The organism is Pseudomonas sp. P2S-1 (assembly GCF_057197725.1).
Genome location: NZ_CM170068.1, coordinates 2,795,521 through 2,851,414, shown reverse-complemented (window position 1 = coordinate 2,851,414; position 55,894 = coordinate 2,795,521). Strand labels below are relative to the sequence as shown.

The window sequence follows — 55,894 nt, the reverse complement described above, 5'->3', positions numbered from 1 at the left end:
GTGTACTGCGCGGCCTGGCGGTGGGCGTGATCGTGACCTTGCTGTCGCTGTTCTTCACCCATCTGCAGGTGCACCACCTGGGGATTACCGTGCTGGTGGTGCTGCTGACCGCCACCATCTTCTCCCTGCTGGGCTTCATCAACGCGGTGTTCGCGCGCAACTTCGACGATATCTCGATCATCCCGACCTTCGTCCTGACGCCGCTGACCTACCTGGGCGGGGTGTTCTACTCGATCAACCTGCTGCCGCCGTTCTGGCAGACCGTGTCGTTGGCCAACCCTGTGCTGCACATGGTCAACTCGTTCCGCTACGGCATCCTCGGCGTGTCCGATATCAGGATCGGCGTGGCCATCACCTTCATGCTGGTAGCGACCGCCGTGCTGTATTTCGGCTGCGTGCGCCTACTGATCAGCGGGCGCGGAATGCGCAGCTGATTTGGCCTTGCGCCGGCGCCACTGCCTGCCCACCCACCAGCGCCAATAGAGCATGGTCAGGCAGTAGGCGAGGGCGCCGAGCAGCACGCCACACACTACCGAACCCAGCAGGAACGGCTGCCACAGGGTCGACAGCTGCTCGGTGATCCAGTCGAAGGTGATTTCCTCGGGCAGGGTGCGCGGCGGGATGCCCATCAGCCACGCGCCCATCTGGTAGGTGCAATAGAACACCGGTGGCATGGTGATGGGGTTGGTCAGCCAGACCAGGCTGACGGCGATCGGCATGTTGCCGCGCACCAGCACCGCCAGGCTGGCGGCCAGGAGCATCTGCAACGGCATCGGGATGAACGCGGCGAAGATCCCCACGCCCATGGCCCGGGCCACGGAATGGCGATTCAGGTGCCAGAGGTTGGCGTCATGCAGCAACCGACCGAGAAATCGTAAGGACTTGTGTTCCCGGATGCTCGTCGGATCGGGCATGTAGCGTTTGAAAAGTCGACGCGGCATGTGGGGTCTCGGCGGTCGAAAGGGGGCAAGTATGCACGTATTACAAACTGTGCCCATTCAGACTTTGTGACAATTAATAAGTGAGCCCTTCCCCGGCATGGACTAAGCCTGCTGGGTCGTTGTGTTTCTTCGGGGTTGGGCTCATGCGCACAAGGATGTTGGCGCTCTTGTCCGGGCTTCTGTGTCCGGTCTTTCTGCCCGTGTTGCCGTCTGTCGGTGCGCTGGTGATCTTCGCGGTGCTGGGGTTTCTGTGCCTGTGGCGGCGTGTTTTCCCGTTGGCTTTTTTCCTTTTCGGGCTGTGCTGGGCCAGCCTGTCGGCGCAGAGTGCGCTGGATGATCGTCTGGCGCGTGAACTGGATGGCCGTACCTTGTGGATCGAGGGACGGGTGGTGGGTTTGCCGGAGCAGAATGGAGGGCGGGTCCGTTTCGAGTTGCAGGATCCCCGGTCGCGCCGTGCCGAACTGCCGCAGCGGGTGCGGCTGACGTGGCAGGACGGCCCGCCGGTCAACAGCGGTGAGCACTGGCGCCTGGCGGTCAACCTGAAGCGTGCGCAGGGGCTGCTCAATCCCCATGCCCTGGATAGCGAAGCCGCTTTACTGGCCCGCGGCATCGGTGCCCTGGGTTCGGTCAAGGACGGCGAGCTTCTGGTGCCGGCCAGCGGTGCCTGGCGCGACGGCATCCGCCAGCGTTTGCTGGCGACTGATGCGCAGGGTCGCGAGGCCGCGCTCGCCGCCCTGGTCCTGGGTGACGGGGCCGGGCTGGCACGGGAGGACTGGAATGTGCTGCAAGCCACCGGGACCGTGCACCTGCTGGTGATTTCCGGCCAGCATATCGGCCTGCTCGCCGGGCTCGTCTATGGCCTGGTGGTCATGCTGTTTCGTCTCGGCTGGTGGCCGCGGCGCCAGCCCTGGCTACCCTGGGCATGCGGCCTGGCCTTTGCCGGCGCCCTCGGCTATGGCTTGCTGGCCGGGTTCCAGGTCCCGGTACAGCGCGCCTGCGTCATGCTGGCGGTGGTGCTGCTCTGGCGTTTGCGCTTTCGCCACCTGGGCATTGCCTGGCCAGTGCTGATTGCGGCCAATGGCGTGCTGCTGTTCGAGCCGCTGGCCGCCTTGCTGCCGGGATTCTGGCTGTCGTTCGCCGCGGTGGCGGTATTGGTGATGGTGCTCAGCGGTCGACTGGGGGCCTGGCCGATCTGGCTGGCCTGGGGTCGGGTGCAATGGTTTATCGCCATCGGCTTGCTCCCGGTACTGCTGGTGCTGGGTTTGCCGGTCAGTCTTGGCGCGCCCTTGGCCAACCTGTTCGCGGTGCCCTGGTTGAGCATCCTGGTATTGCCGCTGGCCCTGGCGGGAACGGTGCTGTTGCCGCTGCCAGTCGTGGGCGAAGGCTTGCTGTGGCTGGCGGGCGGTCTGCTTGGCTGGCTGTTCGATCTGCTCGGCGGGATGGCCGCCTGGCGTCCGGCCTGGATTCCTCCGGCATTGCCGCTGTGGAGCTGGCTGCTGGTCTGTATCGGTGCCGTTCTGCTGCTGTTGCCCGCCGGCCTGCCGATGCGCGTGCTGGGCTGGCCCTTGTTGTTGCTGGCCGGATTCACCCCGCGCGAGGCGCTTCCGCCGGGGCAGGTGGATGTCTGGCAACTGGATGTCGGCCAGGGGCAGGCCTTCTTGTTGCGAACCCGAGGGCATGCGCTGCTCTACGACGCCGGTCCGGTGCGCGGGGAGGTGGACCTTGGCGAGCGCGTCGTGCTGCCGAGCCTGCTCAAGCTTGGCGTTGGCCAACTGGACCTGATGCTGATCAGCCACGCCCATGCCGACCACGCCGGAGGTGCGCTGGCGGTACAGCGCGGCCTGCGAGTGCGCCGGGTGATCGCTGGCGAGCCGGGCGAGGCGGAGGATCCTTGCGCGAGCGGCGAGGCATGGGAGTGGGACGATGTGCGCTTTTCCCTGTGGCAGTGGGCGGATGCAGATGACAGCAACCAGCATTCCTGCGTATTGAAGGTGGAAGCCTCCGGCGAAACCCTGCTGCTGGCCGGTGATATCGACCGCTTCGCCGAGGACGCCTGGCTGCAAGGCCCCCAGGCCGGGCCCGTGGATTGGCTGCAGGCGCCGCACCACGGCAGTCGCACCTCCTCCAGTGCGCGCTTCCTCGATGTCCTGCGCCCGCGTGGCGTGTTCATCTCCCGTGGCCGCCACAACGGCTTCGGTCATCCGTCGCCCCTCGTCATGGCCCGTTACGCCGCAAGGCAGATCGCCACCTACGACAGTGCGCTGCTCGGCGCCGTGCATCTGCGCCTCGGCAGTTCCAGCGTCCCCCGTGGCCTGCGCGAGCAGCGCAGATTCTGGCGCGAACCGACATGACAACCTTCGGCAGTCACGGCCCCTATGGTAGAGTGCAGGACTTTTTCCGAGGGGGTCCTTACTGTGTGGGAATTGGTCAAGTCCGGTGGTTGGATGATGCTGCCGATCATTCTGAGTTCCATCGCTGCCATGGCTATCGTCGCCGAACGCCTGTGGACCCTGCGTGCTGCCCGCGTGACCCCGCCGCACCTGCTTGGCCAGGTCTGGCGCTGGATCAAGGACAAGCAGCTGACTACCGATAAACTCAAGGAACTGCGCGCCGATTCGCCCCTGGGCGAGATCCTCGCGGCCGGCCTGGCCAACTCCCGTCATGGTCGCGAGATCATGAAGGAGTGCATCGAGGAAGCCGCGGCCCGGGTCATCCATGAGCTGGAGCGCTATATCAACGCCCTCGGCACCATCGCTGCGATGGCGCCGCTGCTGGGCCTGCTCGGCACCGTGCTGGGGATGATCGACATCTTCAGCTCGTTCATGGGCTCGGGCATGACCGCCAACGCCGCCGTGCTTGCCGGTGGTATCTCCAAGGCACTGATCACCACGGCGGCCGGCCTGATGGTGGGTATCCCGGCGGTATTCTTCCACCGTTTCCTGCAGCGCCGCATCGATGAACTGGTGGTGGGCATGGAGCAGGAGGCGATCAAGCTGGTCGAAGTACTGCAGGGCGACCGTGACGTCGATCTGGCCGAGGGCAAGGCGTGAAATTCCGGCGCAAGCAACGCGAGAACGTGGATATCAACCTGGCGTCGTTGATCGACGTGGTGTTCATCCTGTTGCTGTTCTTCGTGGTCACCACCACCTTCACCCGCGAGACCCAGTTGCGCGTCGAGCTGCCGGAAGCGTCCAGCGGCGCGCCGATGCCCGAGTCCGAGCAGAAGCTGGTGGAAATCACCATCAGCGCCGAGGGTGTGTATTCGGTGAACAACCACCTGCTGCCCAAGAGCGACCTGGCGACCCTGACCGAGGCCCTGCAGAAGGAGTCCGGCGGTGACACCAAGCTGCCGCTGGCGATCAGCGCCGACGGCAAGACCCCGCACCAGGCGGTGGTCACAGCGATGGACGCGGCCGGCAAGCTCGGCTTCAGCCATCTGCGCATGACCACGGTCGAGGCGGCGCCGGGGACGCCCTGATGGCCTTCTCCGACCGTCTGCTGCAGGCCTGGTACAAGGGCCATCCGCTGCTCGCCCTGCTGTCGCCCCTCGAAGCCCTGTACCGCAAGGTGGTGCGCGGCAAGCGCCAGCGCTTCCTGGCGGGCGAGGGCATGATCTATCGCGCGCCGGTGCCGGTGCTGGTGGTGGGCAACATCACCGTCGGCGGCACCGGCAAGACGCCGCTGATCCTCTTTCTGATCGAGCATTGCCGCCAGCGCGGGCTCAAGGTGGGCGTGGTCAGCCGTGGCTACGGGGCCAGGCCGCCGCAGTTGCCGTGGCGGGTGCGGGCCGAGCAGCCGGCTGAACACGCGGGTGATGAACCCTTGCTGATCGTGCAGCGCAGCGGCGTGCCGCTGATGATCGATCCGGACCGTTCCCAGGCCGTCCGCGCGCTGCTCGAGGCCGAGCCGCTGGACCTGATCCTATGCGACGACGGCATGCAGCATTACCGCCTGGCCCGGGATCTGGAACTGGTACTGATCGACGCCGCCCGCGGCCTTGGCAATCGCCGTTGCCTGCCGGCCGGACCGCTGCGTGAGCCGGTCGAGCGTCTGGCCGAGGTGGATGCATTGCTCTACAACGGCGCCACGGCCGATCGCGATGACGGTTTTGCCTTTACCCTCCAGCCCACTGCGCTGGTCAATCTGCGCAGCGGCGAGCGTCGCCCGCTGACGCATTTCCCTGCCGGGCAGGCCCTGCACGCGGTGGCCGGGATCGGCAACCCGCAGCGCTTCTTCAATACCCTGCGCGGACTGGACTGGAAGCCGGTCGAGCATCCCTTCGCCGATCATGCCGCCTTCAGCGCCGAAGCCCTGGCCTTCACGCCGTCTTTGCCGCTGGTGATGACCGAGAAGGATGCTGTCAAATGCCGCAGTTTCGCGGCGGATGACTGGTGGTATCTTGCCGTGGACGCGCAGCCGTCGCCGGCCTTCGTGGGCTGGCTCGACGCGCAGCTGATACGCCTGCTGCCGAAGGTCCGGCAGCCCTGATTCTTTTCGTTTTCGGCCACCGGCCTGAGGAACAACCATGGACACCAAACTGCTCGATATCCTCGCTTGCCCGATCACCAAGGGCCCGCTCAAGCTCAGCGCCGACAAGACCGAGCTGATCAGCAAGGGCGCCGGCCTGGCCTACCCGATTCGCGACGGCATCCCGGTGATGCTGGAAAGCGAAGCCCGGACCCTGAGCGACGATGAGCGCCTGGACAAATGAGCCTGGCGTTCACCGTAGTGATTCCGGCACGCCTGCGCTCGACGCGGCTGCCGAACAAGCCGCTGCTGCTGATCGCCGGCAAGCCGATGATCCAGCATGTCTGGGAGCAGGCACGCAAGAGCAGCGCCAATCGCGTGGTCATCGCCACCGATGACGCGAGCATCGTCGAGGCCTGCAAGGCATTTGGCGCCGAGGTCCTGCTGACCCGTGCCGACCATGAATCCGGCACTGACCGCCTGGCTGAAGTGGCCGCGGCGCTCGGCCTGCCTGCCGATGCCATCGTGGTCAATGTGCAGGGCGATGAGCCGCTGATTCCGCCGTCGATCATCGACCAGGTGGCCGCCAACCTGGCTGCCCATCCGGAAGCCGGTATCGCCACCCTCGGCGAGCCGCTGGAGTCGGTCGAGGCGCTGTTCAATCCCAATGTGGTCAAGGTAGTTGCCGACCTCAATGGCCTGGCCCTGACCTTCAGCCGTGCGCCGCTGCCCTGGGCCCGCGATGCGCTGGCGCAGACGCGCGAGCAACTGCCGGAAGGCGTGCCATATCGCCGCCATATCGGCATGTACGCCTACCGTGCCGGCTTCCTTCAGGACTTCGTCGGCTGGGGCCCATGCTGGCTGGAGAAGACCGAGGCCCTGGAGCAGTTGCGTGCCCTCTGGCATGGCGTGCGCATTCACGTCGCCGACGCCCTGGAAGCGCCGCCAGTGGGTGTCGACACCGCGGAAGACCTCGAGCGCGTACGGCGCTTGCTGGAGGTCTGATGCGCGTCCTCTTCGTGTGCCTGGGCAATATCTGCCGCTCGCCGACTGCCGAGGGCGTGCTGCGCCATCAGTTGACCGAAGCCGGTCTGGCCGAAGTGATTGAGGTGGCGTCAGCCGGCACTGGCGACTGGCATGTCGGCAATCCCCCGGACAGCCGTACCCGGCGTGCCGCGCAGTTGCGCGGCTATGACCTGTCGGCGCAACGGGCGCAGCAGGTCGGCGTCGAGGACTTCAATCGCTACGACCTGATCCTGGCCATGGACAAGAGCAACCTGGCCAACCTGCAGGCGATGCGTCCGGGTCATGCCAGTGCCGAGCTGGACCTGTTCCTGCGCCGCTACGAAGGGGCGCTGGACGAAGTCCCGGATCCTTACTATGGCGGCGAGCAGGGCTTCGAGCATGTGCTCGACCTGATCGAGGCGGCCTGTCGCGGCCTGGTCATCGAATTGAAGGGGCGGCTATGAGCGCCAAGGTTGAATCGCAGGTTTCCCTCAAGCCTTACAACAGCTTCGGTATCGATGCCGAGGCGCGCCATTTTGCCCAGGCGCGCAATGACGACGAGGTGCGTCAGCTGCTGGCCTACGCTGCCACCGAGGACCTGCCGGTCCTGGTGATTGGCGGTGGTAGCAACCTGTTGCTGACCCGTGACGTCACCGCGCTGGTCCTGCGCATGAACAGCCGCGGCATCCGCGTGCTTTCGGATGATGGCGAGCGGGTGGTGGTCGAGGCGGAGGCGGGGGAGACCTGGCATCCGTTCGTGCAGTGGACCCTGGCCCAGGGCCTGGTCGGTCTGGAAAACCTCAGTCTGATTCCCGGCACTGTCGGAGCGGCGCCGATGCAGAATATTGGCGCCTATGGTGTGGAGATCAAGGATGTCTTCGCCGGCCTGACCGCGCTGGATCGCCAGACCGGTGACCTGCGCGACTTCAGCCTGGAAGAGTGTGATTTCGCCTACCGCGACAGCTACTTCAAGCGTAATCCGGGGCGCTGGATCATTCTGCGGGTGCGTTTCGCCCTTAGTCGGGTAGCGCCGCTGCATCTGGACTATGGCCCGGTGCGTCAGCGCCTGGCGGAGCGGGGCATAGAGCAGGCGACGGCCAGTGACGTCAGTGCAGCGATCTGCAGCATTCGTGCGGAGAAGCTGCCGGATCCGGCGGTGCTGGGCAATGCCGGGAGCTTCTTCAAGAACCCGGTGGTCAGTGCCGAGCTGGCCCAGGGTATCCGTGACGGGCACCCGGGTGTCGTGGCTTATCCGCAGGCTGACGGCCAGGTGAAGCTGGCGGCGGGCTGGCTGATCGAGCAGGCGGGCTGGAAGGGCTATCGCGATGGCGATGCCGGGGTGCACAAGATGCAGGCGCTGGTGCTGGTGAACTATGGCCAGGCGACTGGCGAGCAGTTGCATGAGCTGGCACAGAAGATCCAGGGCGACATTCTCGAGCGGTTCGGTGTCGAGCTCGAGATGGAGCCGAATCTGTATTAAAAGGCCTGCGCAGAACCTGTGGGAGCTGGCTTGTCGGGGCGCCGAACCGCAGCGATTGCGGTAGTGAATTCACCATGGCAATCGCTGGCAAGCCAGCTCCCACAGGGTCCTCCGTTGTTCTTTCGGACCAGGTAATAAAAAGCCCCGCCAGTCTTCACTGGCGGGGCTTTTTTTCAGCCTTTGGAAATCAGAAGTGCGGTTTCTGCTCTTCGGTGGTTTCCAGGGCGTTCGGTGCTTCCTCGGTGACCTGCGCTTCAGCCTCGGCCGCTGCGGCGGCCGCGGCAGCAGCGGCTGCTTCGGCTTCACGCTTGCGACGGCGGACTTCACGCGGATCGTTCGGCGCACGGCCGTTCGATGGCACCGCGGCAGGTGCTTCAGCCGGAGCAGGCTCGGCGGCTGGCGCTTCGACGACCACTGCCGGGGCTTCTTCGACAACGACTGGCGCTGGCGCTTCAACCACTGGCTGAACCTCGACCACCGGCTCCTGGGCTTGCGGCTGCTCTTCGACAATCACCGGCTCAGGCGCGGCTTCGACCACGGCGGCAGGCGCTTCGACAGGTTGCTCGACAGGCTGTGGAACGACTTCGACCACCGGCTCGACGCTCGGCTCGACCGCTTCGACAGCAGCAGCCGGTTGCTCGACCGCTGGCGCGATGCTTACTTCAGCCACTTCCTCGGCCGGTTTCACGGCTTCGGCGACTTCGGCGATCTCGGCAGCCTGGGATTGCACAGGCGCAGGTTCGACCTGTGGCGCGCTTTCCTCGACGGTGGCGGTAGCGCGTTCGGCCTGGGCGTGGGCCTCGGCTTCGGCGTTGGCGCTGATGGCGCTAGTGGCGACAGCAGCAGTGACGGCCAGGCCGGCAGCCAGTTCGGCACCGCTAGCTTCCTGGCCTTCTTCACCGCCCTCTTCGCTACCTTCGATCAGCTCGCCATTGGCATCACGCTGACGCTCACGACGGTTGCTGCGACGACGCTGGCCACGGGAGCGACGACGTGGACGTTCGCCTTCGGCGCCTTCCTGGTTGTCATCCTGCAGCAGTTCTTCGTTCGGCAGTTGCTCCTCGGCAGCTTCGGCAGCCTGCTCGGCAGGGCGTGGCTGGCGCTCTTCGCGCGGTGGGCGCGGCTGGCGCTCTTCACGAGGGGCACGTTCTTCACGTGGAGCACGCTCTTCGCGAGGCTGACGCTCTTCACGCGGTGCACGCTCTTCACGTGGTTGACGCTCTTCACGCGGTGCGCGTTCTTCGCGAGGCGCGCGTTCTTCACGCGGGGCACGCTCAGGACGCTCTTCACGCACGACCGGTGCAGCCGGAGCGGCATCCAGTGGCTCGCGCAGTTCGCGGACCGGGCGGTCCTCGCGAGGGCGACGCTCTTCACGCGGAGCACGTTGTTGACGCTCTTCACGTGGTGCGCGCTCTTCGCGAGGCTGACGCTCTTCACGTGGGGCGCGTTCTTCACGCGGCTGGCGCTCTTCACGCGGTGCACGCTCGGCACGCTCTTCGCGCGGCTTGCGATCTTCATCGCGACGGCCGTTGCGGTTGCGGCTCTGCTGGCGACCGTTGCGGCGCTCTTCGTTGCGCTGCGGACGCTCGGCAGCGGCTGGCTTCTCGGCGGCTGCAGCCGGAGCGGCAGGCTCTTCCTTGCTGCCGGCGAACAGGCTGACCAGCGACTTGACCAGGCCCTTGAACAGGCTTGGTTCCGGTGCGCTGTGCACAGGTGCGACAGGCGCGGCGGCTTCAGGTTGCTCGGCGGCCACCGGGGCGTTGCCACGGGCCGGGGCGGTCTTCACGGCGGCTTCCTGGCGAACCAGGGTGCGGGTCGCGGCGGCTTGCGGCGCTTCCTCGACTTCGGCAGCAGCGATCTCGTAGCTGGACTGGGCGCTCAGGGCTTCCGGGTTGTCATCGCGCAGGCGCTGGACTTCGAAGTGCGGCGTCTCGAGGTGATCGTTCGGCAGGATGATGATGCGTGCGCGGGTACGCAGTTCGATCTTGGTGATCGAGTTGCGCTTCTCGTTGAGCAGGAATGCAGCGACCGGGATCGGCACCTGGGCGCGGACCTCGGCGGTGCGGTCCTTCAGGGCTTCTTCTTCGATCAGGCGCAGGATCGCCAGGGACAGGGACTCGACGTCACGGATGATGCCGGTGCCGCTGCAGCGCGGGCAGACGATGCCGCTGCTTTCACCCAGGGACGGACGCAGGCGCTGACGGGACATTTCCAGCAGGCCGAAGCGCGAGATGCGGCCGACCTGGACGCGGGCGCGGTCGGCTTCCAGGCATTCGCGGACTTTTTCTTCCACGGCGCGCTGGTTCTTGGCCGGAGTCATGTCGATGAAGTCGATGACGATCAGGCCGCCGATATCGCGCAGACGCAGTTGGCGGGCGATTTCCTCGGCCGCCTCCAGGTTGGTCTGCAGGGCGGTTTCCTCGATGTCGCTACCCTTGGTGGCGCGCGCCGAGTTGATGTCGATGGAGACCAGGGCTTCGGTCGGGTCGATCACGATCGAGCCGCCGGACGGCAGGTCGACCACGCGCTGGAAGGCGGTTTCGATCTGGCTCTCGATCTGGAAGCGGTTGAACAGCGGGACGCTGTCTTCGTACAGCTTGATCTTGCTGGCGTACTGCGGCATCACCTGGCGGATGAAGGTCAGGGCTTCTTCCTGGGCGTCGATGCTGTCGATCAGCACTTCGCCGATGTCCTGGCGCAGGTAGTCGCGGATGGCGCGGATGATGACGTTGCTTTCCTGGTAGATCAGGAAAGGTGCGGCGCGGTCCTGGGAGGCTTCCTTGATCGCGGTCCAGAGTTGCAGCAGGTAGTCGAGGTCCCACTGCATTTCTTCGCTGCTGCGGCCGAGGCCGGCAGTGCGCACGATCAGGCCCATGTCGGCCGGGGCGACCAGGCCGTTCAGGGCTTCGCGCAGTTCATTGCGTTCTTCGCCTTCGATGCGACGGGAGATGCCGCCGGCACGCGGGTTGTTCGGCATCAGCACCAGGTAACGGCCGGCGAGGCTGATGAAGGTGGTCAGGGCGGCGCCCTTGTTGCCACGCTCTTCTTTCTCGACCTGGACGATGACTTCCTGGCCTTCGCTCAGTACTTCCTTGATGTTGACCCGACCTTCCGGGTTCTTCTTGAAGTATTCGCGGGAGATTTCCTTGAGTGGCAGGAAGCCATGGCGTTCGGAGCCGAAGTCGACGAAAGCGGCTTCGAGGCTGGGTTCGATGCGGGTGATCCGGCCCTTGTAGATGTTGGCCTTCTTCTGCTCGCGTGCACCGGACTCGATGTCCAGGTCGTAGAGGCGCTGGCCATCTACCAGAGCAACACGCAACTCTTCGGGTTGAGTCGCGTTAATCAGCATTCTTTTCATGTAATACCGTCGGTTTCCGGGCTGCCGGAAACGGCGTTCGGCACACACGACTTCTCACGGTCGGTGTCAGGGTGCGTCAGGGGTGGCGGGCCATCCCGTGTCCAGCGACTTGCGGTTGACTGTTGACCAGTGCTGCCGAAGCCGCGACGACGCGTCCTGCTTGCTGTTGTGTCATATGCACGTCAGTCAGGAGGAGGAATCAGCCTTCGTCCGTGGACGCCCGGAGGCATCCTGTTTCGAGACCAGGTCCGGCGTTGCAGCCTGGACGCGGTACTACACGGTCCGACGGTTGTGCATCTCCACCCTACACGTATCCCTGATAATCGGGTGCTGCCGCGCGCTGAATCCGCAACGGGTTGCATTTATCGCCGGCTCCGTACGGGAGCCCGCGCAGTTTATGGCTAAGGCAGGTATTTCCGAAGCATCCGCCATGACTGCGTGAAAGCGTTGGCACTGAGAAGAGTGGCATCGAAAAAAAACGGGAAGGGAGGGTCAAAAAGCCGCTCTTGTTGTTTTTTATCGGTCTTCTCTCATCGGCGCTGGTGGCGATTCCAGGCATTTCTGTAAACTGGCGAAAGCCCCGTCGGACGGCCTCGCGTCCTCGAGAATTGCGTAGGTCAGGGCCGGCTTGAAGCCATTGGTCCGCTGGCCAGCCGCTTTTGGCGGCGTTCGCGACTATAGCAGCAATGATTAAGTGCTTCAATTCCATAAAAAATTGTTATGATCCGCCAAATGACGACCTCTACCCCCCCGGCTTCCAGCGTCCAGCTGATCGAAGTCCCGCCGGAACTTGCCGGCCAGCGTATCGACAACTTCCTTGTCAATGTCCTCAAGGGCGTTCCCAAGACCTTGATTTACCGCATCTTGCGTAAAGGCGAGGTGCGGGTGAACAAAGGCCGCATCAAGCCCGAATACAAGATCCAGGCCGGTGACATCGTGCGGGTCCCGCCCGTTCGTCTGCCCGAGCGCGACGAGCCGGTGCCGGTGGCCCAGGGCCTGTTGCAGCGCCTGGAGGCGGCCATCGTCTACGAAGACAAGGCGCTGATCGTGCTCAACAAGCCGGCCGGCATCGCCGTGCATGGCGGCAGCGGCCTGAGCTTCGGCGTGATCGAGGCGTTTCGCCAGTTGCGTCCGGATGCCAAGGAACTGGAACTGGTGCATCGCCTCGACCGCGACACCTCCGGCCTGCTGATGATCGCCAAGAAGCGCAGCATGCTGCGCCACCTGCACACCATGCTGCGCGGTGATGGCGTGGACAAGCGCTACATGGCGCTGGTCCGTGGCCATTGGGCGACCAGCAAGAAGCAGGTCAATGCACCGTTGCTCAAGAGCAACCTGCGTTCCGGCGAGCGCATGGTCGAGGTCAATGACGAAGGCAAGGAGGCGTTGACCGTCTTCCGCGTGCTGCGCCGCTTCGGCGATTTCGCCACCATGGTCGAGGCCCGCCCGATCACTGGTCGTACCCACCAGATTCGTGTTCACGCCCTGCATGCCGGCCATTGCATTGCCGGCGACAGCAAGTACGGCGATGAAGACTTCACTCGCGAGATCCGTGACCTGGGCGGCAAGCGCCTGTTCCTGCATGCCTATGCCCTGACCGTGCCGCTGCCGGATGGCGGCGAGCTGAAACTCGAGGCCCCGGTGGACGAAATGTGGGCCCAGACCGTGGAGCGCCTGAGTGCAACGTGATTACGACCTGCTGATCTTCGACTGGGACGGCACCCTCGCCGATTCCATTGGCCGCATCGTCGAGGCGATGCATGCCTCGTCCGAGCGTGCCGGCTATGCGCTGTGCAGCGACGAGGCGGTCAAGGGCATCATCGGCCTGGCCCTGCCCGAGGCGATCAGCACCTTGTATCCGCACCTGGTCGAAGCTGAGGTCATGGCTTTCCGTCAGCACTACGCCGATATCTACATGGCCCTGGACGATCGTCCTTCGCCGCTGTTCCCTGGCGTGGTCGAGGCGCTGGATGGCTTCCGCGCCGAGGGCTACCGCCTGGCGGTGGCCACCGGCAAGGCCCGGCGCGGGCTGGATCGTGTGCTCAAGGCCAATGGCTGGGAAAACTTCTTCGATATCACCCGCGCCGCCGACGAAACCCGCGGCAAGCCGCACCCGCTGATGCTCGAGGAAATTCTCGCGCACTGCCAGGTGCCGGCCTCGCGGGCGTTGATGGTTGGCGACTCGTCGTTCGACCTGCTGATGGCGCAGAACGCCGGCATGCACTCGGTAGCGGTGGGTTATGGTGCGATGTCGCTGGAGACGTTGAGCGTTCACCAGCCGCAGTTGTCTATCGAACACTTCTCACAGTTGCCGGCCTGGCTCGCCCGGGCGGCAGCACCAGTATTTCCAGGGTAGGTAAAGCATGGCTGACGAGTGGAAAGCGCCTCGTGACGAGGACGGCGAAGAGCAGAAAAGCTGGAAATTGCTGGAAAAGACCCTGCTGGCCAGTGTCCAGGAGCAGCGTCGGGCGCGGCGCTGGGGGATCTTTTTCAAGCTGCTGACCTTCTGCTATCTGTTCGGTCTGCTGTTCCTGTTCTCGCCGTTGGCGAAGATGGAAAAGAACGCTGTCGGCGGCAACGGGCACACTGCGCTGATCGAGGTGCGCGGGGTGATCGCCGACAAGGAAGAGGCCAGCGCCGACAACATCATCGGCAGCCTGCGTGCGGCGTTCAAGGATCCGAAGACCAGGGCCGTGGTGCTGCGCATCAATAGTCCGGGCGGCAGCCCGGTGCAGGCCGGCTACGTGTATGACGAGATCCGTCGCCTGCGTGGCGAATATCCGGATATCAAGCTGTATGCGGTGATCACCGATCTCGGTGCTTCCGGCGCGTACTACATCGCCAGTGCGGCGGACCAGATCTACGCCGACAAGGCCAGTCTGGTCGGCTCCATCGGGGTGACTGCGGCCGGCTATGGCTTCGTCGGGGCCATGGAAAAGCTCGGTGTCGAGCGTCGCACCTACACCTCCGGCGAGCACAAAGCCTTCCTCGATCCGTTCCAGCCGCAGAAGCCGGAGGAAACCGCATTCTGGCAGAGCGTGCTGGATACGACCCACAAGCAGTTCATCGCCAGCGTCAAGCAAGGGCGTGGCGAACGCCTGAAGGACAAGGAGCATCCCGAGCTGTTCAGCGGGTTGATCTGGTCTGGCGAGCAGGCCGTGGACCTGGGCCTGGTGGATGCCCTGGGCAGTGCCGGCTATGTGGCGCGTGAAGTAGTCGGGGAAAAGGACCTGGTGGACTTCACCATCGAGGAGTCGCCGTTCGATCGCTTCTCCAAGCGTCTGGGGGCGAGCGTTGCCGAGCACCTGGCGATGTGGATGGGCTTCCAGGGGCCGAGTCTGCGCTGATGCTGCGCTGCTAGTAAAAAGCCGACCTCAAGGGTCGGCTTTTTACTGGGCGTCCGGCCAGGCACAAACCCCTGTGGGAGCTGGCTTGCCAGCGATGAGGCCGGCTTGAGCAATGATGCTGTCAGGTCTGGCCCTATCGCTGGCAAGCCAGCTCCCACAGGGGGTGAGGTGTGGTCGAGGTTCAGGGCACGCTCACGCCTTCCTTTATAAGCATGTCCACCAGGCGAATCAGCGGCAGCCCGATCAGGCTGGTCGCATCGCAGCCATGAGTGCCCTGGAACAGGCTGACACCCAGCCCTTCGCACTTGAAGCTGCCGGCACAGTCATAGGGTTGCTCGATCCGCAGATAACGCTCGATACGCGCCAGGTCCAGTTCGCGCATATGCACGCTGAACGGCACGCAATCCACCTGGCATTCACCGGTTGCGCTGTTGAGCAGGGCGATGCCGGTGAGGAAGGTGACATGATTGCCGCTCGCCGCCAGCAACTGCTCGCAGGCCTTGTCGAAGGTGTGCGGTTTGCCGAGAATCTGTTCACCGAGCACTGCCACCTGGTCGGAGCCGATGATCAGGTGGGCAGGGTGGCGGTCGGCGAGGGCGAGGGCTTTTTCCCGGGCCAGGCGCTTCACCAGGTCGACGGCGGGTTCGTCTTCGAGGCGCCGTTCGTCGATATCCGGCGAGGCGCAATCGAAGGGCAGGTGCAGGCGCGCCAGCAATTCGCGCCGGTAAGGTGAGCTGGAAGCCAGTATCAGCGGTAGCATGAAGTACTCCAGTGCAGGTTCGCCGATTCTAACATGTTGGGCCGGGACGGAATTTCCTTTGACAGAGGCAGGGGGCATCCCTAGAATGCTGCGCCTATGTTGAATGACCCGATTCCACCTCACGTTGACCCGCGCAAATTGGCCGATCGTGGCGTTTCCATCGAAGGAAGCGTACCGCTCGCCGATTTGGAGAGACTCTGCGACCCGCTTTCCGACACTGTCGGTACGGTGCAGGCCAAATTCGATTTTGAGCGAGACGAGCAAGGCTCGGTGGTTTTCCACACCGACCTGAATGTTTCGGTCAAGATGGTTTGCCAGCGTTGTCTTGAGCTGGTCACCCTGCCGATCCACAGCGAATGTACTTACGCCGTGGTGAAGGAGGGTGCGAATACCCAGTCGTTGCCGAAAGGTTATGACGTGCTGGAACTGGGCGAGGATCCTTTGGATCTGCGGGCGCTGGTCGAGGAAGAGCTGTTGCTCGCCTTGCCCATCGTGCCTGCTCATCATCCGGAAGAATGCCAGCAGCCGGCGGGCGCCGATGAGCCCGAACCGAGCGAGGACGAGGTAAAGCGGTCCAACCCGTTCAGTGTATTGGCGCAGTTAAAGCGTGACCCAAACGTTTAGGAGTTAATCAATTATGGCTGTTCAGCAGAACAAAAAATCCCGCTCTGCCCGTGACATGCGCCGTTCGCACGATGCCCTCGAAGCCAACGCCCTGTCCGTAGAGAAAACCACCGGTGAAGTTCACCTGCGTCACCACGTTTCGCCAGAAGGCGTATACCGTGGCCGTAAAGTGATCGACAAGGGCGCTGACGAGTAATCCTTGTCCGCTCAGATCATTGCGATCGACGCAATGGGCGGGGACTTCGGTCCCCGCAGCATTGTCCAGGCAAGCCTTGCTTGTCTCTCGGCTACTCCCTCGCTGCACCTGACCCTCGTCGGTCAACCCTCCCTCCTTGAAGATCTGATCGCTGGCCAGTCGGCTGTGGATCGCGCGCGCCTGCAAATCGTCGGGGCGAGCGAGGTGATCGGCATGGACGAGCGGCCTTCCCAGGCGTTGCGTGGCAAACCCGATTCGTCGATGCGCGTCGCCCTCGAATTATTGCGTGATGGCAAGGTCCAGGCCTGCGTCAGCGCCGGCAATACCGGTGCCTTGATGGCGTTGTCACGCTATGTGCTGAAAACCCTGCCCGGCATCGATCGCCCGGCGATGGTGGCGGCAATCCCGACCCAGACCGGCTACTGCCAGTTGCTCGACCTTGGCGCCAATGTCGATTGCAGCGCCGAGCACCTGTACCAGTTCGCCGTGATGGGCTCGGTGGCGGCCCAGGCCCTGGGGGTTTCCCGGCCGCGGGTGGCGCTGCTGAATGTCGGCACCGAGGACATCAAGGGCAACCAGCAGGTCAAGCTGGCGGCCAGCCTCCTGCAGCAGGCCCGTGGCCTGAACTACATCGGTTTCATCGAAGGTGACGGCCTGTATCGCGGCGAGGCGGATGTGGTGGTGTGCGACGGTTTCGTCGGCAATATCCTGCTCAAGTCCAGCGAAGGCCTGGCGACCATGATCGGTGCGCGCATCGAGGCGCTGTTCCGCAGTGGCGTGGCCTCGCGCCTGGTCGGAGCGATGGCCATGCCGCTGCTCAAGCGCCTCAAGGCCGACCTGGCGCCGGCGCGACATAATGGCGCAAGTTTCCTCGGCCTGCAGGGCATCGTCATCAAAAGCCATGGCTCCGCCGGTGTGCAGGGCTTCCAGAGCGCGATCCAGCGGGCCCTGATCGAAATCCAGGAAAACCTGCCCGAACGCCTGCACGGCCGCCTCGAGGATCTGTTGCTTTAGGCATAATCGCCAGGAAGTGGTTAAATGTGACCGCTTGGTTCTCGTTACCATCCAACTTTCGGTTTTCTTGTGTCCAGCTTCGGCTGGACACTCATTTTCGACGACAAGATCACTAGGGGCTTGTTCAATGTCTGCATCCCTCGCATTCGTCTTTCCCGGTCAAGGTTCGCAGTCCCTCGGCATGCTCGCCGAGCTGGGTGCCCAGTATCCGCTGGTCATCGATACCTTCCGTGAGGCCTCCGAGGCACTGGGCTACGATCTCTGGGCGCTGATCCAGGACGGCCCGGAAGAGCAACTCAATCAAACCGACAAAACCCAGCCGGCCATCCTGACCGCATCGATCGCCCTGTGGCGTGTGTGGGAGGCCGAAGGCGGCGCGCGTCCGGCGTATGTCTCCGGTCACAGCCTGGGTGAATACAGTGCATTGGTCGCCGCTGGCAGCCTGACCCTGGCCGATGCAGTCAAGCTGGTCGAGCGCCGTGGCCAGCTGATGCAGGAAGCCGTGCCGGCCGGGCAGGGCGCCATGGCGGCGATCCTCGGCCTGGACGACGCCGATGTCGTGGTCATCTGTGCCGAAGCGGCCCAGGGCGAAGTGGTCAGCGCGGTCAACTTCAACTCGCCAGGCCAGGTGGTCATCGCCGGTGCCAAGGCGGCGGTCGAGCGTGCGATGGAAGGCTGCAAGGCCCGCGGCGCCAAGCGCGCCCTGCCGCTGCCGGTCAGCGTGCCGTCGCACTGCGAGCTGATGCGTCCGGCGGCCGAGCGCTTTGCCGAGTCGGTCAACGCCATCGAGTGGAAGGCCCCGGCCATTCCCGTGGTGCAGAACGTCAGCGCGGCCGTGCCGGCTGATCTGGAAGTCCTCAAGCGCGACCTGCTGGAGCAGTTGTACAAGCCGGTCCGCTGGGTCGAGTGCGTGCAGACCCTGGCTGCCCAGGGTGCGGTGCAACTGGTCGAGTGCGGTCCTGGTAAAGTGCTGGCCGGCCTCAACAAGCGTTGCGCCGACGGCGTGACCACCTACAACCTCAATACCCCGGATGCCTTCGCCGCCGCCCGTGCGGCGCTGGCCTGATTAGGAGAGCTTGCATGAGTCTGCAAGGTAAAGTTGCACTGGTCACTGGCGCAAGCCGTGGCATCGGCCAGGCCATCGCCCTGGAGCTGGGTCGTCTGGGCGCTACCGTGATCGGTACCGCTACCTCCGCGTCCGGCGCCGAGCGTATCGCCGAGACCCTCAAGGAACACGGTATCACCGGCACCGGCCTGGAACTCAACGTTACCAGCGAAGAGTCCGTGGCGGCTGTCCTGGCGACGATCCAGGAGCAGTTCGGCGCGCCGGCGATCCTGGTCAACAACGCCGGCATCACCCGTGACAACCTGATGATGCGCATGAAAGACGACGAGTGGTTCGACGTCATCGACACCAACCTGAACAGCCTCTACCGTCTGTCCAAGGGCGTCCTGCGCGGCATGACCAAGGCTCGCTGGGGTCGTATCATCAGCATCGGTTCGGTGGTGGGTGCCATGGGCAACGCCGGCCAGGCCAACTACGCTGCTGCCAAGGCTGGCCTGGAAGGCTTCAGCCGTGCGCTGGCGCGTGAAGTCGGTTCCCGCTCCATTACCGTGAACTCGGTCACTCCGGGCTTTATCGACACCGATATGACCCGCGAGCTGCCTGAAGCACAGCGCGAAGCGCTGCAGACGCAAATTCCGCTGGGTCGTCTGGGCCAGGCCGATGAGATCGCCAAGGTGGTCGCATTCCTGGCTTCCGACGGTGCGGCTTACGTGACCGGCGCCACCATTCCGGTCAACGGCGGGATGTACATGTAGTTAAATGTGACGGATTGTTTTAAAAAAATGTCATACGAGCTGACTAAAATCCGTTATAAAGCTGCAACCAAATTCCAGGGGAGTCGGTGGGTGTGATGGGGGAGGGGCGCGTTGAGCTTGAAAAGCAGGCGCCTTTCTATAAACTTACACACCGGCCAGCTGCCTGACATATGTCCATTAGGAGTGAAAACAAGGTATGAGCACCATCGAAGAACGCGTCAAGAAAATCGTTGCCGAGCAACTGGGCGTCAAGGAAGAAGAAGTGAAGCCAGAGTCTTCCTTCGTTGACGATCTGGGTGCCGATTCCCTTGATACCGTTGAGCTGGTGATGGCTCTGGAAGAGGAATTCGAAACCGAGATTCCTGACGAAGAAGCCGAGAAGATCACTACTGTTCAAGCTGCTATCGACTACGTCAACAGCCACCAGGCTTAAGACTTTTGTAGTCGTCGCTTCTTGTCAGGGAAAAACCGCACTGCCTTTGCCGGCGTGCGGTTTTTTCTTTGCAAGAGATGTAGACATATAGAAAAAGGAGAGCGCTGTGTCGCGTAGACGCGTCGTGGTCACCGGTATGGGCATGCTGTCGCCACTGGGTACCGATGTACCGAGCACCTGGCAGGGCATTCTGGCTGGCCGCAGTGGCATCGGTCTGATCGAGCATACTGACCTTTCAGCCTATTCCACCCGCTTCGGTGGTTCGGTGAAGGGCTTCGATGTCGAGCAGTACCTGTCGCTCAAGGAAGCTCGCAAACTCGACCTGTTCATCCAGTACGGCCTGGCGGCCGGTTTCCAGGCAGTGCGCAATGCCGGCCTGGAAGTCACCGATGCCAACCGTGAGCGCATTGGCGTGGCCATGGGCTCGGGTATCGGCGGCCTGACCAATATCGAAGAAACCAGCCGTACCCTGCATGATCAAGGCCCGCGGCGCATTTCGCCGTTCTTCGTGCCGGGTTCGATCATCAACATGATTTCCGGCTTCCTGTCCATTCACCTGGGTGTACAGGGGCCTAACTATGCCATCGCCACGGCCTGCACCACCGGTACCCACTGTATCGGCATGGCGGCACGCAACATCGCCTTCGGCGAAGCCGACGTGATGATTGCCGGCGGTGCCGAAATGGCCGCCTGCGGACTGGGCATGGGCGGCTTCGGTGCCTCGCGGGCGCTTTCGACCCGCAACGACGACCCGACCCGTGCCAGCCGTCCGTGGGACAAGGGCCGTGACGGTTTCGTCCTGTCCGACGGTTCCGGTGCCCTGGTCCTGGAAGAGCTGGAGCACGCCAAGGCCCGTGGTGCGACCATTCACGCCGAGCTGGTCGGCTTTGGCATGAGCGGTGACGCCTACCACATGACCTCGCCACCGGAAGATGGCGCCGGCGCTGCACGCTGCATGGCCAACGCCCTGCGTGATGCGCAGATCGATCCGGGCCAGGTCAACTACATCAACGCCCACGGCACCTCGACCCCTGCGGGCGACCTGGCCGAAGTGGCAGCGATCAAGTCGGTGTTCGGCGAGCACGCCTACAACCTGGCGGTCAGTTCCACCAAGTCCATGACCGGTCACCTGCTGGGTGCGGCGGGCGCGGTAGAGGCGATCTTCAGCGTTCTGGCGATCAACAGCCAGGTAGCGCCGCCGACTATCAACCTAGACGAGCCGGATGTCGGTTGCGACCTCAACTTCGTACCGCACGAAGCGCGCAACATGCCGATCGACGTGGTGCTGTCCAACTCGTTCGGTTTTGGCGGTACCAACGGTTCGCTGGTGTTCCGTCGGTTCGCCGGCTGATGCAGGCCTGGGTCGATGGGCAGAGCGCCGATACCCTGGCGCTGCAAAGCCGCGGCCTGGCCTATGGCGATGGTCTGTTCGAGACCATCGCCGTCAAGGCGGGGAAGCCCTCGCTGCTTGACTACCACCTCGATCGCCTGGCGTCCGGTTGCCGGCGCCTGGCCATCGAGGCCGATTTCCAGCTGATCCGCGACGAGTCCTGTCGGTACGCCGCCTTGCTCGGCGACGGCGTGCTCAAGCTGATCCTGACCCGTGGCGACAGCCAGCGTGGCTACGCCGCCGCCGCCGACGCCATGCCGCGGCGAATCCTCCAAGGTAATCCGGCACCTGTGTATCCCGCTGAAAATGCCGAGCAGGGCGTCAGCCTTTTCCCCTGCCGTACCCGCCTGGCCGAACAGCCACTCCTGGCCGGCCTCAAGCACCTCAATCGCCTGGAGCAGGTACTGGCCCGTGCCGAGTGGCAGGGCACTGAATACGCTGAAGGATTGATGCTGGATATGTCCGGCCGGGTCATCGAAGGGGTCTACAGCAACCTGTTCCTGGTGCGTGGCGGGCGCCTGCTCACTGCCGACCTGAGTCGCTGCGGCGTGGCTGGCGTCATGCGTGCCGCGCTGCTGGACGCTGCGGCCCGCGAAGGCATCGTCGCCGAGGTCCGCGACCTGAGCCTCGACGACCTGGAGCAGGCTGATGAATTGTTTCTCTGCAACAGTGTCTACGGTGTCTGGCCGGTGCGTTCATTTGCGTCGCTGAACTGGTCGCCGGGGCCTCTCACCCGTAAACTGCAGGCCATTGCCCGTACGCTACTGGATGCCTGATTTTGAGACGTAAATTGTTGCTGCTGCTGGAGGTCGTGCTGATCCTCGGTGGCCTGGTGCTTGGGTATTCCGCCTGGAAAGTCAGTGCCTCGGTTGACCAGTCGCTGCATCTGGGTGGCGTGGAACTGCTGGATGTCCCCACCGGCACCAATCCCAACCGCATGTTCTATCGCATGGAAGGTCAGGGTCTGATCAAGGACGCCTTCTGGCTGCGCCTTTACTGGCGCTTCAACATGGCTGGCACCGCCCTGCATACCGGCGAATACCGCATGACCCCCGGCATGACCGTGCGCGACCTGTTCGACGCCTGGCGACGTGGCGACGTGGTCCAGTACAACCTGACCCTGGTCGAGGGCTGGAATTTCCGTCAGGTCCGCGCGGCGCTGGCCAAGCATGAAAAGATCAAGCACACCCTCGACGGCATGAGCGATGCCGAGGTGATGGACGAGCTCGGTCACCCTACCGTCTTCCCTGAAGGTCGCTTCTTCCCCGATACCTACAAGTTCGTGCGTGGCATGAGCGACGTCGAGCTGTTGCAGCAAGCCTATGCGCGCCTTGAAGAGGTGCTGGCGAAGGAGTGGGCCGATCGCCCCGCCGAGCTGCCGTATCGTGACCCTTACCAGGCGCTGATCATGGCTTCGCTGGTAGAGAAGGAAACCGGCGTACCCCAGGAGCGTGGGCAGATCGCCGGGGTCTTCGTGCGGCGCATGCAGATCGGTATGCAACTGCAGACCGATCCCACCGTCATCTACGGCATGGGCGAACGCTACAACGGCAAGATCACCCGTGCCGACCTGCGCGAGCCGACGCCCTACAACACCTATGTGATCAGCGGCCTGCCGCCGACGCCGATCGCCATGGTCGGTCGTGAGGCGATCCATGCCGCGCTCAACCCCGTGCCCGGCAGCAGCCTGTACTTCGTCGCCCGTGGCGATGGCAGCCATGTCTTCTCCGACGATCTCGACGCGCACAACTCGGCGGTCCGCGAGTACCAGTTGAAGCGCCGCGCCGACTATCGTTCCAGCCCGGCCCCGCAGAACGGCAACGGCAATGGCAAGAGCCTGCCGGACGTCCCCGTGCAGCAGGAAGCGCCTGCCGTGCCGCCGGCCATCGGCCCGGCCGAAGCACCTGCCGAAGCGCCGGACAGCGGCGATGCCCCCAAGCAATGACCATTTTCGAGGACGCTGAGTGAGCGGTTTGTTTATTACCCTGGAAGGCCCGGAAGGCGCCGGCAAAAGCACCAACCGCGACTACCTGGCCGGGCATCTGCGCGACCAGGGCCTGGACGTGCTGCTGACCCGCGAGCCGGGCGGCACGCTGCTGGCCGAGCGGATCCGCGAGCTGCTGCTGGCACCCAGCGATGAAAAGATGGATGCCGACACCGAGCTGCTGCTGGTCTTCGCCGCCCGCGCCCAGCACCTGGCCGAGGTTATTCGTCCGGCCCTGGTCCGTGGCGCGGTTGTCCTCTGCGATCGCTTCACCGATGCCACCTACGCCTATCAGGGCGGTGGTCGTGGCCTGAGCGTCGAACGCATCGCCACCCTGGAGCAATTCGTCCAGGGCGGGCTGCAACCCGACCTGACCCTGCTGTTCGATCTGCCGGTGGAAGTCGGCCTGTCCCGCGCCGCCGCCCGTGGTCGCCTGGACCGCTTCGAACAGGAAGGCCAGGCCTTCTTCGAAGCCGTGCGCCAGGCCTATCTGGAGCGCGCCAAGGCCGATCCGCAACGCTATCGCTTGATCGACGCGGCCCAGCCGCTGGCCGCCGTGCAGCAATCGCTGGATGGCCTGGTCGGGCAGATCGTGGAGCGCTGCCGTGGCTGAGGCCTACCCGTGGCAGGCGGCGCTCTGGCAGCAACTGGCCGGGCGCGCCCGGCATGCCCACGCCTACCTGCTGCACGGCCCGCAGGGCATCGGCAAGCGGGCCATGGCCGAGAACCTGATGGCGCTGCTGCTGTGCCAGCGCCCCGCGGAGCTCAAGGCCTGTGGCCAGTGCAAATCGTGCATGCTCCTGGCGGCCGGCAGTCACCCGGACAACTACATGCTGGAGCCGGAAGAAGCGGACAAGCCGATCAAGGTCGACCAGGTCCGTGACCTGGTCGGCTTCGTCACCCAGACCGCCCAGCTTGGCGGACGCAAGGTGGTGTTGATCGAGCCCGTCGAGGCGATGAACGTCAATGCCGCCAACGCCTTGCTCAAGAGCCTCGAAGAGCCTTCCGGCGACACCGTGCTGCTGCTGGTCAGTCACCAGCCGAGCCGCCTGCTGCCGACCATCAAGAGCCGTTGCCAGCAAATTGCCTGTCCGCAGCCGAAGGAGGCCGAGAGCCTCGCCTGGCTGGCCGCAGCGCTGCCGGAGTGCGAGGAGCAGGAGCGTGTCGAGCTGCTGAGCCTGGCCGCCGGTTCGCCGCTGATGGCGGTCAACCTGCAGGCCCAGGGCGTGCGCGAGCACCGTGCCCAGGTGGTCGATGGGGTAAAGAAACTGCTCAAGCAGCAGCAATCGCCGACCCAACTCGCTGAAGCCTGGAAGGATGTGTCATTGCTGCACCTGTTCGACTGGTTCTGCGACTGGTCGAACCTGGTCCTGCGCTACCAGTTGACCCAGGACGAGGAAGGCCTGGGCCTGCCCGATATGCGCAAGGTGGTGCAATACCTCGCGCAGAAAAGCCCGCAGGGCAGGGTGCTGGAGATCCAGGACTGGATTCTCGAGCAGCGCCAGAAGGTCCTCGGCAAGGCCAACCTCAACCGCGTGCTGCTGCTCGAAGCCTTGCTGGCTTCCTGGGCGATGTTGCCGGGCCAGCGCTGAGTTCTTCAATTTCCCTTTTCAGACCGTGATTTCGCCATGCTCGTAGATTCCCATTGCCACCTCGACCGTCTTGATCTCGCTGCCCATGATGGCTCCCTGGATGCCGCGCTTGCGGCAGCGCGGGCGCGTGGCGTCGGGCATTTCCTGTGCATCGGGGTCAGCGCCGACAACGCCGCCCAGGTCAAGGCCCTGGCCGAGCAGTACGCCGATGTCGATTGCTCGGTGGGCATCCATCCGCTGGACCTGGCGCCCGGCGAAGCGCCGGCGCTGGACTGGCTGCTGCAGGAGCTGAACCATCCGAACGTGGTGGCGATCGGCGAGACCGGCCTGGACTATCACTACGAGCCGGAAGCGGCCGAGCTGCAGCAGGCCTCGTTCCGCCTGCACCTGGAGGCCGCACGGATCACCGGCAAACCGGTGGTTATCCACACCCGCGCCGCCCGGGCCGACACCCTGACCCTGCTGCGCGAGGCCGCCTTGCCCCAGGCCGGCGTGCTGCACTGCTTCACCGAGGACTGGGACATGGCCAAGGCCGCCCTGGACCTCGGCTACTACATCTCCCTGTCCGGCATCGTCACCTTCCGCAATGCTGACGCCCTGCGCGACGTGGCCCGCCAGGTGCCGGCCGATCGCCTGCTGGTGGAGACCGATTCCCCTTATCTGGCGCCGATTCCCCATCGCGGCAAGCCGAACCTGCCGGAATACGTGCGTGATGTCGCCGAGTTCATCGCCCTGGTACGCGGTGAGCGCTACGAGCAACTGGCCGAGCAGACCACCGAGAATTTCCGCCGGTTGTTCCCGCTGGCGCGAGTGCGGCAGGCCTGAGGCCGGCGAACGGGCAAAAAAAACCCGGGTTCTGGGGGAGGAATCCGGGTTAAGACCATTAGGAGTAAAACAAAGGCGAGCGCTCCTTGTTCACCTTTATCGGCAGGACACTTGGGGGGATATGCCCCGCCAACAATTCAAGTATTAATCAGGATTGATGGGCTTCCAGCGAACATTGCTCGTTTTTTAAACAGATTTGGAATACGCCCGGCGCTGCTGAGAGCGCATCGCTCCTGGCAAAGGTTCTCGAACGCGGGGACATGCTTGGATGATCCGTGCATTTTCCCGCAAGTTAGGCATAATACCTGGCTTCGATTTTGATCAGTCCTTCTTATGCAGAAAGAACCTCGCAAGGTCCGTGAATTTCGTCGCCGTGAGCAAGAGATTCTCGATACCGCCCTCAAGCTGTTTCTCGAACAGGGTGAAGACAGCGTCACCGTCGAGATGATCGCTGATGCTGTGGGTATCGGCAAAGGCACGATCTACAAGCACTTCAAGTCCAAGGCGGAGATCTACCTGCGCCTGATGCTCGACTACGAGCGCGATTTGAACCAGTTGCTGCACTCCGCCGATGTCGACCGCGACAAGGAAGCCCTGTCGCGCGCCTACTTCGAATTCCGCATGCGCGATCCACAGCGTTACCGCTTGTTCGATCGCCTGGAAGAGAAGGTGGTCAAGGGCCATCAGGTGCCGGAGATGGTCGAGGAACTGCACAAGATCCGCGCCTCCAACTTCGACCGCCTGACCCTGCTGATCAAGGGCCGCATCAGCGAAGGCAAGCTCGAAGATGTGCCGCCGTACTTCCACTACTGCGCCGCCTGGGCGCTGGTGCACGGCGCCGTGGCGCTGTACCACTCGCCGTTCTGGAGCAATGTCCTGGAAGACCAGGAAGGCTTCTTCCAGTTCCTGATGGACATCGGCGTGCGCATGGGCAACAAGCGCAAGCGTGACCCGGAGCCGTCCGCCAGCTGATATCCGCTGGCGACACGTCCGCTATTGGATGCGACGGCACAGGAATATACTTGGAGGGTAGGCTTGCAAAAACCTGATTTTTGAGTCAGGTTTTGCAGGCCCGATTCACCCATGCCGGAGTAATCCATGATCGTCGACCGTCAAGGCAGGCGTTTTCGCAATCTGCGTGTCAGCCTTACCGCCGCCTGCAACTACGCGTGCACCTACTGCGTGCCCGACGGCAAGCGCCTGGTCGCCGCCCAGGACGAACTCTCCGCCGAGGCCATGGCCCGTGGCGTGGCCTGGTTGATCGAGGCGGCCGGCATCGAGCGTTTGCGGGTGACGGGGGGCGAGCCGCTGGTCAGTCCCAAGCTGGAAACCTTCCTGACCACCGTGGCCGGCTTCGGCCTCGACGACATCAGCCTGACCACCAATGGCCAGTTGCTTGCGCGCAAGCTGCCGCTGCTGGTGGATGTTGGCATCCGCCGTCTCAACGTGTCCCTCGATACCCTCGATCCCCAGGCCTTCCGTGCCATTGCCCGCGGTGGCGATCTGGCGACGGTGCTCGACGGCATGGCCCAGGCGTCGGCGGCGGGCATGAAGATCAAGGTCAACATGGTGCCGCTGCGCGGGCAGAATCTTGACCAGGTCCTGCCGCTGCTGGAGTACTGCCTGGAGCACGGCTACGAGTTGCGCTTCATCGAACTGATGCGCATGGGCCATCTGGCCCGGGACAACAATGCCTTCCTGCAGCAGTTCGTCGGTCTGGAAACCTTGCTGCAGGTGATCGGCGAGCGCTATGAGTATGCCCAGGCCGAAGCGCCGATCGACGCCACCGCCTTGCGCTACCGCATCCCGGGGCAGGGCTGCTTCGGGGTGATCGCCAACGAAAGCGTGCCGTTCTGCCGGACCTGTTCCCGCCTGCGCCTGTCCTCCACCGGCTGGTTGCACGGCTGCCTGTCGTCAAGCAACCGCCACTACATCGGCGACCTTCTCGATCGTCCTCGCCACCTGGCCCTCCCGGCCTTGCAGGGCCTGCTGGTCAAGGCCATCGGCGACAAGCAGAGCGTGGCCTTCTCTGGCGGCGCCACTGTGATGAAGATCATCGGCGGCTAATCCTCCAATCAATCTGGAACAGAACCTGCATCAGCGGGCTGTTCGCCGGTTTTCCGTCGCCGGCCTCTGGAGGAAAGATGCGTAGCCTGGTTCTGCTGCTGGCGTTCATCACGCTGGGCGGCTGCATGACTGTCAGCGACATGGGTGAGGCCACCCGTTATCACATGAGTGATGCCGGCTTCCTGGATCACGCCAACACCCAGCGCTCGATGTCGCTGCGCCTGCAACCCGACTCGTTCATTTTCATTGCCCAGGGGGTGTTCGTGCCGCCGGGCCGGGCGTATCCGCGTCCCAACGTGGTGGCGGAGGAGGCCTTCAAGGGCTTCGTCGAATACTTCCCGCTGGTGCGTCGCGCGCAAGGGCCGATTGGCCTGGAGGATGCGCTGGCTGAAGCTCGCTCCGTCGGCGCCCACTACCTGCTCTACACCCGTTTCGCCCGGGCGGACAACCGCATCGGCAACGGCGACGAGTGGTATGACGAACAGGCCGTGGATCGCCTCGGCATCGATACCGGCACCATTCAGATGATGCTGATCGAAACCAGCACCCGCTACCTGATAGACACCGCGCGTATCCACACCCGTGGCGGTTTGCTGACGTTCCACGACAACAAGCCGGAAGATTTGATTGGTCCTCCCCTGGAAGACTACGCTCGTGCCTTGTTGGGCTTGAGCAACTGAGGAGTATCGAACATGGCTGACACGGGCAAGGCCGGTGACCTGCTGGCGCAAATCCCCAAGGCGGAAAAAGGCTTGCCGCCCGTGCACCTGTGGAATCCGGATTTCTGCGGCGATATCGACATGCGTATCGCCCGGGATGGCACCTGGTTCTACCAGGGTACGCCGATCGGCCGCAAACCCATGGTGCGCCTGTTCTCCACCATCATTCGCCGTGACGCTGACGATTACTTCCTGGTAACGCCGGTGGAGAAGGTCGGGATCAAGGTCGATGATGCGCCGTTCGTGGCGGTCAGCGTGGACGTGCAGGGCAGTGGCGAGGCGCAGGTGCTGCGCTTCACCAGCAATGTCGAGGATCAGGTCGAGGCCGGTCCCGGGCATCCGCTGCGTTTCGTCATCGATCCCGTGACCCAGGAGCCATCGCCCTACGTGCATATGCGCGCCAATCTCGAAGCGCTGATCCATCGCAATGTGTTCTACGAACTGGTGGAGCTGGCGGTGTCTCGTGAGATCGAAGGCGAGGCCTGGCTCGGCGTGTGGAGTTCCGGAGAGTTCTATCCGATCGGGCGGCTTTGAGCTGCAAGCCGTAAGTCTCAAGCTGCAAGAAAAAGCGATTGCGCCGCTGACTGCTTTTTCTTACGGCTTGAAGCTTGCGGCTTGCGGCTGAAATAAAAAACCTCCAGTGCTTGCGCATCTGGAGGTTTTCAGTATTTGGCTCCGCGACCTGGACTCGAACCAGGGACCCAATGATTAACAGTCATTTGCTCTACCGACTGAGCTATCGCGGAATCTGTGGCGTATCTTACTGATTACCAAAGGGAAGTCAAGCTTCCCCTTGGCAAATATCGCTTACAGCACGTCGACGATGGCTTTGGTCACCACGTGGATGTTGCTCTGGTTCAGGGTGGCCACGCAGATGCGGCCGGTGTCCAGGGCGTAGATGCCGTATTCGGCCTTCAGCCGCGCCACTTGCTCAACGCTCAGGCCCGAGTAGGAGAACATGCCGCGCTGGCGGCCGACGAAGCTGAAATCACGCTTGGCGCCGTATTCGGCCAGCAGTTCGACCATCTGCTTGCGCATGCCGTGGATGCGGCCACGCATTTCGCCCAGCTCGGTTTCCCACATCTGACGCAGCTCGGCGCTGTTCAGTACGGCAGCGACGATGCTGGCGCCGTGGGTTGGCGGGTTGGAGTAGGTGGTGCGGATCACGCGCTTGACCTGCGACAGCACACGAGCTCTTTCTTCCTTGGCGCTGGTGACGATCGACAGGGCGCCGACGCGCTCGCCGTACAGCGAGAACGACTTGGAGAACGAGCTGGAAACGAAGAACTCCAGGCCCGATTCGGCGAACAGGCGCACGGCGAAGGCGTCTTCGGCGATGCCATCGCCAAAGCCCTGGTAGGCCATGTCGAGGAACGGCACGTGGCCCTTGGCCTTGACCACTTCCAGAACGTTTTTCCAGTCCTGCAGGCTCAGGTCGACGCCGGTCGGGTTATGGCAGCAGGCGTGGAGGACGATGATCGAACCCGATGGCAGGTTGTTCAGGTCTTCCAGCATGCCGGCGCGGTTGACGTCGTTGCTCGGGGCGTCGTAGTAGCGGTAGTTCTGCACCGGGAAGCCGGCGGTTTCGAACAGCGCGCGGTGGTTTTCCCAGCTCGGGTCGCTGATGGCGACGACGGCGTTCGGCGACAGTTGCTTGAGGAAGTCGGCACCGATCTTCAGGGCGCCGGTACCACCGACGGCCTGCACGGTGACCACGCGGCCTTCGGCCAGCAGCGGCGACTCGGCACCGAACAGCAGTTTCTGCACGGCCTGGTCGTAGGCGGCGATACCGTCGATCGGCAGGTAGCCGCGGGAAGCGTGCTGGGCGGCACGTTGGGTTTCGGCTTCGATGACCGCACGCAGCAGTGGGATGCGTCCTTCTTCGTTGCAGTAAACGCCTACGCCGAGGTTGACTTTCTCGGTGCGGGTGTCGGCGTTGAATGCTTCGTTGAGGCCCAGAATGGGATCGCGTGGTGCCAGCTCGACAGCGGAAAACAGGCTCATTATTACCTTGGCTCTGAATGGAGGGTGAGTAGGGTCCGCACGCTCCAGCCGAATGCACTAGAGCGGTGCACAAACGGGGAGTCAGTATAGTGATACCGCTCGGTCACGGCGACAGTCTGCCGCAGCTTTTCCGGCTGTTTCCGGGAATATTTTTCGACCGTTAGTCGAATCCCCCGGTCAACCGTGGGTGCCCGGTCTTGAAACTGGCGCAGAGCGCCTTTAATTGGGTATAACTACTGGCTAAAAATACAGTTAGCTGTATCCGCACTTGCGCAGAGGTCCGTCATGTCCGAGTTTCAACTGGTCACCCGTTTCCAGCCGGCCGGCGATCAGCCGGAAGCCATCCGCCTGATGGTCGAAGGCATCGAGGCGGGGCTGGCGCACCAGACCCTGCTCGGCGTGACCGGCTCGGGCAAGACCTTCAGCATCGCCAACGTCATCGCCCAGGTGCAGCGCCCGACCCTGGTGCTGGCGCCGAACAAGACCCTCGCCGCGCAGCTGTACGGCGAGTTCAAGGCGTTCTTCCCGAACAACTCGGTCGAGTATTTCGTTTCCTATTACGACTACTACCAGCCGGAAGCCTATGTGCCGTCGTCGGACACCTTCATCGAGAAGGACGCCTCGATCAACGACCATATCGAGCAGATGCGCCTGTCGGCCACCAAGGCCCTGCTGGAGCGGCGCGACGCCATCATCGTAACCACGGTGTCCTGCATCTACGGTCTGGGCAGCCCGGAAACCTACCTGAAGATGGTCCTGCACATCGACCGCGGCGACAAGCTCGACCAGCGCGCCTTGCTGCGCCGCCTGGCCGACCTGCAATACACCCGCAACGAAATGGACTTTGCCCGCGCCACCTTCCGCGTGCGTGGCGATGTCATCGACGTGTTCCCGGCCGAATCGGACCTGGAAGCCATCCGCATCGAGTTGTTCGACGACGAGGTGGAAAACCTCTCGGCCTTCGATCCGCTGACCGGCGAAGTGATCCGCAAACTGCCGCGCTTCACCTTCTACCCCAAGAGCCACTACGTCACCCCGCGGGAAACCCTGCTGGAGGCGGTGGACGGGATCAAGGATGAGCTCAAGGACCGCCTGGAATACCTGCACAAGGCCAACAAGCTGGTGGAAGCCCAGCGCCTGGAGCAGCGCACCCGCTTCGACCTGGAGATGATCCTCGAGCTGGGCTACTGCAACGGCATCGAAAACTACTCGCGCTACCTCTCGGGCCGCCCGGCCGGTGCGCCGCCGCCGACCTTGTACGACTACCTGCCGCCAGATGCGCTGCTGGTGATCGACGAATCCCACGTCAGCGTTCCGCAGGTCGGGGCGATGTACAAGGGCGACCGTTCGCGCAAGGAAACCCTGGTGGAATACGGCTTCCGCCTGCCCTCGGCGCTGGACAACCGGCCGATGCGCTTCGACGAGTGGGAGAGCGTCAGCCCGCAGACCATTTTCGTTTCCGCGACGCCGGGGCCTTACGAGGCGGAGCATGCCGGACGGGTGGTCGAGCAGGTGGTGCGGCCGACCGGCCTGGTCGACCCGCAGGTGGAAATCCGCCCGGCGCTGACCCAGGTCGACGACCTGCTCTCGGAAATCCGCAAGCGCGTGGCGCTGGAAGAGCGCGTGCTGGTCACCACCCTGACCAAGCGCATGGCCGAGGACCTGACCGACTACCTCGCCGACCACGATGTCCGGGTGCGCTACCTGCACTCGGATATCGACACGGTGGAGCGGGTCGAGATCATCCGCGACCTGCGTCTGGGCACCTTCGACGTGCTGGTGGGGATCAACCTGCTGCGCGAGGGCCTGGACATGCCCGAGGTGTCGCTGGTGGCGATCCTCGATGCGGACAAGGAGGGCTTCCTGCGCTCCGAGCGTTCGTTGATCCAGACCATTGGTCGGGCGGCGCGCAACCTCAATGGCCGGGCGATTCTCTATGCCGACCAGATGACCGGTTCGATGCAGCGGGCGATCGACGAGACCGAGCGGCGCCGGGAGAAGCAGATTGCCTTCAACGAGGCCAACGGCATCGTGCCCAAGGGTGTGGTCAAGGACATCACTGACATCCTCGAAGGCGCCAATGTCCCTGGCTCGCGGAGCAAGAAGCGCAAGGGCATGGCCAAGGCGGCGGAGGAGAGTGCCAAGTACGAGGCCGAATTGCGGTCGCCGGGGGAGATCACCAAGCGCATCAAGCAGCTTGAGGAGAAGATGTACCAGCTGGCGCGGGACCTGGAATTCGAAGCAGCGGCGCAGATGCGCGACGATATTGCCAAGTTGCGTGAGAAGCTGATTACCGCCTGAAGTTCTTTATCGCTCTTGAGGGCCTCATCGCTGGCAAGCCAGCTCCCACAGGTATCGCGTGCACCGCGGACCTTGTGGGAACTGGCTTGCCAGCGATAGGGCCCTGAAGGTCAATGCGCCTCTCCAGCCTTGAGCCCCTGCGGCAGCTTCCGGGTCATCAACACCGCAATCATGCTGATCGCCAGCCCGATCCCGACAAAATGGAAGGCATCGTTGTACGCCATGATCAGCGCCTGCTGATGGGTAATCTCGCTCAACCTTCCCAATGCCGCGCCATCGCTGCCCAGCTTCTCCGCCAGTTGCCCCAAGCGTTCCGCCACCTGCGGATTGGTCGGCACCACCGCTTCGCGCAAATAGTCGAAATACACTTTGGTCCGCGCATCCAGCAGCGTCGCCAGCAAGGCGATACCAATGGCCCCGCCAAGGTTGCGCAGGATATTGAACAGACTCGACGCCGACCCCGCATCCTGCGCCTGGATATAGGCCGTGGCGATCAACGAGATGGTCACCATGATCATCGGCTGCCCCAGGGCACGAATGATCTGGATGTTGTTGAACTGCGCGCCGGCAAAGTCCGGATTGAGCACCCCGGAGCTGAAGCTGGCAAAGCCGAACAGGCCAAAGCCCAGCGCACACAGCACCTTCGGCGCAATCACCTTCATCAGCTTGGGCACCAACGGGATCAGGAACAGCTGCGGAATCCCCATCCACATGATCACTTCGCCGATCTGCAAGGCGTTGTAGTTCTGGATCTGCGCCAGGTACAGCGGCAGCAGGTAGATCGAGCCATACAACCCGACCCCCATGCCCAGGCTGGCAATGCTCGACAGCCCGAAATTGCGGTTGCCCAGAATACGCAGGTTGATCAGCGGGTTGGGCCGGGAGAACTGGATGATGACGAAGGTGATCAGGCTGACCAGGGCAATACTGCCGAGGCCGACGATCAGGCTCGATTCCAGCCAGTCCTTGCGGTGGCCTTCCTCGAGGAACACCTGCAGGCAACCCAGGCCGACGCCCAGGGTGACGATGCCGGCGTAGTCCGTGCTTTTCAGCAGTTCCCAGTGCGCTTCCTTCTTCTCCAGGCCGTACATCAGGCCGGCGATCATCAGCAACCCCGGCGGGATGTTGATGTAGAAGATGTACTCCCAGCCCCAGTTCTCCGTGAGCCAGCCACCCAGCGCCGGGCCGATGGACGGGGCGAAGGTGGCGGTCATGGCAAACATCGCCATGCCCTTGGCGCGGTGGTGTTCCGGCAGCTTGATCAGGGTCAGGGTGAAGGCCAGGGGGATCAGTGCACCGCCGGTGAAGCCCTGCAGGGCGCGGAACAGGATCATGCTTTCCAGGTTCCAGGCCATGGAGCAGAGCAGCGACGACACCAGGAAGCCGAGCGACACCCACACCGCCAGGCGCCGCGCCGAGAGCAACTGCACCAGCCAGGCGGTGAGCGGGATCATGATGATCTCGGCCACCAGATAGGACGTGGAAATCCACGAGCCTTCCTCCAGGGTCGCCGACAGCGCGCCCTGGATATCCTTCAGCGAGGCGTTGGTGATCTGGATATCGAGCACAGCCATGAACGCACCGAGCATCGCACTCATGACCGCGATCCAGTCGCGCCGGCTCGGTTCGCCGACGGGACGGATCAGTTGATCACCGGCCATCGCTGCGCAGGTCGACGGTGGCGGTGACCGACATGCCCGGACGGATGCGGCCATGCAACGGGTTGTTGGCGGCGAAGGTCAGCTTCACCGGAATCCGCTGTACGACCTTGGTGAAGTTACCGGTGGCGTTATCCGGCGGCAGCAGGCTGAACTGCGCGCCCGAGGCGGCGAACAGGCTGTCGACGCGGCCTTCGATCGGGGTGTCCGGGTAGCTGTCGAAGACCAGTTCGGCGCGCTGTCCGGGTTGCATCTTGCCGATCTGGGTTTCCTTGAAGTTGGCCTGAACCCAGATGTCCTGGTCCGGGACGATGGACAGCAGGTAGGCGCCGTTCTGTACGTACTGGCCGTCGCGGGCGGCGCGCTGGCCGACCATGCCGCTGATCGGCGCGTGGATTTCGCTGCGGGTCAGGTTCAGCTCGGCCTGGGCCAGGTCGGTGCGGGCGGTGGCGATCTGCGCATCGAGGCGCTTGAGTTCGGCCTCCAGGGCGCTGACCTGCTGGCGCTGGCCCTGCAGGTCGGCCTGGGCCTTGCTCACCTGGGAACGGGCGACATTGCTCTCCGCCGACAGGGTGGTGACCCGTTCCTCGGACACGAAGCCCGGCTTGCGCAGGGCCTGGGCGCGGTTCAGGTCCAGTTGCGTGCGGCCGAGGGTGGCCTGGCTCGCCGACACCTGGGCCTGGCCGGCGGCGATCAGGCTGGACTGCTGGGTCAGCCGGCTTTCCGCCTGCAGGCGTTCGGCCTGGCGGGTATCGAGGGTGGCGCGGGCGCGCTCGACGGCGAAGCGGAAGTCATCGGACTCCAGGCGCACCAGCAGGTCGCCTTTCTGCACATGCTGGTTGTCCTGTACCAGCACGCTGTCGATGCGTGCGCTCAACTGGCTGGAAACCCGGGTGATCTCGCCCTGGACATAGGCGTTGTCGGTGCTTTCATAGAAGCGTCCCTTCAAATACCAATGGGCAAAGAAGGCGAGGGCAACCATCAGGACCAGGAAAAGAAAAATGAGCAGGCGACGCTTGAGTTGGGCAGGCATGAGGACGATCGTTCCGAAAATGTAAGCAAATTTAACAAATATTGGATCCAGCGACGCAAGTGACGATCACGCCCATTACTGGAGCCCGGCGCCTGCACCCTGTTAACATCCCGCCTTTGTTTCACCTCTTCTCGAGACTCTCATGACCACCGTTCGTACGCGCATCGCGCCTTCGCCGACTGGCGATCCCCATGTCGGCACCGCCTACATCGCCCTGTTCAACTACTGCTTTGCCAAGCAGCACGGCGGCGAGTTCATCCTGCGTATCGAAGATACCGACCAGTTGCGTTCGACCCGCGAATCCGAGCAACAGATCTTCGACGCCCTGCGCTGGCTGGGCATCGAATGGGCCGAAGGCCCGGATGTCGGCGGTCCGCACGGCCCTTACCGGCAGAGCGAGCGGGGCGAGATCTACAAGCAGTACGCCCAGCAACTGGTTGACCTGGGCCACGCCTTCCCGTGCTTCTGCACCGCCGAAGAGCTGGACCAGATGCGTGCCGAGCAGATGGCCCGCGGTGAAACCCCGCGCTACGACGGCCGCGCGCTGCTGCTGTCGGCGGAAGAGGTGCAACGCCGCCTGGCCGCCGGCGAGCCGCACGTGATCCGCATGAAGGTGCCGAGCGAGGGCGTCTGCGTGGTCCCGGACATGCTGCGTGGCGACGTCGAGATCCCGTGGGACCGCATGGACATGCAGGTCCTGATGAAGACCGACGGTCTGCCGACCTACTTCCTGGCCAACGTGGTCGACGACCACCTGATGGGCATCACCCACGTCCTGCGCGGCGAAGAGTGGCTGCCGTCGGCGCCGAAGCTGATCAAGCTGTACGAGTACTTCGGCTGGGAACAACCGAAGCTGTGCTACATGCCGCTGCTGCGCAACCCGGACAAGAGCAAGCTGTCCAAGCGCAAGAACCCGACCTCGGTGACCTTCTACGAGCGCATGGGCTTCATGCCCGAAGCCATGCTCAACTACCTGGGTCGCATGGGCTGGTCGATGCCGGACGAGCGCGAGAAGTTCTCCCTGGCCGAGATGGTCGAGCATTTCGACCTGTCCCGCGTTTCCCTGGGCGGTCCGATCTTCGATATCGAGAAGCTGTCCTGGCTCAACGGCCAGTGGCTGCGTGACCTGCCGGTGGAAGAGTTCGCCGCACGGGTCCAGAAGTGGGCGTTCAATAGCGACTACATGATGAAGATCGCCCCGCACGTGCAGGGCCGGGTCGAGACCTTCAGCCAGATCGCTCCGCTGGGCGGCTTCTTCTTCGAAGGCGCGCTGAAGCTGGATGCGAAGCTGTTCGAGCACAAGAAGCTGTCGCCGGACCAGGTACGCCAGGTGATCCAGTTGATCCTGTGGAAACTGGAAAGCCTGCGTCAGTGGGAAAAGGACCGCATCACCGGTTGCATCCAGGCCGTGGTCGAGGCCCTGGAGCTGAAGCTGCGTGACGCCATGCCGCTGATGTTTGCGGCGATCAGCGGCCAGGCCAGCTCGGTCTCGGTACTCGACGCCATGGAAATCCTCGGCCCGGACCTGACCCGCTACCGTCTGCGCCAGGCCCTGGACCTGCTGGGCGGCGTGTCCAAGAAAGAAAACAAGGAATGGGAGAAGCTGTTGGGCACCATCGCCTGATTGCCTTCACCCGTTTTTTTCGCGGGGCGAGCCTTCTACCTTCGGCACTTGGCCGGGGCAGGGGGCTCGCCCCGCGGTCGTTCAGGCCACCGCCGAAAGGCGCGGGACCCAGCAAACACGGGGCTTTTCCCGCTTGGGGACGGTAAGTGGTTGTTATCTGGGAAAAAATTTTTGAATTTCTTTGAAAATAAGTTTGACAGGTCTGTCATCCGCTCTTAATATGCGCCCCGTCCACAGCGATGAACGAAAACGAAACGCGAAGCACCCAGCCAAGCGAATCAAGTTCAGAGCGACATTGTGGGGCTATAGCTCAGCTGGGAGAGCGCCTGCATGGCATGCAGGAGGTCAGCGGTTCGATCCCGCTTAGCTCCACCAAATTCCGCTTGGCAGCCGAGGCTGACAAGCAAGACCGGGTCCAGCAACCGGGTCTTGAAGGTAAGAAGGTTCGTCCCCTTCGTCTAGTGGCCTAGGACACCGCCCTTTCACGGCGGTAACAGGGGTTCGAGTCCCCTAGGGGACGCCAGTTTCACACAAGCGATATCGAAAGAGGTCGCTGGGCCGCGAGGCTAGAAATCCGGGGCTATAGCTCAGCTGGGAGAGCGCCTGCATGGCATGCAGGAGGTCAGCGGTTCGATCCCGCTTAGCTCCACCAATTCCGCCAGGATTCGTGAAAACGGATCTGCACGAAGGTTACAAGTCCCCTTCGTCTAGTGGCCTAGGACACCGCCCTTTCACGGCGGTAACAGGGGTTCGAGTCCCCTAGGGGACGCCATTTTATCCGCTCTGCGGAATTTCAAGGCTCATTCGATTATTGAATGAGCCTTTTGTTTTTTCCCGCGAAAAAGTTTTTGCCTTGGGGCGACAAGCGGCCGGGGAAAAGACTTGCCAGAAAATATTATGAGCATAATATTAAGCCCATAATATTTTCCGGTGAGCGTCATGAACGACAAGAAAGCCAAGACCCGCGAACGCATCCTCGATGCCGCCCGTTGTGCGTTGATCCAGCAGGGCCCGGCCGATGCCAGCGTCAATCAGGTAATGGGCGCTGCCGGCCTGACTGTTGGCGGCTTCTATGCCCACTTCGACAGCAAGGAAGCGCTGATGCTCGAGGCCTTCAGCCAGTTGCTCGGCGAGCGCCGTGCCTTGCTGGCCCAGGTCGACCCGGCGCTGGATGGCCAGTCCCGGCGGGCCCTGGTCGCCGCCTTCTACCTGTCGCGCAAGCACCGCGATTCCACGGTGGATGCCTGCCCACTGCCGACTACCCTGAGCGAGATGACCCGCCTGCCCGACGACTTTCGCCAGGTCCTGGCCGAGCATATCGAGCTGATGACCGCCGAGCTGGTGGACAGCCCCGAAGACGCCGACAAATTCCTCGCCGACCTCGCCCTGATGGTCGGCGGCCTGGCCCTGGCCCGCGCCCTGGGTAACGATGAACTGTCCGATCGCATTCTGCGCGCCGCCAAAACAGCGGTGATCTGAAACAACCCCACTGGAGCGAAGCGATGAATACCCTGAGCTGGATTCGTGGCGTCAATGGCACCCTGGGGCGACTGGTCCCTGGGCATATCGCCAGCAAGATGCACCGTGCCTTCATGACCCCCTACACCAAGCCGCCGCGTGAGTGGGAGTTGCCGATCCTGGCGACGGCGGAGCGCATCACCCTGCGCTTCGGTCTTTCCGCGCTGCGTTGGGGGCAGGGTCCGACGGTGTTGCTGATGCATGGTTGGGAAGGACGCCCGACCCAGTTCGCCCGGCTGATCGAGGCGCTGGTCGAGGCGGGCTATACCGCTGTCGCGCTGGATGGTCCCGGCCATGGTCGCTCGCCGGGCGCGGAGGCGCATGTTGGACTGTTCGCCAGGGCAATGCTGGAAGCGGCGGCCGAGTTGCCGCCGTTGAAGGCGGTGATCGGTCACTCCATGGGCGGCGCCAGCATGCTGCTTGCCCTGCAATGGGGGCTACGGGCCGAGGCCGTGGTCAGCATCGCTGCGCCTTCGCGGTTGATCGGCGTCCTGCGCGGCTTTGCCCGCCGCCTGAACCTGCCGCCGCGGGCCCGTGCGGCGTTTATCCGCAAGGTCGAGCGCGATGTCGGGGTGGCTATCGAACATCTGGATGTCAAGGGCTACCAACTGGATCTGCCTGGATTGATCGTGCATGCCAAGGACGATCAGCTGGTTTCCGCCCGGGAAGCGCAACTGATGCACGAGGCCTGGTTCGATAGCCGCCTGCTGATGCTGGAGGAGGGCGGTCACCAGCGCGTGCTGGCCGATCCCCAGGTCATCGCCGGTGTGCTCGACCTGTTGCAGCGCACGGCGATGCCATTGCGCCAATCGGCCTGATCATCCGTTACACTCATGCCCGTTCATCACAAACGGGAGCGGGCATGAGCTGGGATCTGGCAACGCCATTCGTCATCGACCTGCGGGTGGGTGCCGAGGATATCGACGGACTGGGGCACGCCAACAACGCGGTCTACGTCACCTGGCTGGAGCGTTGTGCCTGGCGCCATTCCCAGCGTCTGGGGCTGGACCTGGCCGAGTATCGTCGCCTCGATCGTGCCATGGCTGTAGTCCGCCATGAAATCGACTACCTTGCCAGCGCCTACGAAGACGACGAGCTGCAACTGGCGACCTGGATCGTCGACTGGGACCAGCGCCTGAAAATGACCCGGCACTTCCAGCTGGTCCGTCCGAGCGACGGCACCACCTTGCTGCGGGCCCAGACCACCTTCGTCTGCATTGAGTTGTCCACAGGCAAGCCCAAGCGCATGCCGCAGGAATTCCTCGAGGGTTATGGTCAGGCGTTGCTGGAAAAGCAGGCGTGATACGGCAGGCGCTCGATGGCGATGAGATGACCGTGCGCCGGGTCGTGGAAGCGGCTTATCTGCCGTATGTCGAGCGTATTGGTGTGCGACCCGGGCCGCTGGATGATGATTATGGTGATCTGATTCGGCGGGGGCAGGTCTGGCTGCTGGACGATTGCGCGGTGCTGGTGCTGTGTCCCGAGCCGGCGGCGATGCTGCTGTCCAATGTGGCCGTGGACCCGGCTTGCCAGGGGCGGGGGCTTGGCCGACAACTGGTCGACTTCGCTGAAGCCCGTGCCCGCGAAGCCGGGTTTTCCCTGATCCGCCTGTACACCAATGCCGCCATGACCGGGAATGTGGCGCTCTACCAGCGCCTTGGCTACCGCGAAACCCATCGCGGCAGCGAGCATGGCTTCAACCGGGTGTTCATGGAGAAGGTTTTGGCTTGAGCATTTCCCGGATCTTCTGAATGAAGGACCGCCTTTTCCGGGGCGGCTCTGGCAAGCGCAATCCCGGCCCGGAAGGCGGGTCAGGTTCGAAGTTGAGAAGGTCGTAGTTGTGTTTTCTGATCTGCATGTCCTGTTCCCTGGCCGATGGTGTGCTGGTGCTGGTTGTTGGCAAAGAACGTGGACATGTGATCGATCTCCTTCAGATTTGACGTGCGCGGACCCTGTGGGAGCTGGCTTGCCAGCGATAGCGGTAGTGAATTCACCATCGCTATCGCTGGCAAGCCAGCTCCCACAGGGTCCCGCAGTACTTTCAAGATAAACTGTGCGCCTGTCATGTCGGCCTCTTCCTATGTGGCTGTAGGAAGCATCCCCGTTTACCATGCACGCACTTTTTCCGAGGTTCTCCCCCATGCAAATTGCCCTGGCCCCGATGGAGGGGCTGGTCGACGACATCATGCGCGACGTGCTGACCCGCGTCGGCGGCATCGACTGGTGCGTGACCGAGTTCATCCGGGTCTGCGACCGGGTGCTGCCCGAGGCCACGTTCCACAAGATGGCGTCCGAGCTGGCGCACGGCTCGCTGACGCCGGCCGGCGTGCCGATGCGCGTGCAGTTGCTGGGTTCCGACCCGGTCTGCCTGGCCGACAACGCCGCCCTGGCCTGCGAGCTGGGCGCACCGGTGATCGACCTGAACTTCGGCTGCCCGGCCAAGACCGTGAACAAATCCCGCGGCGGCGCGGTGCTGCTCAAGGAGCCGGAGCTGCTGTTCCGCATTGTCAGCGAGGTGCGCAAGGCCGTACCCGCGCACATCCCGGTCACCTCGAAAATGCGCCTGGGCTTCGAAACCCCGGACGGCGCCCTGGACTGCGGCCGCGCCCTGGCCGAAGGCGGCTCGGCGCATCTTGTCGTGCATGCGCGGACCAAGGTCGAGGGCTACAAGCCGCCAGCCCACTGGGAATGGGTGGCCAAGGTGCAGGATGTGGTCAAGGTGCCGGTGTTCGCCAACGGCGAGGTCTGGACCCTGGACGACTGGCGGCGCTGCCGCGAGGTCAGCGGGGTCAAGGACATCATGCTGGGTCGCGGCCTGGTCTCGCGCCCGGACCTGGCCCGGCAGATCGCCGCCGTGCGCGATGGCGTCGAGTGCGTGCCGATGGACTGGGCCGAACTGATGCCGTTGATCCAGGACTTCTGGCGTCGGGTCCGGGTCGAGCTGACCCCGCGTTCCGCCCCGGGTCGCCTGAAGCAGTGGGTAGCGATGCTGACCCGGAGCTACCCGGAAGCCACCGCGCTGTTCACCGAACTGCGCCGGGAAACCGACTGCGACCGGGTCGGCCTGTTGCTTGGCGTACCGCCGCTGGTCGCCGCGGCGTAAAAAATTTTACCGGCGACGCTTGAAATGGTCTTGGTGGTCCACATCTATGGGGTACGCGATGCCGAAGTCGGGTCGCGTAGCAAACCCAACTCGCTGATGTTCAGGAGATGTATCCATGACTACCGCTTTTTCCCTCGCTCCACTGTTCCGCCATTCCGTTGGTTTCGACCGTTTCAATGACCTGTTCGAATCTGCGGCGCGTAATGAGTCGGGTAGCAGCTACCCACCCTACAACGTGGAAAAACATGGCGATGACCACTATCGCATCGTTGTTGCCGCTGCCGGCTTCCAGGAAGCAGACCTGGATCTGCAAGTGGAAAAAGGCGTGCTGACCGTCACTGGTGGCAAGCGCGACAGCAACGGCAATGCCAGCGTCACCTACCTGCACCAGGGCATTGCCCAGCGTGCGTTCAAACTGTCCTTCCGCCTGGCCGACCATATCGAAGTCAAATCGGCGGCCCTGGCCAACGGCCTGCTCAGCGTCGATCTGCTGCGGGTGGTGCCGGAAGAGGCGAAGGCCAAGCGTATCCCGATCAATGGGGACAAGCCTGCGCTGAATTGAGTGCGGGGTAGGTGAAAAGAGAAGGGCGCCTTATGCAGGCGCCCTTTTTTATTGTTCTTGCGGGCCTCATCGCTGGCAAGCCAGCTCCCACAGGGATCGTATACACCGCGGACCCTGTGGGAGCTGGCTTGCCAGCGATGAGGCCCTAATAGTCAGCGGGAGTCTCCAGCAGGATCGCCCGGAAATCCCCCAGCGGCAGCGGCCGGCTATGCAGATATCCCTGATACAGGAAGCACCCTTGCCGTTCGAGAAACTCAAGCTGCTCGGAAAGCTCCACCCCCTCCGCAATCACCGTCAGATCCAGGCTCCGCGCCATCGCCACGATCGCCCGGACGATCTCCGCATCGTTGGGATCCACCGGCGCATCCCGTACGAACGACTGGTCGATCTTCAAGGTGTCCACCGGCAAGCGCTTGAGATAGGTCAGCGATGAATACCCGGTGCCGAAATCATCCATGGCAAATCCTACCCCCAACGCCTTCAGCTCGCGCATCTTGCTGATGGTGTCCTCGAGGTTCTGGATCACGATGCCTTCGGTAATCTCCAGCTTGAGCATGCGATAGGGCAGGCGATAGTCGTCCAGGCTGCGCCGCACCCGCTGGACGAAGTCGTTCTGGCGGAACTGCCGCGGGCTGATGTTGACGCACAGGCTGAAATCCTCGGCATCGATCAACTGGTCCTGAAGCATGTGCGAACAGGCGTCGCAGGCTTCGTCGAGAATCCAGTTGCCCACTTCAAGGATCAGCCCGCTTTCCTCCAGGACCTGGATGAACTGCGCCGGTGGCTGCTGGCCGAGCAGCGGATGGTGCCAGCGCAGCAACACCTCGGCACCGACGATGCGGTTGTCCCGGGCATCCACCTGGGGCTGGAAGTGCAGGGCCAGTTCGCCGCGGGTCAGGGCCATGCGCAGGTCGCTTTCCATGCGCAGGCGCTCGCTGGCGGCCTTCTGCATGGTGGTGTGGAACAACTGGGTGGTGTTGCGTCCGGAATCCTTGGCCCGGTACAGGGCGATATCGGCGCGCTTGAGCAGGTCGGCCGGGGTCGAGCCGTGGTCGGGGATCAGTGCCACGCCGATGCTCGGGGTCACCTGCAGGCGCTGGCCATCCAGGGACATGGGCTCGGCGAGCAACTGGCGCAGGGTGTCGGCCAGTTCCTGGACCTGCTCGGTGACTTCCTCGCGGCTGCCTTGCAGGCCGCTGAGCAGCACCACGAATTCGTCGCCGCCCAGCCGCGCCACGGTATCTTCCAGGCGCACGCTGGCTTCCAGGCGTGCAGTGATGATCTTCAGCACCGTGTCACCCACCGGATGGCCGAGCGAATCGTTGATGTGCTTGAAGTGATCGAGATCGAGGAACAGCAGGGCGCCACGCAGGTTGTGGCGCTTGAGCAGGGCGATCTGCTGGCTCAGGCGGTCCATCAGCAGGGCGCGGTTGGGCAGGTTGGTCAGCGGATCGTGGTAGGCCAGGTGGCGGATCTGCGCCTGGGCGTTCTTCAACTGGCTGACATCCCGGGCGGTCAGCAGCAGGCAGTCGGTTTCATTCAGGGTGATCGGTTCCACCGAGACTTCCAGGGTCAGCAGGTCGCCGCTCTTGCTGCGCCCGAGCATTTCCCGGTGGTGCACCCGCTCACGCTGTTGCAGCTCGGCCACCAGCATCTCGTGCTGCTTGTCATCGGCCCAGAAGCCGATCTGGTTGGCGCTGCGCCCGAGCACTTCGCCGGCGCTGTAGCCGGTCAGGCGGCAGAAGCCGTCGTTGACCTCCAGGTAGCGCCCGGTCTGCAGTTCGCTGATGCTGATGGCATCGGGGCTGGAGTGGAAGGCCTTGGCGAACTTCTCCTCGCTGGCCTTGAGTGCGGCTTCGGCGCGCTGCTGCTGGGTGATATCGCGTAGCGTGGTGACGCTGCAGGTCTGGTTGTCGACCTTGATCAGGCGGCTGGAAATAACGCAGGTCAGGGCCTGGCCGTGCTTGTGGTTGACCACGATCGCCACGTTGTTCAGGGCCTGGTCGCGAATCACCTGCTCGATGCGCCTGGCCCGCGCCGAGGACTCTGCCCACAGGCCGATTTCCTCGGCATTGCGGCCCAGCACCTCGTCGGCGCTCCAGCCGAAGGTCTGGGTAAAGGCCGGGTTGATCTCGATGAACTGGCCGTTGTCCTGGCGGGTGACGCAGATCGGGTCGGGGCTGACCTGGAACAATCCGGCGAATTTCTCCTCCGAGGCCATCAGGCGCTGCTCGCGCTCCACCTGGTCGGTGATGTCCAGCAAGGTCCCGGCCATGCGCAGGGGGTTGCCTTCTTCGTCGCGGTACAGCCGCGCGCGGCTTTCCAGGTAGCGTGAGTTGCCGTTTTCCAGCTGGATGCGGTAGGTGATCTGGTAATTGCCCGCCGGGCCCTCGCGCAGGCTGCGGTACGCCTGGCGCATGCTGGAGCGTTCGTCCTCCGGAACCCCCTCGAAGAAGGCTTCGAAAGACTCGTGGAAGGGCACCGGATCAAGGCCGTGCAACTGCGCGGCACGGGCCGAGCCATAGAGCATGCCGCTGGGGATATGCCAGTCCCAGGTGCCCAGTTGCGCCGAGTCCAGGGCCAGGTCGAGACGCTCCTGGCTGTCCTTGAGCGCCGCTTCGCGCTCGCGCTGGGCGGTGATCTCGCGGATCACCCCGACCATCTGCGGCCGGCCGTCCTTGTCATGGGTCAGGCTGCCGCTGATCTCCAGCCAGTGCAGGGTGCCGTCGGGCCAGCGGATGCGATGGCGCATGGCCTGTTCCTGCGGTTCGCCGGCCACGACCGCATAGAAGGCCTGGACGGTCCGCTCGCGGTCTTCCGGCGGCAGCAGGTCCAGGTAATCCAGGTCCTTGGGCAGTGGCTGGCGCGGGTCGTAGCCGAACAGCGCCTGGGTGCCCCGCGACCAACTGATGCGGCCGGTCTCCACGTCCCAGAACCAGGCACCGAGACGGGCGCCGTTCAGGGCCGCGAGCAGTTGCGGAGCGTTTTCCCAGGTCTGCTCCGACTCCTGGGGATCGGCCGCGAGGATACGTGGAAGGCGCGGAAAACGGGGTGTAGTGGGCATCGATTACCAGACCTTTGGCGAATACGCTTCCTTGGTATGGGCCGGCCCGGCGCAACGGGTGGCCTCAGGTTTTTCTCGCATGGCTGTCGAGCAGTGCCATAAAGGCTCTGGCTGCATTCGATAACGTTCGTTCCGTATGAAGAATGTAGCCTAGCTGGCGAGTCAGCTGTATGCCCGGCAAGCTGATGGAAGCCACCTGGTCATCGAGCATGGTGCGCGGCAAAACGCTCCAGGCCAGGCCGATGGACACCATCATCTTTATGGTTTCCAGATAGTTGGTGCTCATGGCGATGTTCGGCGTGAGGCCCTGGCCCTCGAACAAGCGGTGCACGATATGGTGGGTAAAGGTGTTGCCACCGGGGAAAACCGCCGGATGGTGGGCAATATCTTCCAGACCGGCGGCAGCCTTGCGCGCCAGCGGATGCTCCGGGGCCACCACGAAATCCAGCGGGTCGTCCCATACCGGCACCGCCCGCACCAGGCCGTGGGGCTCCGGCGCCAGGGTAATCACGGCGATTTCCGCGCGGCCGTGGAGGATTTCCTCGTAGGCGACTTCCGAATCGAGGAACTGGATATCCAGGGCGACCGCCGGATACTGCCGGGTAAAGGCGCGCAGCAGCGGCGGCAGACGATGCAGGCCGATGTGATGGCTGGTAGCCAGGGTCAGGCGCCCGCTGACCTCGCCGGTGAGGTTGGTCAGGGCCCGGCGGGTGTCGTCCAGCACATTGATGATCTGGTAGGCGCGGGGCAGCAGGGCGCGGCCGGCCTCGGTCAGGCTGACCTCGCGGCCGAGGCGGTCGAACAGGCGCACGTCGAGCTGCTGCTCCAGCCCGGCGATGCGCTTGCTGATCGCCGGCTGGGTCAGGTGCAGGCGCTCCCCGGCCCCGGAAAAGCTGCCGGTTTCGGCAATCGCGATAAAGGCGTTGAGGTTGGCCAGGTCCACGGTTTCGGATTCCTCTTGGTTATCCAAAGCATAAAAATTATGAATTTGAGTTATCCAATCTAACGCCATACCATCAGCCGTACAAGCCAAGGGGTTATTGGCATAGAAAGACTGATGAGGAACGCCTGATGGCCGGCAAAACGCTTTACGACAAGCTCTGGGATTCGCATTTGGTCAAGCAGCGCGACGATGGCTCCGCGCTGATCTACATCGACCGTCACATCATCCACGAAGTGACCTCGCCGCAAGCCTTCGAAGGCCTGCGCCTGGCGAATCGCAAACCTTGGCGCATCGATGCCAACATCGCCACCCCGGACCACAACGTGCCGACCACCCCCGAGCGCAAGGGCGGTATCGACGCCATCGTCGACCAGGTGTCGCGCCTGCAGGTGCAGACCCTCGACGAAAACTGCGACGAATACGGCATCACCGAATTCAAGATGAACGACGTGCGCCAGGGCATCGTCCACGTCATCAGCCCGGAGCAGGGCGCGACCTTGCCGGGCATGACCGTGGTCTGCGGTGACTCGCACACCTCGACCCACGGCGCCTTCGGCGCCCTGGCCCACGGCATCGGCACCTCCGAGGTGGAGCACGTGCTCGCCACCCAATGCCTGGTCGCCAAGAAGATGAAGAACATGCTGGTGCGCGTCGAAGGTGTATTGCCCGCTGGCGTCACCGCCAAGGACATCGTCCTCGCCGTGATCGGCAAGATCGGTACCGCCGGCGGCAACGGCCATGCCATGGAGTTCGCCGGCAGCGCCATTCGCGACCTGTCCGTCGAAGGCCGCATGACCATCTGCAACATGTCCATCGAAGCCGGCGCCCGTGTTGGCCTGGTGGCTACCGATGCGAAAACTGTCGAATACGTGAAGGGCCGCCCGTACGCGCCGAAAGGCGAGCAATGGGACCTGGCCGTCGAAGCCTGGAAAGACCTGGTTTCCGACGCCGACGCGGTGTTCGACACCGTGGTCGAGCTGAACGCTGCCGACATCAAGCCGCAAGTCAGCTGGGGTACCTCCCCTGAGATGGTCCTGGCCGTCGACCAGCGCGTGCCGGATCCGGCTGCCGAGGCCGACCTGGTCAAGCGTGGTTCCATCGAGCGCGCCCTGAAGTACATGGGCCTGAGCGCCAACCAGGCGATCACCGATATCCAGCTGGACCGCGTGTTCATCGGTTCCTGCACCAACTCGCGGATCGAAGACCTGCGTGCCGCAGCGGAAATCGCCAAGGGCCGCAAGGTGGCCGCGACCATCAAGCAGGCGATCGTGGTACCGGGCTCTGGCCTGGTAAAAGAGCAGGCCGAGAAAGAAGGCCTGGACAAGATCTTCCTCGAAGCCGGCTTCGAATGGCGTGAACCGGGCTGCTCCATGTGCCTGGCCATGAACCCGGACCGCCTGGAGAGCGGCGAGCACTGCGCGTCGACCTCCAACCGCAACTTCGAAGGCCGCCAGGGTGCCGGTGGTCGTACCCACCTGGTCAGCCCGGCCATGGCCGCCGCCGCCGCCGTTACCGGCCGTTTCATCGATGTACGCGAGTTGATCCAAGGGAGCGCAGCATGAAAGCCTTTACCCAGCACACCGGCCTCGTTGCCCCTCTGGACCGTGCCAACGTCGACACCGACCAGATCATTCCCAAGCAGTTTTTGAAGTCGATCAAGCGCACCGGTTTCGGTCCGAACCTGTTCGACGAATGGCGTTACCTGGATGTCGGCCAGCCGTACCAGGACAACAGCAAGCGTCCGAAGAACATGGACTTCGTCCTCAACCATGATCGCTACCAGGGCGCCAGCGTGTTGCTGGCCCGTGAGAACTTCGGTTGCGGTTCGAGCCGCGAGCACGCCCCGTGGGCCCTGGAAGAGTATGGTTTCCGCAGCATCATCGCGCCGAGCTATGCCGACATCTTCTTCAACAACAGCTTCAAGAACGGCCTGCTGCCGATCATCCTCAGCGACGAGGAAGTCGACGAGCTGTTCAAGCAGGTCGAAGCCGACCCGGGCTACCAGCTGACCATCGACCTGCAGGCGCAGACCGTGACCCGTCCCGACGGCAAGGTGCTGGGCTTCGAGATCGACGCGTTCCGCAAGCACTGCCTGCTCAACGGCCTGGACGATATCGGCCTGACCCTGCAGGACAGCGATGCCATCGGCGCCTTCGAGGCCCGTCACCGTGCCAGCCAGCCATGGTTGTTCCGCGACGCCAAATGATGTGTTGAATGTGCCGGCCTCATCGCTGGCAAGCCAGCTCCCACAGGTCCTGCGTTGAACGCGGAGAGTGTGAACAGCACATGCACAGGTCCTGTGTTGGGCACAGATGGTGTGAACAGCACAGAGCCCTGTGGGAGCTGGCTTGCCAGCGATAGGGCCCCGGAGACGAAAAGATGACCAGCAGCAGCCACAAGGACGTTGTTCAGCGCCAGTTCGGCGACCAGGCCAGCGCCTACCTCAGCAGTGCCGTGCACGCCCAGGGCACTGAATTTGCCCTGCTCCAGGCCGAACTGGCCGGGCATGAAGGCGCTCGCGTCCTCGACCTGGGCTGCGGCGCCGGCCATGTCAGCTTCCATGTGGCCCCGCTGGTCGCCGAAGTGGTGGCCTACGACCTGTCGCAGCAGATGCTCGACGTGGTCGCCGCCAGTGCCTCCGGGTGCGGCCTGCACAATATCGTCACCGAACGCGGTGCCGCCGAACGCCTGCCGTTCGCCGACGCCTCTTTCGACTTCGTCTTCAGCCGCTATTCCGCGCACCACTGGAGCGACCTCGGCCTGGCCCTGCGCGAAGTGCGCCGGGTGCTCAAGCCGGGTGGCGTGGCCGCCTTCGTCGACGTCATGTCGCCGGGCAGCCCATTGCTGGATACCTACCTGCAGACCGTCGAAGTGCTGCGCGACACCAGCCACGTACGCGACTATTCCGCCGCCGAATGGCTGCGCCAGGTCAGCGAAGCCGGCCTTCACGTGCGTAGCCACACGCGCCAGAGCCTGCGCCTGGAATGGGCCTCCTGGGTCGAACGCATGCGCACGCCAGAAGCCATGCGCGCCGCCATCCTGCAATTGCAGCAGGCGATGGGCGAAGAAGTACGGCAGTATTACCGGATCGAAGCCGATGGCTCCTTCAGTACCGATGTCCTGGTGCTCTGGGCCGAACGCTGAAATCCAGCAGATTGTTACCGGCGCGCCACCTTCGGCGCGCCGCTTGATTCGAGATAGAGGAAAGCATGAGCAAGCAGATTCTGATTCTCCCGGGTGACGGTATCGGTCCTGAAATCACCGCCGAGGCCGTCAAGGTGCTGGAGCTGGCCAACGACAAGTTCCAGCTCGGCTTCGCCCTGGAGCACGACGTGATCGGCGGCGCCGCCATCGACAAGCACGGCGTGCCGCTGGCCGACGAGACCCTGGAGCGTGCACGCAAGGCCGACGCCGTGCTGCTGGGCGCCGTGGGCGGGCCGAAGTGGGACAAGATCGAGCGTGACATCCGCCCTGAGCGCGGCCTGCTGAAGATCCGTTCGCAACTGGGCCTGTTCGCCAACCTGCGTCCGGCGATCCTCTACCCGCAACTGGCCGATGCCTCCTCGCTGAAGCGTGAAATCGTCTCCGGTCTGGACATCCTGATCGTCCGCGAGCTGACCGGCGGCATCTACTTCGGCGCCCCGCGTGGCACCCGCGAGCTGGAAAACGGCGAGCGCCAGTCCTACGACACCCTGCCGTACAGCGAAAGCGAAATCCGCCGCATCGCCCGTGTCGGCTTCGACATGGCCCGCGTGCGTGGCAAGAAGCTCTGCTCGGTGGACAAGGCCAACGTCCTGGCCTCCAGCCAGCTGTGGCGCGAAGTGGTCGAGGACGTCGCCAAGGACTACCCGGACGTCGAACTGAGCCACATGTACGTCGACAACGCCGCCATGCAGCTCGTCCGCGCGCCGAAGCAGTTCGACGTGATGGTCACCGACAACATGTTCGGCGACATCCTGTCGGATGAAGCTTCCATGCTCACCGGTTCCATCGGCATGCTGCCGTCGGCCTCCCTGGACGCCCACAACAAGGGCATGTACGAGCCCTGCCACGGTTCCGCACCGGACATCGCCGGGCAAGGCATCGCCAACCCGCTGGCGACCATCCTCTCGGTCTCGATGATGCTGCGCTACAGCTTCAACCAGCACGATGCCGCCGAGGCCATCGAGAAAGCGGTGAGCCTGGTTCTCGACCAGGGCCTGCGTACCGGCGACATCTGGTCCGAAGGTTGCACCAAGGTCGGTACGCAGCAAATGGGCGACGCAGTAGTCGCAGCGCTGCGGAATCTGTAATCTCTCTGGCCCGCTGCCGAAACCACAACAGGGCAGCGGCCCACTTTTAGCGAAGGTGTAGTTGCGATGAAACGTGTAGGTCTGATCGGTTGGCGCGGAATGGTCGGTTCCGTGCTCATGCAGCGGATGCTCGAGGAGCAGGATTTCGATCTTATCGAGCCGGTGTTCTTCACCACCTCCAACGTCGGTGGCCAGGGCCCTGCGGTGGGCAAGGACATTGCCCCGCTGAAGGATGCCTACAGCATCGACGAACTCAAGACCCTGGACGTGATTCTGACCTGCCAGGGCGGCGACTACACCAACGAAGTCTTCCCCAAGCTGCGCGAAGCCGGCTGGCAGGGCTACTGGATCGACGCCGCCTCGTCCCTGCGCATGCAGGATGACGCGGTCATCGTCCTCGATCCGGTCAACCGCAAGGTCATCGACCAGCAGCTGGATGCCGGGACCAAGAACTACATCGGCGGCAACTGCACCGTCAGCCTGATGCTGATGGGCCTGGGCGGCCTGTTCGAAGCCGGGCTGGTCGAGTGGATGAGCGCCATGACCTACCAGGCGGCCTCCGGTGCTGGCGCGCAGAACATGCGCGAGCTGATCCGCCAGATGGGCGCGACCAACGCTGCCGTGGCCGACGAACTGGCCAACCCGGCCAGTGCCATCCTCGACATCGACCGCAAGGTCGCCGAGGCCATGCGCAGCGAGGCCTACCCGACCGAGAACTTCGGCGTACCGCTGGCCGGCAGCCTGATCCCGTGGATCGACAAGGAACTGCCGAACGGCCAGAGCCGCGAAGAGTGGAAAGCCCAGGCCGAGACCAACAAGATCCTCGGTCGCTTCAAGAGCCCGATCCCGGTGGACGGCATCTGCGTACGTATCGGCGCCATGCGCTGCCACAGCCAGGCGCTGACCATCAAGCTGAACAAGGACGTGCCGCTGGCCGACATCGAAGGCCTGATCAGCCAGCACAACCCCTGGGTGAAACTGGTGCCGAACCAGCGCGAGATCAGCATGAAGGAGCTGACCCCGACCAACGTCACCGGCACCCTGAACATCCCGGTGGGTCGTCTGCGCAAGCTGAACATGGGTTCCCAGTACATCGGTGCCTTCACCGTCGGCGACCAGCTGCTGTGGGGCGCGGCCGAACCGCTGCGCCGCATGCTGCGGATCCTGCTGGAGCGTTGATCGCCTTGCGGTAACCTGAAAAACCCGTGCTGGTGACAGCGCGGGTTTTTTGTTTTCGGACAAATCAAAGTAAAGTGCCGCTCCCGAATTCCCGGGACCGCTTTGCGGTCCTTCGCGGGCAAGCCACGCTCCTACAGAAGCACGCGGTGACTGTAGGAGCGTGGCTTGCCCGCGAAGGACTGCAAAGCAGTCCCAATAGGCCAGAGAGATCTCCACATGACCAAGCCCATCGACATCGCCGTCATCGGCGCCACCGGCACCGTCGGCGAAACCCTCGTGCAGATCCTCGAGGAACGCAACTTCCCGGTGGGCACCCTGTACCTGCTGGCCAGCAACGAATCCGCCGGCAGCGCCGTGAGCTTTCGCGGCAAGAACCTGCGCAGCCGCGACGTCGACGACTTCGACTTCGCCAAGGTGCGCCTGGCCTTCTTCGCCGCTGGCCCGGCCGTGACCCTGAGCTTTGCACCCCGCGCCCAGGCCGCCGGCTGCACGGTGATCGACCTGTCCGGCGCATTGCCTGCCGAGCAGGCACCCGCCGTGGTCCCGGAAGCCAATCCCCAGGTGCTGGACACCCTGAAAGCCCCGGCCACCCTGCACAGCCCGAGCGCCGCCGCCGTGGCCCTGGCCGTTGTCCTCGCCCCGCTGAAAAACCTCCTGACCCTCGAGCGCGTCACCGTCACCGCCAGCCTCGCCGTTTCCGCCCAGGGCCGCGAAGCCGTCAGCGAACTGGCCCGGCAAACCGCCGAACTGCTCAACGCCCGTCCGCTGGAGCCGCGCTTCTTCGACCGGCAGATGGCCTTCAACCTGCTGGCCCAAGTCGGTGCCAGCGACGAGCAGGGCCATGGCCTGCTGGAGCGCCGCCTGGTCCGTGAGTTGCGCGAACTGCTCGACCTGCCTTTACTCAAGATTTCAGTCACCTGCGTTCAAGTCCCGGTGTTTTTTGGCGATAGCTACACTGTCAGCCTGAATGCCAGCGAAGCGGTCGATCTGGCCGCAGTGAACAAGGCGCTGGACGCCGCGGACAGTGTCGAGCTGGTGGAGGAGGGCGACTATCCGACGCCGGTGGGCGATGCCGTCGGCCAGGACGTGGTCTATGTAGGTCGTGTTCGCAGCGGTATCGACGAGCCACAGCAACTCAATCTCTGGCTGACCACCGACAATGTGCGCAAGGGCGCAGGTTTGAACGCCGTACAGCTGGCTGAATTGTTGATAAAAGACCTTGTGTAAAAGATACTTGGCAACACTTTGCATATTGACCATTAAAGGTTGGAGGCAACTTGCCTTCAATCTTCAATAGCAGTCTGGTAACAAGCCTCACGGCAGTTCTTCAGTTCTTCTCGGTTCCCGGGGACGCTTCAAAACAAAGGATGAGGTCATGCTTCGAATTCGCAAACTGGTGTTAGCAATAGCCGCAGCGTCGGCGCTGTCTTCCGGTATGGCGCATGCCCTCGGGCTTGGCGAGCTGACCCTCAAGTCGGCACAGGACCAGCCCCTCAACGCCGAGATCGAACTGCTCGATGTGCGCGACCTGAGCGCCGCCGACGTCAAGCCGAGCCTGGCGCCGGCGGAAGAATTCGCCAAGGCCGGCGTCGAGCGCCAGCCGTTCCTCAATGACCTGACCTTCACCCCGGTGATCAACCCGGCGGGCAAGAGCGTGCTGAAAGTCACCTCCAGCCAGCCGCTGGCGGAGCCGATGGTCAAGTTCCTGGTCCAGGTGATGTGGCCGCAAGGCCGCCTGCTGCGCGACTACAGCGTGCTGCTCGATCCGTCCAAGTTCTCCCCGGAAACCGCCCAGGCCGCCTCCGGCGTGACCCCGGCGGTGAGTGCCCCGGCCAGCCACACCACGGTGCGCCGCGACACCCTCTGGGACATCGCTTCGCGCTCGCGCCAGGGCGGCTCGGTGCAGCAGGCCATGCTGGCGATCCAGGCGCTCAACCCGGACGCCTTCATCAACGGCAATATCAACCAGTTGAAGACCGGCCAGGTCCTGCGCATGCCGGACCAGCAACAGATCCAGAGCATTCCCCAGGCCCAGGCGGTAAAAGAGGTCAACGAGCAATACGCCGCCTGGCGCGAAGGCCGTCGCCTTGGTCCGCAGGCGCGCCAACTGGATGCCACCCGGCGCAGCACGGCCCAGCCGTCGCCGTCGCGTATCGCCCAGCAGGACAACCTCAAGCTGGTTGCCCCCGGCGGTCAGGGCGCGGGCAGTGACAAGGCGCTGAGCGACAAGCTGGCGGCGACCCAGGAAAACCTCGACACCAGCCGCCGCGAAGGCGACGAACTGAAAAGCCGCGTAGCCGATCTGCAAAGCCAGCTGGACAAGCTGCAACGCCTGATCGAGCTGAAGAACGACCAGTTGGCCCGCCTCGAAGCCCAGGGCAATGCCCCGGCGGCTCCGGTGGCGCCCGCGGTGGCCACCGCCCCGGTGATCGACGCGACCCTGCAACCCAGCCCGGCCCCGGCTGCCGAGCCGGTAGTCACCCCGCCGCCGGCTGCGGTCGATACCGCACCGGAGCAGGACGCCGCACCGGCCGACGCTGCGACCCCCGAGGCCCAAGGCAACACGCTCGACGGCATCCTCGGCAACCCGTGGCTGCTGGCGCTGATCGCCGGCTCTGCCGCCCTGGTCCTGCTTCTGCTGGTATTGCTGCTGATGCGCAAGCGCAAGGCCCAGCAGGAAGCGGAAAAACACCTGCGCATGGCCCGCGCCCTGGCTGAAGAAAGCGATCTCGGTCCGGATGCCGATCTGCCGCCCAGCAGCTTCGACGGCCTCGACATCGTACCGCCGAGCGTCACCCTGGCCCCGGCCGTGGTCGCCGCGTCTGCCGCTGCCGCCACCGCTGCCGAACAGGTCAGCGAGCCACGGGTCGCCGAGCCCGAGGCGCAGCCGAAAGCCGATCCGTTCATGGCCGAGATCGACGACTGCATTGCCAATGGCCGCCTGATGCAGGCGTCCAACCTGCTGGAACCGGCGGTGGAGAAATTCCCGCAGCGCAGCGACCTGCGCCTGAAGCTGATGGAGGTCTATGCGCACCAGGGCGATCGCGCCGGCTTCGTCATGCAGGAGCGCCAGCTCCAGGCCAATCCGCAGAACCTCGCCGAAGTCGAAGCGCTGAAGGCCCGTTTTCCCAACATGCTGGCCGTCGCAGCCGTTGCCGCAGCGGCTGCTGGCGGTGCTGCCGTGGCGGGCGGTCTCGACGAGAAGTTCGTCGAGGACCTGATGTCCGACGAGCCACAGGCCGTGTCCGATGACCTGCCGGCGGATGACGACCTGGACAGCGCCTTCGACCTGAGCCTCGACGACCTCGATGGCCTGGACCTGGAAGCTCCGGCTGACCAGGCAGCGGTCCAGGCCAGCGAGCAGGCACAGGTGCAACCAGAGCCGGCTCCAGCTCCCGAACCACAAGCAGGGTCAGTGGCTGACCTGGCCGCGCTGGACGACCTGGACTTCGACACGCTGCTGCAAGACAACCCGGAAGCACCGCAGGCCGAGCCGCCACAGCTCGAGCCCGACACCAGCGCCTTCGCCGACCTGGACTTCGACAGCCTGCTTGAAGAGCAGGTCGCAGCCCAGGCTGCCGAGCCGGCGCCACCAGCCGAGCCGGAACCGGAACCGCCGGTTGTCGACGATCTGGACTTCGACAGCCTGCTGCAGGAACACACCGCTGCCCAGGCCGTTGAACCGGAGCCACAGGCCGAGCCAGCAGCGACCACCGATGACGTGGACTTCGATGCCCTGTTCCAGGACTACGCAGCTACCGAGCCGGAAGTGCCTGCCGCGCCGCAAGCCGAGCCCGAGCCTGAACTGTCGGCAGCCGCCGACGACATGGACTTCGATGCCTTGCTCGACGAGCACACCAAGGCGCAGTCCGGCGCGACCGACGACCTGTCCGACGCTGACTTCGACCTCAGCGTCCCGGACGAAACCCCGGACGTTGCGACCGAGAACCGTCCACCGCTGGATATCGAAGCGGAACTAGCGGCCTTCGACAACGACCTGGGCCTGGAAGCCGACCTGCCGCCGCTGGAGCTGCCGGACGACTTCGACCTGTCGCTGCCGGGCGAGGACGATGCCGCGTCGAAGAACTTCGCCGCCGAGCTGGACAACGTCAACGCCGAGCTGGACAAGCTCTCCGCCAGCCTGGAAACCCCGTCGCTGGAGCCGCACTTCACTGCCGAGGACGCCGCTGCGCTGCCGGAGGACGATGATTTCGACTACCTCGCCGGCACCGACGAAGTCGCCACCAAGCTCGACCTGGCCCGCGCCTACATCGACATGGGTGACCATGACGGTGCCCGTGACATCCTCGACGAGGTCAACAAGGAAGGCGACCAGGCCCAGCGCCGCGAAGCCAGCGAGTTGCGTAGCAAGCTGGTCTGACTCCTACCGCAGTAATCCCGACGGCAGCCCTCGCGGCTGCCGTTGTCGTTATAATCCGCGCCATTGCGTAACCGACAGGCTGTTACCCCCTTGGAAATCATCGATACCGCGGCGTCCGAAGTGGCCGCCGAAGGCTTTTACCGAATCGCCCTGGGCGTTGAATACAAAGGCACCCGCTACCGCGGCTGGCAGCGCCAGGGCGATGGCGT

General features: G+C 63.9%; 52 protein-coding genes and 5 tRNA genes (2 of these 57 running past the window's edge). 48 read left to right on the top strand and 9 right to left on the bottom strand.

All coding sequences use genetic code 11. The features are described 5' to 3' along the window. A protein-coding gene (locus tag AC2CQI_RS12410; RefSeq protein WP_484580323.1) for an ABC transporter permease crosses the window boundary here: on the top strand, positions 1-434 show its 3' portion. It extends 346 nt beyond the left edge of the window; 434 of the gene's 780 nt are visible here — the last part of the coding sequence; the start codon falls outside the window, past its left edge; the stop codon is at positions 432-434. Here AC2CQI_RS12410 and AC2CQI_RS12405 read toward each other — a convergent pair. Beyond that, positions 402-941, bottom strand: coding sequence for a DUF2062 domain-containing protein (locus AC2CQI_RS12405; protein ID WP_075803876.1), 540 nt, complete (start codon positions 939-941; stop codon positions 402-404). The genes AC2CQI_RS12410 and AC2CQI_RS12405 overlap by 33 nt on opposite strands. 143 nt (positions 942-1,084) lie before the next feature. Between AC2CQI_RS12405 and AC2CQI_RS12400 the strand changes: the two genes are divergently transcribed. From AC2CQI_RS12400 to murB, 8 genes are all read left to right on the top strand, one after another. Beyond that, the gene (locus AC2CQI_RS12400; protein WP_484580322.1) at positions 1,085-3,292 is read left to right on the top strand and encodes a DNA internalization-related competence protein ComEC/Rec2; all 2,208 of its coding nucleotides are present in this window, start codon (positions 1,085-1,087) and stop codon (positions 3,290-3,292) included. A gap of 63 nt (positions 3,293-3,355) precedes the next feature. Then, on the top strand, positions 3,356-3,991 hold the full coding sequence (locus tag AC2CQI_RS12395; protein WP_178392004.1) for a MotA/TolQ/ExbB proton channel family protein: 636 nt from the start codon (positions 3,356-3,358) through the stop codon (positions 3,989-3,991). Further along, the gene (locus AC2CQI_RS12390) at positions 3,988-4,419 is read left to right on the top strand and encodes an ExbD/TolR family protein (RefSeq protein ID WP_009406888.1); all 432 of its coding nucleotides are present in this window, start codon (positions 3,988-3,990) and stop codon (positions 4,417-4,419) included. Before AC2CQI_RS12395 ends, AC2CQI_RS12390 begins: the two co-directional genes overlap by 4 nt. Then, positions 4,419-5,429, top strand: a complete 1,011-nt coding sequence (lpxK, locus tag AC2CQI_RS12385) for a tetraacyldisaccharide 4'-kinase (protein WP_484580321.1) — start codon at positions 4,419-4,421, stop codon at positions 5,427-5,429. The genes AC2CQI_RS12390 and lpxK overlap by 1 nt, the downstream gene beginning before the upstream one ends. 37 nt (positions 5,430-5,466) lie before the next feature. After that, positions 5,467-5,652 (top strand): Trm112 family protein, encoded by a 186-nt coding sequence (locus tag AC2CQI_RS12380; RefSeq protein ID WP_045187141.1) that lies wholly within the window; start codon positions 5,467-5,469, stop codon positions 5,650-5,652. Continuing rightward, on the top strand, positions 5,649-6,413 hold the full coding sequence (gene kdsB, locus AC2CQI_RS12375; protein WP_075803880.1) for a 3-deoxy-manno-octulosonate cytidylyltransferase: 765 nt from the start codon (positions 5,649-5,651) through the stop codon (positions 6,411-6,413). Before AC2CQI_RS12380 ends, kdsB begins: the two co-directional genes overlap by 4 nt. Beyond that, complete coding sequence (locus AC2CQI_RS12370) at positions 6,413-6,877, top strand: low molecular weight protein-tyrosine-phosphatase (RefSeq protein ID WP_075803881.1); 465 nt, start codon at positions 6,413-6,415, stop codon at positions 6,875-6,877. The genes kdsB and AC2CQI_RS12370 overlap by 1 nt, the downstream gene beginning before the upstream one ends. Beyond that, positions 6,874-7,893, top strand: a complete 1,020-nt coding sequence (murB, locus tag AC2CQI_RS12365; RefSeq protein WP_484580320.1) for a UDP-N-acetylmuramate dehydrogenase — start codon at positions 6,874-6,876, stop codon at positions 7,891-7,893. The genes AC2CQI_RS12370 and murB overlap by 4 nt, the downstream gene beginning before the upstream one ends. A 187-nt stretch (positions 7,894-8,080) precedes the next feature. Here murB and rne read toward each other — a convergent pair whose 3' ends face one another. Beyond that, positions 8,081-11,251 (bottom strand): ribonuclease E, encoded by a 3,171-nt coding sequence (rne, locus tag AC2CQI_RS12360; RefSeq protein ID WP_484580319.1) that lies wholly within the window; start codon positions 11,249-11,251, stop codon positions 8,081-8,083. 732 nt (positions 11,252-11,983) lie between these two features. Between rne and rluC the strand changes: the two genes are divergently transcribed. From rluC to AC2CQI_RS12345, 3 genes are read left to right on the top strand one after another with little or no spacing between them, the layout of a single operon-like run. Then, complete coding sequence (gene rluC / locus AC2CQI_RS12355; RefSeq protein WP_075803993.1) at positions 11,984-12,940, top strand: 23S rRNA pseudouridine(955/2504/2580) synthase RluC; 957 nt, start codon at positions 11,984-11,986, stop codon at positions 12,938-12,940. Further along, on the top strand, positions 12,930-13,607 hold the full coding sequence (locus tag AC2CQI_RS12350; RefSeq protein ID WP_484580318.1) for an HAD family hydrolase: 678 nt from the start codon (positions 12,930-12,932) through the stop codon (positions 13,605-13,607). Before rluC ends, AC2CQI_RS12350 begins: the two co-directional genes overlap by 11 nt. A 7-nt stretch (positions 13,608-13,614) precedes the next feature. Continuing rightward, positions 13,615-14,598, top strand: a complete 984-nt coding sequence (locus tag AC2CQI_RS12345) for a S49 family peptidase (RefSeq protein ID WP_484580317.1) — start codon at positions 13,615-13,617, stop codon at positions 14,596-14,598. Between the two features lie 181 nt (positions 14,599-14,779). Here the strand turns inward: AC2CQI_RS12345 and AC2CQI_RS12340 are convergent, their stop codons facing one another. Then, positions 14,780-15,358 (bottom strand): Maf family protein, encoded by a 579-nt coding sequence (locus AC2CQI_RS12340; RefSeq protein WP_484580316.1) that lies wholly within the window; start codon positions 15,356-15,358, stop codon positions 14,780-14,782. A 96-nt stretch (positions 15,359-15,454) separates the two neighbouring features. On the opposite strand from AC2CQI_RS12340, the gene AC2CQI_RS12335 reads away from it, so the two are divergent. The 16 genes from AC2CQI_RS12335 to AC2CQI_RS12260 all read left to right on the top strand — a co-directional run bounded on the left by AC2CQI_RS12335 (position 15,455) and on the right by AC2CQI_RS12260 (position 28,557). Then, positions 15,455-15,982, top strand: coding sequence for a YceD family protein (locus tag AC2CQI_RS12335; RefSeq protein WP_075803887.1), 528 nt, complete (start codon positions 15,455-15,457; stop codon positions 15,980-15,982). A 13-nt stretch (positions 15,983-15,995) separates the two neighbouring features. Continuing rightward, the gene (rpmF, locus tag AC2CQI_RS12330) at positions 15,996-16,178 is read left to right on the top strand and encodes a 50S ribosomal protein L32 (RefSeq protein ID WP_009406838.1); all 183 of its coding nucleotides are present in this window, start codon (positions 15,996-15,998) and stop codon (positions 16,176-16,178) included. Positions 16,179-16,181: 3 nt separating this feature from the next. Then, positions 16,182-17,192 (top strand): phosphate acyltransferase PlsX, encoded by a 1,011-nt coding sequence (gene plsX / locus AC2CQI_RS12325; RefSeq protein WP_484580315.1) that lies wholly within the window; start codon positions 16,182-16,184, stop codon positions 17,190-17,192. 127 nt (positions 17,193-17,319) lie between these two features. Further along, positions 17,320-18,258, top strand: a complete 939-nt coding sequence (gene fabD, locus AC2CQI_RS12320) for an ACP S-malonyltransferase (protein WP_484580314.1) — start codon at positions 17,320-17,322, stop codon at positions 18,256-18,258. Positions 18,259-18,272: 14 nt separating this feature from the next. After that, the gene (gene fabG, locus AC2CQI_RS12315) at positions 18,273-19,013 is read left to right on the top strand and encodes a 3-oxoacyl-ACP reductase FabG (protein ID WP_075803890.1); all 741 of its coding nucleotides are present in this window, start codon (positions 18,273-18,275) and stop codon (positions 19,011-19,013) included. 196 nt (positions 19,014-19,209) lie between these two features. Then, entirely contained in the window at positions 19,210-19,446 is a 237-nt protein-coding gene (gene acpP / locus AC2CQI_RS12310; RefSeq protein ID WP_075803891.1) for an acyl carrier protein, read from the top strand. Positions 19,447-19,552: 106 nt separating this feature from the next. Next, positions 19,553-20,797 carry a beta-ketoacyl-ACP synthase II gene (fabF, locus tag AC2CQI_RS12305; RefSeq protein ID WP_484580313.1) on the top strand — a complete coding sequence of 415 codons (1,245 nt, stop codon included), beginning with the start codon at positions 19,553-19,555 and terminating at the stop codon, positions 20,795-20,797. After that, positions 20,797-21,612: an aminodeoxychorismate lyase gene (gene pabC, locus AC2CQI_RS12300; protein WP_075803893.1), complete on the top strand. Its 816-nt coding sequence runs from the start codon at positions 20,797-20,799 to the stop codon at positions 21,610-21,612. The genes fabF and pabC overlap by 1 nt, the downstream gene beginning before the upstream one ends. 2 nt (positions 21,613-21,614) lie before the next feature. Beyond that, positions 21,615-22,781: an endolytic transglycosylase MltG gene (mltG, locus tag AC2CQI_RS12295; RefSeq protein ID WP_484580312.1), complete on the top strand. Its 1,167-nt coding sequence runs from the start codon at positions 21,615-21,617 to the stop codon at positions 22,779-22,781. Between the two features lie 19 nt (positions 22,782-22,800). Beyond that, complete coding sequence (gene tmk, locus AC2CQI_RS12290; protein ID WP_484580311.1) at positions 22,801-23,433, top strand: dTMP kinase; 633 nt, start codon at positions 22,801-22,803, stop codon at positions 23,431-23,433. After that, positions 23,426-24,412 (top strand): DNA polymerase III subunit delta', encoded by a 987-nt coding sequence (locus AC2CQI_RS12285; protein ID WP_484580310.1) that lies wholly within the window; start codon positions 23,426-23,428, stop codon positions 24,410-24,412. The genes tmk and AC2CQI_RS12285 overlap by 8 nt, the downstream gene beginning before the upstream one ends. A gap of 36 nt (positions 24,413-24,448) precedes the next feature. Next, on the top strand, positions 24,449-25,237 hold the full coding sequence (locus tag AC2CQI_RS12280) for a TatD family hydrolase (protein WP_484580309.1): 789 nt from the start codon (positions 24,449-24,451) through the stop codon (positions 25,235-25,237). A 333-nt stretch (positions 25,238-25,570) separates the two neighbouring features. Continuing rightward, the gene (locus AC2CQI_RS12275; protein WP_075803898.1) at positions 25,571-26,209 is read left to right on the top strand and encodes a TetR/AcrR family transcriptional regulator; all 639 of its coding nucleotides are present in this window, start codon (positions 25,571-25,573) and stop codon (positions 26,207-26,209) included. 126 nt (positions 26,210-26,335) lie between these two features. Next, positions 26,336-27,304 carry a GTP 3',8-cyclase MoaA gene (locus AC2CQI_RS12270; protein WP_484580308.1) on the top strand — a complete coding sequence of 323 codons (969 nt, stop codon included), beginning with the start codon at positions 26,336-26,338 and terminating at the stop codon, positions 27,302-27,304. A gap of 77 nt (positions 27,305-27,381) precedes the next feature. After that, the gene (locus tag AC2CQI_RS12265; RefSeq protein ID WP_075803900.1) at positions 27,382-27,984 is read left to right on the top strand and encodes a DUF4823 domain-containing protein; all 603 of its coding nucleotides are present in this window, start codon (positions 27,382-27,384) and stop codon (positions 27,982-27,984) included. A 12-nt stretch (positions 27,985-27,996) separates the two neighbouring features. Beyond that, positions 27,997-28,557 carry a DUF1285 domain-containing protein gene (locus AC2CQI_RS12260; protein WP_075803901.1) on the top strand — a complete coding sequence of 187 codons (561 nt, stop codon included), beginning with the start codon at positions 27,997-27,999 and terminating at the stop codon, positions 28,555-28,557. A gap of 136 nt (positions 28,558-28,693) precedes the next feature. On the opposite strand, the gene AC2CQI_RS12255 is transcribed toward AC2CQI_RS12260, so the two are convergent. After that, positions 28,694-28,769: transfer RNA gene (locus AC2CQI_RS12255), tRNA-Asn, on the bottom strand. Positions 28,770-28,830: 61 nt separating this feature from the next. Then, a complete protein-coding gene (locus AC2CQI_RS12250; RefSeq protein WP_484580307.1) occupies positions 28,831-30,027 on the bottom strand; it encodes an amino acid aminotransferase in 1,197 nt (398 codons plus the stop codon). A gap of 285 nt (positions 30,028-30,312) precedes the next feature. Here AC2CQI_RS12250 and uvrB point away from each other — a divergent pair, with 285 nt between their 5' ends. After that, positions 30,313-32,328 carry an excinuclease ABC subunit UvrB gene (gene uvrB / locus AC2CQI_RS12245; protein WP_075803903.1) on the top strand — a complete coding sequence of 672 codons (2,016 nt, stop codon included), beginning with the start codon at positions 30,313-30,315 and terminating at the stop codon, positions 32,326-32,328. A gap of 110 nt (positions 32,329-32,438) precedes the next feature. Here uvrB and AC2CQI_RS12240 read toward each other — a convergent pair whose 3' ends face one another. Together AC2CQI_RS12240 and AC2CQI_RS12235 are read right to left on the bottom strand one after the other, a co-directional pair. After that, the gene (locus AC2CQI_RS12240; protein ID WP_484580306.1) at positions 32,439-33,989 is read right to left on the bottom strand and encodes an MDR family MFS transporter; all 1,551 of its coding nucleotides are present in this window, start codon (positions 33,987-33,989) and stop codon (positions 32,439-32,441) included. Beyond that, a complete protein-coding gene (locus tag AC2CQI_RS12235; RefSeq protein ID WP_484580305.1) occupies positions 33,979-35,019 on the bottom strand; it encodes an HlyD family secretion protein in 1,041 nt (346 codons plus the stop codon). The genes AC2CQI_RS12240 and AC2CQI_RS12235 overlap by 11 nt, the downstream gene beginning before the upstream one ends. Before the next feature lie 142 nt (positions 35,020-35,161). Here AC2CQI_RS12235 and gltX point away from each other — a divergent pair, with 142 nt between their 5' ends. The 11 genes from gltX to AC2CQI_RS12180 all read left to right on the top strand — a co-directional run bounded on the left by gltX (position 35,162) and on the right by AC2CQI_RS12180 (position 41,826). Then, positions 35,162-36,643 (top strand): glutamate--tRNA ligase, encoded by a 1,482-nt coding sequence (gene gltX / locus AC2CQI_RS12230; RefSeq protein ID WP_075803906.1) that lies wholly within the window; start codon positions 35,162-35,164, stop codon positions 36,641-36,643. Between the two features lie 299 nt (positions 36,644-36,942). Then, positions 36,943-37,018 (top strand) — tRNA-Ala (locus AC2CQI_RS12225). A gap of 72 nt (positions 37,019-37,090) precedes the next feature. After that, positions 37,091-37,166, top strand: a tRNA-Glu gene (locus tag AC2CQI_RS12220). A 53-nt stretch (positions 37,167-37,219) separates the two neighbouring features. After that, positions 37,220-37,295: transfer RNA gene (locus tag AC2CQI_RS12215), tRNA-Ala, on the top strand. Between the two features lie 44 nt (positions 37,296-37,339). Next, a tRNA-Glu gene (locus AC2CQI_RS12210) sits at positions 37,340-37,415 on the top strand. Between the two features lie 167 nt (positions 37,416-37,582). Further along, a complete protein-coding gene (locus AC2CQI_RS12205; RefSeq protein ID WP_484580304.1) occupies positions 37,583-38,122 on the top strand; it encodes a TetR/AcrR family transcriptional regulator in 540 nt (179 codons plus the stop codon). A gap of 23 nt (positions 38,123-38,145) precedes the next feature. Continuing rightward, positions 38,146-38,979: an alpha/beta fold hydrolase gene (locus tag AC2CQI_RS12200; protein ID WP_075803908.1), complete on the top strand. Its 834-nt coding sequence runs from the start codon at positions 38,146-38,148 to the stop codon at positions 38,977-38,979. Between the two features lie 44 nt (positions 38,980-39,023). Further along, complete coding sequence (locus AC2CQI_RS12195; protein ID WP_075803909.1) at positions 39,024-39,464, top strand: acyl-CoA thioesterase; 441 nt, start codon at positions 39,024-39,026, stop codon at positions 39,462-39,464. Further along, positions 39,461-39,892 carry a GNAT family N-acetyltransferase gene (locus tag AC2CQI_RS12190; protein ID WP_081430264.1) on the top strand — a complete coding sequence of 144 codons (432 nt, stop codon included), beginning with the start codon at positions 39,461-39,463 and terminating at the stop codon, positions 39,890-39,892. Before AC2CQI_RS12195 ends, AC2CQI_RS12190 begins: the two co-directional genes overlap by 4 nt. A 409-nt stretch (positions 39,893-40,301) precedes the next feature. Beyond that, positions 40,302-41,264: a tRNA dihydrouridine synthase gene (locus AC2CQI_RS12185; protein ID WP_484580303.1), complete on the top strand. Its 963-nt coding sequence runs from the start codon at positions 40,302-40,304 to the stop codon at positions 41,262-41,264. Between the two features lie 115 nt (positions 41,265-41,379). Continuing rightward, a complete protein-coding gene (locus AC2CQI_RS12180) occupies positions 41,380-41,826 on the top strand; it encodes an Hsp20 family protein (RefSeq protein ID WP_075803911.1) in 447 nt (148 codons plus the stop codon). 145 nt (positions 41,827-41,971) lie between these two features. Here the strand turns inward: AC2CQI_RS12180 and AC2CQI_RS12175 are convergent, their stop codons facing one another. Both AC2CQI_RS12175 and AC2CQI_RS12170 read right to left on the bottom strand, forming a co-directional pair. Then, a complete protein-coding gene (locus AC2CQI_RS12175) occupies positions 41,972-44,890 on the bottom strand; it encodes an EAL domain-containing protein (RefSeq protein ID WP_484580302.1) in 2,919 nt (972 codons plus the stop codon). A 64-nt stretch (positions 44,891-44,954) separates the two neighbouring features. Next, positions 44,955-45,833: a LysR family transcriptional regulator gene (locus AC2CQI_RS12170; RefSeq protein ID WP_075803913.1), complete on the bottom strand. Its 879-nt coding sequence runs from the start codon at positions 45,831-45,833 to the stop codon at positions 44,955-44,957. A 128-nt stretch (positions 45,834-45,961) separates the two neighbouring features. Here AC2CQI_RS12170 and leuC point away from each other — a divergent pair, with 128 nt between their 5' ends. The 8 genes from leuC to truA form a co-directional block, all read left to right on the top strand. After that, on the top strand, positions 45,962-47,395 hold the full coding sequence (gene leuC / locus AC2CQI_RS12165; protein ID WP_484580301.1) for a 3-isopropylmalate dehydratase large subunit: 1,434 nt from the start codon (positions 45,962-45,964) through the stop codon (positions 47,393-47,395). Then, entirely contained in the window at positions 47,392-48,039 is a 648-nt protein-coding gene (gene leuD, locus AC2CQI_RS12160) for a 3-isopropylmalate dehydratase small subunit (RefSeq protein WP_075803915.1), read from the top strand. Before leuC ends, leuD begins: the two co-directional genes overlap by 4 nt. A gap of 173 nt (positions 48,040-48,212) precedes the next feature. Next, positions 48,213-48,977 (top strand): class I SAM-dependent methyltransferase, encoded by a 765-nt coding sequence (locus AC2CQI_RS12155; protein ID WP_484580300.1) that lies wholly within the window; start codon positions 48,213-48,215, stop codon positions 48,975-48,977. A gap of 65 nt (positions 48,978-49,042) precedes the next feature. Next, positions 49,043-50,125 (top strand): 3-isopropylmalate dehydrogenase, encoded by a 1,083-nt coding sequence (gene leuB, locus AC2CQI_RS12150; protein ID WP_075803917.1) that lies wholly within the window; start codon positions 49,043-49,045, stop codon positions 50,123-50,125. A gap of 66 nt (positions 50,126-50,191) precedes the next feature. Next, positions 50,192-51,304, top strand: a complete 1,113-nt coding sequence (gene asd, locus AC2CQI_RS12145; RefSeq protein ID WP_075803918.1) for an aspartate-semialdehyde dehydrogenase — start codon at positions 50,192-50,194, stop codon at positions 51,302-51,304. A 216-nt stretch (positions 51,305-51,520) separates the two neighbouring features. Beyond that, entirely contained in the window at positions 51,521-52,531 is a 1,011-nt protein-coding gene (locus AC2CQI_RS12140; protein WP_075803919.1) for an aspartate-semialdehyde dehydrogenase, read from the top strand. Between the two features lie 148 nt (positions 52,532-52,679). Beyond that, positions 52,680-55,685: a motility hub landmark protein FimV gene (locus AC2CQI_RS12135; RefSeq protein WP_484580299.1), complete on the top strand. Its 3,006-nt coding sequence runs from the start codon at positions 52,680-52,682 to the stop codon at positions 55,683-55,685. 90 nt (positions 55,686-55,775) lie between these two features. Further along, positions 55,776-55,894, top strand: the 5' portion of a protein-coding gene (gene truA / locus AC2CQI_RS12130) for a tRNA pseudouridine(38-40) synthase TruA (RefSeq protein WP_086937232.1). The gene runs 757 nt beyond the window's last position; 119 of the gene's 876 nt are visible here — the first part of the coding sequence; the start codon lies at positions 55,776-55,778; its stop codon lies off the right edge, out of view.

Bases quoted from the DNA above. Each gene is read 5' to 3' on its own strand.
- AC2CQI_RS12335 (WP_075803887.1), top strand. From the start codon at position 15,455: ATGTTGAATGACCCGATTCCACCTCACGTTGACCCGCGCAAATTGGCC.
- AC2CQI_RS12265 (WP_075803900.1), top strand. From the start codon at position 27,382: ATGCGTAGCCTGGTTCTGCTGCTGGCGTTCATCACGCTGGGCGGCTGC.
- fabG (WP_075803890.1), top strand. From the start codon at position 18,273: ATGAGTCTGCAAGGTAAAGTTGCACTGGTCACTGGCGCAAGCCGTGGC.
- murB (WP_484580320.1), top strand. From the start codon at position 6,874: ATGAGCGCCAAGGTTGAATCGCAGGTTTCCCTCAAGCCTTACAACAGC.
- AC2CQI_RS12405 (WP_075803876.1), bottom strand. From the start codon at position 941: ATGCCGCGTCGACTTTTCAAACGCTACATGCCCGATCCGACGAGCATC.
- AC2CQI_RS12345 (WP_484580317.1), top strand. From the start codon at position 13,615: ATGGCTGACGAGTGGAAAGCGCCTCGTGACGAGGACGGCGAAGAGCAG.
- AC2CQI_RS12205 (WP_484580304.1), top strand. From the start codon at position 37,583: ATGAACGACAAGAAAGCCAAGACCCGCGAACGCATCCTCGATGCCGCC.
- lpxK (WP_484580321.1), top strand. From the start codon at position 4,419: ATGGCCTTCTCCGACCGTCTGCTGCAGGCCTGGTACAAGGGCCATCCG.
- AC2CQI_RS12280 (WP_484580309.1), top strand. From the start codon at position 24,449: ATGCTCGTAGATTCCCATTGCCACCTCGACCGTCTTGATCTCGCTGCC.
- rne (WP_484580319.1), bottom strand. From the start codon at position 11,251: ATGAAAAGAATGCTGATTAACGCGACTCAACCCGAAGAGTTGCGTGTT.
- AC2CQI_RS12140 (WP_075803919.1), top strand. From the start codon at position 51,521: ATGACCAAGCCCATCGACATCGCCGTCATCGGCGCCACCGGCACCGTC.
- AC2CQI_RS12185 (WP_484580303.1), top strand. From the start codon at position 40,302: ATGCAAATTGCCCTGGCCCCGATGGAGGGGCTGGTCGACGACATCATG.
- AC2CQI_RS12180 (WP_075803911.1), top strand. From the start codon at position 41,380: ATGACTACCGCTTTTTCCCTCGCTCCACTGTTCCGCCATTCCGTTGGT.
- AC2CQI_RS12370 (WP_075803881.1), top strand. From the start codon at position 6,413: ATGCGCGTCCTCTTCGTGTGCCTGGGCAATATCTGCCGCTCGCCGACT.
- AC2CQI_RS12235 (WP_484580305.1), bottom strand. From the start codon at position 35,019: ATGCCTGCCCAACTCAAGCGTCGCCTGCTCATTTTTCTTTTCCTGGTC.
- asd (WP_075803918.1), top strand. From the start codon at position 50,192: ATGAAACGTGTAGGTCTGATCGGTTGGCGCGGAATGGTCGGTTCCGTG.
- AC2CQI_RS12260 (WP_075803901.1), top strand. From the start codon at position 27,997: ATGGCTGACACGGGCAAGGCCGGTGACCTGCTGGCGCAAATCCCCAAG.
- acpP (WP_075803891.1), top strand. From the start codon at position 19,210: ATGAGCACCATCGAAGAACGCGTCAAGAAAATCGTTGCCGAGCAACTG.
- AC2CQI_RS12135 (WP_484580299.1), top strand. From the start codon at position 52,680: ATGCTTCGAATTCGCAAACTGGTGTTAGCAATAGCCGCAGCGTCGGCG.
- AC2CQI_RS12400 (WP_484580322.1), top strand. From the start codon at position 1,085: ATGCGCACAAGGATGTTGGCGCTCTTGTCCGGGCTTCTGTGTCCGGTC.
- fabD (WP_484580314.1), top strand. From the start codon at position 17,320: ATGTCTGCATCCCTCGCATTCGTCTTTCCCGGTCAAGGTTCGCAGTCC.
- uvrB (WP_075803903.1), top strand. From the start codon at position 30,313: ATGTCCGAGTTTCAACTGGTCACCCGTTTCCAGCCGGCCGGCGATCAG.
- pabC (WP_075803893.1), top strand. From the start codon at position 20,797: ATGCAGGCCTGGGTCGATGGGCAGAGCGCCGATACCCTGGCGCTGCAA.
- rpmF (WP_009406838.1), top strand. From the start codon at position 15,996: ATGGCTGTTCAGCAGAACAAAAAATCCCGCTCTGCCCGTGACATGCGC.
- AC2CQI_RS12340 (WP_484580316.1), bottom strand. From the start codon at position 15,358: ATGCTACCGCTGATACTGGCTTCCAGCTCACCTTACCGGCGCGAATTG.
- leuC (WP_484580301.1), top strand. From the start codon at position 45,962: ATGGCCGGCAAAACGCTTTACGACAAGCTCTGGGATTCGCATTTGGTC.
- leuD (WP_075803915.1), top strand. From the start codon at position 47,392: ATGAAAGCCTTTACCCAGCACACCGGCCTCGTTGCCCCTCTGGACCGT.
- AC2CQI_RS12155 (WP_484580300.1), top strand. From the start codon at position 48,213: ATGACCAGCAGCAGCCACAAGGACGTTGTTCAGCGCCAGTTCGGCGAC.
- AC2CQI_RS12200 (WP_075803908.1), top strand. From the start codon at position 38,146: ATGAATACCCTGAGCTGGATTCGTGGCGTCAATGGCACCCTGGGGCGA.
- AC2CQI_RS12175 (WP_484580302.1), bottom strand. From the start codon at position 44,890: ATGCCCACTACACCCCGTTTTCCGCGCCTTCCACGTATCCTCGCGGCC.
- AC2CQI_RS12195 (WP_075803909.1), top strand. From the start codon at position 39,024: ATGAGCTGGGATCTGGCAACGCCATTCGTCATCGACCTGCGGGTGGGT.
- AC2CQI_RS12250 (WP_484580307.1), bottom strand. From the start codon at position 30,027: ATGAGCCTGTTTTCCGCTGTCGAGCTGGCACCACGCGATCCCATTCTG.
- rluC (WP_075803993.1), top strand. From the start codon at position 11,984: ATGACGACCTCTACCCCCCCGGCTTCCAGCGTCCAGCTGATCGAAGTC.
- AC2CQI_RS12380 (WP_045187141.1), top strand. From the start codon at position 5,467: ATGGACACCAAACTGCTCGATATCCTCGCTTGCCCGATCACCAAGGGC.
- leuB (WP_075803917.1), top strand. From the start codon at position 49,043: ATGAGCAAGCAGATTCTGATTCTCCCGGGTGACGGTATCGGTCCTGAA.
- AC2CQI_RS12275 (WP_075803898.1), top strand. From the start codon at position 25,571: ATGCAGAAAGAACCTCGCAAGGTCCGTGAATTTCGTCGCCGTGAGCAA.
- AC2CQI_RS12270 (WP_484580308.1), top strand. From the start codon at position 26,336: ATGATCGTCGACCGTCAAGGCAGGCGTTTTCGCAATCTGCGTGTCAGC.
- gltX (WP_075803906.1), top strand. From the start codon at position 35,162: ATGACCACCGTTCGTACGCGCATCGCGCCTTCGCCGACTGGCGATCCC.
- AC2CQI_RS12240 (WP_484580306.1), bottom strand. From the start codon at position 33,989: ATGGCCGGTGATCAACTGATCCGTCCCGTCGGCGAACCGAGCCGGCGC.
- kdsB (WP_075803880.1), top strand. From the start codon at position 5,649: ATGAGCCTGGCGTTCACCGTAGTGATTCCGGCACGCCTGCGCTCGACG.